The organism is Virgibacillus siamensis (genome assembly GCF_900162695.1).
Lineage (GTDB): Bacteria > Bacillota > Bacilli > Bacillales > Amphibacillaceae > Lentibacillus > Lentibacillus siamensis_A.
The window spans coordinates 230,344-287,388 of record NZ_FUIH01000006.1; the positions used below are offsets into that span (position 1 = coordinate 230,344).

54 protein-coding genes, 14 tRNA genes, 3 rRNA genes and 1 pseudogene (1 of these 72 only partly in view) are annotated in these 57,045 nt (G+C 43.2%); 61 read left to right on the top strand and 11 right to left on the bottom strand.

The annotated features are described in order from the left end of the window. Positions 1-147: 147 nt before the first annotated feature. From B1K71_RS02075 to B1K71_RS02100, 6 genes are all read left to right on the top strand, one after another. Positions 148-1,287, top strand: coding sequence for a thiolase family protein (locus tag B1K71_RS02075; protein WP_077324359.1), 1,140 nt, complete (start codon positions 148-150; stop codon positions 1,285-1,287). A gap of 128 nt (positions 1,288-1,415) precedes the next feature. Beyond that, positions 1,416-2,564 carry an acyl-CoA dehydrogenase family protein gene (locus tag B1K71_RS02080; RefSeq protein WP_077324360.1) on the top strand — a complete coding sequence of 383 codons (1,149 nt, stop codon included), beginning with the start codon at positions 1,416-1,418 and terminating at the stop codon, positions 2,562-2,564. Between the two features lie 87 nt (positions 2,565-2,651). Continuing rightward, a complete protein-coding gene (locus B1K71_RS02085; protein WP_077324361.1) occupies positions 2,652-3,833 on the top strand; it encodes a CapA family protein in 1,182 nt (393 codons plus the stop codon). A gap of 156 nt (positions 3,834-3,989) precedes the next feature. Beyond that, complete coding sequence (locus tag B1K71_RS02090; protein ID WP_077324362.1) at positions 3,990-4,802, top strand: DUF368 domain-containing protein; 813 nt, start codon at positions 3,990-3,992, stop codon at positions 4,800-4,802. Between the two features lie 68 nt (positions 4,803-4,870). Continuing rightward, positions 4,871-5,191, top strand: coding sequence for a thioredoxin family protein (locus B1K71_RS02095; protein ID WP_077324363.1), 321 nt, complete (start codon positions 4,871-4,873; stop codon positions 5,189-5,191). Positions 5,192-5,274: 83 nt separating this feature from the next. After that, complete coding sequence (locus B1K71_RS02100) at positions 5,275-5,871, top strand: class I SAM-dependent methyltransferase (RefSeq protein ID WP_077324364.1); 597 nt, start codon at positions 5,275-5,277, stop codon at positions 5,869-5,871. Between the two features lie 58 nt (positions 5,872-5,929). On the opposite strand, the gene B1K71_RS02105 is transcribed toward B1K71_RS02100, so the two are convergent. Further along, positions 5,930-6,544: a VOC family protein gene (locus B1K71_RS02105; RefSeq protein ID WP_077324365.1), complete on the bottom strand. Its 615-nt coding sequence runs from the start codon at positions 6,542-6,544 to the stop codon at positions 5,930-5,932. Between the two features lie 91 nt (positions 6,545-6,635). On the opposite strand from B1K71_RS02105, the pseudogene B1K71_RS02110 reads away from it, so the two are divergent. The 6 genes and pseudogenes from B1K71_RS02110 to B1K71_RS02135 all read left to right on the top strand — a co-directional run bounded on the left by B1K71_RS02110 (position 6,636) and on the right by B1K71_RS02135 (position 11,877). Further along, positions 6,636-7,201 (top strand): annotated as a pseudogene (locus B1K71_RS02110) (GNAT family N-acetyltransferase). Between the two features lie 166 nt (positions 7,202-7,367). Beyond that, positions 7,368-8,060 carry a response regulator transcription factor gene (locus B1K71_RS02115; protein ID WP_077324366.1) on the top strand — a complete coding sequence of 231 codons (693 nt, stop codon included), beginning with the start codon at positions 7,368-7,370 and terminating at the stop codon, positions 8,058-8,060. Continuing rightward, positions 8,057-9,403: a HAMP domain-containing sensor histidine kinase gene (locus tag B1K71_RS02120; RefSeq protein ID WP_077324367.1), complete on the top strand. Its 1,347-nt coding sequence runs from the start codon at positions 8,057-8,059 to the stop codon at positions 9,401-9,403. Before B1K71_RS02115 ends, B1K71_RS02120 begins: the two co-directional genes overlap by 4 nt. A 90-nt stretch (positions 9,404-9,493) precedes the next feature. Further along, positions 9,494-10,345, top strand: a complete 852-nt coding sequence (locus B1K71_RS02125) for a PepSY domain-containing protein (RefSeq protein ID WP_077324368.1) — start codon at positions 9,494-9,496, stop codon at positions 10,343-10,345. Positions 10,346-10,504: 159 nt separating this feature from the next. Further along, a complete protein-coding gene (locus tag B1K71_RS02130) occupies positions 10,505-11,419 on the top strand; it encodes a YegS/Rv2252/BmrU family lipid kinase (protein WP_077324369.1) in 915 nt (304 codons plus the stop codon). Then, the gene (locus B1K71_RS02135; protein WP_077324370.1) at positions 11,416-11,877 is read left to right on the top strand and encodes a MarR family winged helix-turn-helix transcriptional regulator; all 462 of its coding nucleotides are present in this window, start codon (positions 11,416-11,418) and stop codon (positions 11,875-11,877) included. The genes B1K71_RS02130 and B1K71_RS02135 overlap by 4 nt, the downstream gene beginning before the upstream one ends. Before the next feature lie 43 nt (positions 11,878-11,920). Here the strand turns inward: B1K71_RS02135 and B1K71_RS02140 are convergent, their stop codons facing one another. The 5 genes from B1K71_RS02140 to B1K71_RS02160 all read right to left on the bottom strand — a co-directional run bounded on the left by B1K71_RS02140 (position 11,921) and on the right by B1K71_RS02160 (position 15,335). Next, positions 11,921-12,136, bottom strand: coding sequence for an SHOCT domain-containing protein (locus B1K71_RS02140; protein ID WP_077324371.1), 216 nt, complete (start codon positions 12,134-12,136; stop codon positions 11,921-11,923). Positions 12,137-12,148: 12 nt separating this feature from the next. Then, a complete protein-coding gene (locus B1K71_RS02145; protein ID WP_077324372.1) occupies positions 12,149-12,541 on the bottom strand; it encodes a DUF6220 domain-containing protein in 393 nt (130 codons plus the stop codon). Between the two features lie 26 nt (positions 12,542-12,567). After that, entirely contained in the window at positions 12,568-13,065 is a 498-nt protein-coding gene (locus B1K71_RS02150; protein ID WP_077324373.1) for a hypothetical protein, read from the bottom strand. Positions 13,066-13,213: 148 nt separating this feature from the next. Continuing rightward, complete coding sequence (locus B1K71_RS02155; protein ID WP_077324374.1) at positions 13,214-13,903, bottom strand: response regulator transcription factor; 690 nt, start codon at positions 13,901-13,903, stop codon at positions 13,214-13,216. Beyond that, entirely contained in the window at positions 13,878-15,335 is a 1,458-nt protein-coding gene (locus B1K71_RS02160; protein WP_077324375.1) for a sensor histidine kinase, read from the bottom strand. The genes B1K71_RS02155 and B1K71_RS02160 overlap by 26 nt, the downstream gene beginning before the upstream one ends. Positions 15,336-15,906: 571 nt before the next feature. On the opposite strand from B1K71_RS02160, the gene B1K71_RS02165 reads away from it, so the two are divergent. The 3 genes from B1K71_RS02165 to B1K71_RS02175 all read left to right on the top strand — a co-directional run bounded on the left by B1K71_RS02165 (position 15,907) and on the right by B1K71_RS02175 (position 17,400). After that, a complete protein-coding gene (locus B1K71_RS02165) occupies positions 15,907-16,173 on the top strand; it encodes a glutaredoxin family protein (RefSeq protein WP_139343278.1) in 267 nt (88 codons plus the stop codon). Positions 16,174-16,263: 90 nt separating this feature from the next. Continuing rightward, on the top strand, positions 16,264-16,608 hold the full coding sequence (locus B1K71_RS02170) for a YppG family protein (protein ID WP_077324377.1): 345 nt from the start codon (positions 16,264-16,266) through the stop codon (positions 16,606-16,608). Between the two features lie 96 nt (positions 16,609-16,704). Then, complete coding sequence (locus tag B1K71_RS02175) at positions 16,705-17,400, top strand: alpha/beta hydrolase (RefSeq protein ID WP_077324378.1); 696 nt, start codon at positions 16,705-16,707, stop codon at positions 17,398-17,400. A 35-nt stretch (positions 17,401-17,435) separates the two neighbouring features. On the opposite strand, the gene B1K71_RS02180 is transcribed toward B1K71_RS02175, so the two are convergent. Together B1K71_RS02180 and B1K71_RS02185 are read right to left on the bottom strand one after the other, a co-directional pair. Next, positions 17,436-18,290, bottom strand: coding sequence for a DegV family protein (locus B1K71_RS02180; RefSeq protein WP_077324379.1), 855 nt, complete (start codon positions 18,288-18,290; stop codon positions 17,436-17,438). A 60-nt stretch (positions 18,291-18,350) separates the two neighbouring features. Beyond that, positions 18,351-19,262 (bottom strand): DMT family transporter, encoded by a 912-nt coding sequence (locus B1K71_RS02185; RefSeq protein WP_077324380.1) that lies wholly within the window; start codon positions 19,260-19,262, stop codon positions 18,351-18,353. A gap of 215 nt (positions 19,263-19,477) precedes the next feature. Between B1K71_RS02185 and B1K71_RS02190 the strand changes: the two genes are divergently transcribed. The 4 genes from B1K71_RS02190 (at position 19,478) to B1K71_RS02200 (ending at position 23,204) form a co-directional block, all read left to right on the top strand. Beyond that, entirely contained in the window at positions 19,478-20,962 is a 1,485-nt protein-coding gene (locus tag B1K71_RS02190; protein WP_077324381.1) for a DEAD/DEAH box helicase, read from the top strand. A 37-nt stretch (positions 20,963-20,999) separates the two neighbouring features. Then, positions 21,000-21,164, top strand: coding sequence for a hypothetical protein (locus tag B1K71_RS19770; RefSeq protein WP_175631802.1), 165 nt, complete (start codon positions 21,000-21,002; stop codon positions 21,162-21,164). A gap of 143 nt (positions 21,165-21,307) precedes the next feature. Beyond that, the gene (locus B1K71_RS02195) at positions 21,308-21,787 is read left to right on the top strand and encodes a PH domain-containing protein (RefSeq protein WP_175631803.1); all 480 of its coding nucleotides are present in this window, start codon (positions 21,308-21,310) and stop codon (positions 21,785-21,787) included. Continuing rightward, entirely contained in the window at positions 21,780-23,204 is a 1,425-nt protein-coding gene (locus B1K71_RS02200) for a PH domain-containing protein (protein ID WP_077324604.1), read from the top strand. Before B1K71_RS02195 ends, B1K71_RS02200 begins: the two co-directional genes overlap by 8 nt. 50 nt (positions 23,205-23,254) lie before the next feature. Here B1K71_RS02200 and B1K71_RS02205 read toward each other — a convergent pair whose 3' ends face one another. After that, positions 23,255-24,013, bottom strand: coding sequence for a rhomboid family intramembrane serine protease (locus B1K71_RS02205; RefSeq protein WP_077324383.1), 759 nt, complete (start codon positions 24,011-24,013; stop codon positions 23,255-23,257). A 138-nt stretch (positions 24,014-24,151) separates the two neighbouring features. Between B1K71_RS02205 and acpS the strand changes: the two genes are divergently transcribed. The 15 genes from acpS to B1K71_RS02280 all read left to right on the top strand — a co-directional run bounded on the left by acpS (position 24,152) and on the right by B1K71_RS02280 (position 36,755). Further along, positions 24,152-24,514: a holo-ACP synthase gene (acpS, locus tag B1K71_RS02210; RefSeq protein WP_077324384.1), complete on the top strand. Its 363-nt coding sequence runs from the start codon at positions 24,152-24,154 to the stop codon at positions 24,512-24,514. A 69-nt stretch (positions 24,515-24,583) separates the two neighbouring features. Beyond that, positions 24,584-26,107, top strand: a complete 1,524-nt coding sequence (locus tag B1K71_RS02215) for a bifunctional ADP-dependent NAD(P)H-hydrate dehydratase/NAD(P)H-hydrate epimerase (protein ID WP_077324385.1) — start codon at positions 24,584-24,586, stop codon at positions 26,105-26,107. 72 nt (positions 26,108-26,179) lie between these two features. Continuing rightward, a complete protein-coding gene (locus B1K71_RS02220; RefSeq protein WP_077324386.1) occupies positions 26,180-27,196 on the top strand; it encodes a LolA family protein in 1,017 nt (338 codons plus the stop codon). Positions 27,197-27,304: 108 nt separating this feature from the next. Then, a complete protein-coding gene (gene alr / locus B1K71_RS02225; RefSeq protein ID WP_077324605.1) occupies positions 27,305-28,429 on the top strand; it encodes an alanine racemase in 1,125 nt (374 codons plus the stop codon). Positions 28,430-28,701: 272 nt separating this feature from the next. Next, entirely contained in the window at positions 28,702-28,989 is a 288-nt protein-coding gene (locus B1K71_RS02230) for a CopG family ribbon-helix-helix protein (protein ID WP_077324387.1), read from the top strand. Positions 28,990-28,993: 4 nt separating this feature from the next. Next, positions 28,994-29,353, top strand: coding sequence for a type II toxin-antitoxin system PemK/MazF family toxin (locus B1K71_RS02235; RefSeq protein ID WP_077324388.1), 360 nt, complete (start codon positions 28,994-28,996; stop codon positions 29,351-29,353). Between the two features lie 196 nt (positions 29,354-29,549). After that, positions 29,550-30,419: an RsbT co-antagonist protein RsbRA gene (locus tag B1K71_RS02240; protein WP_077324389.1), complete on the top strand. Its 870-nt coding sequence runs from the start codon at positions 29,550-29,552 to the stop codon at positions 30,417-30,419. A 5-nt stretch (positions 30,420-30,424) separates the two neighbouring features. Then, positions 30,425-30,781, top strand: coding sequence for an STAS domain-containing protein (locus B1K71_RS02245; protein ID WP_077324606.1), 357 nt, complete (start codon positions 30,425-30,427; stop codon positions 30,779-30,781). A gap of 2 nt (positions 30,782-30,783) precedes the next feature. Continuing rightward, complete coding sequence (locus tag B1K71_RS02250; RefSeq protein WP_077324390.1) at positions 30,784-31,185, top strand: anti-sigma regulatory factor; 402 nt, start codon at positions 30,784-30,786, stop codon at positions 31,183-31,185. A gap of 80 nt (positions 31,186-31,265) precedes the next feature. Next, positions 31,266-32,276, top strand: a complete 1,011-nt coding sequence (locus tag B1K71_RS02255) for a PP2C family protein-serine/threonine phosphatase (RefSeq protein WP_077324391.1) — start codon at positions 31,266-31,268, stop codon at positions 32,274-32,276. A gap of 77 nt (positions 32,277-32,353) precedes the next feature. Next, positions 32,354-32,686: an STAS domain-containing protein gene (locus tag B1K71_RS02260; RefSeq protein ID WP_077324392.1), complete on the top strand. Its 333-nt coding sequence runs from the start codon at positions 32,354-32,356 to the stop codon at positions 32,684-32,686. Beyond that, positions 32,686-33,162, top strand: a complete 477-nt coding sequence (gene rsbW, locus B1K71_RS02265) for an anti-sigma B factor RsbW (RefSeq protein WP_077324393.1) — start codon at positions 32,686-32,688, stop codon at positions 33,160-33,162. The genes B1K71_RS02260 and rsbW overlap by 1 nt, the downstream gene beginning before the upstream one ends. Beyond that, positions 33,134-33,925, top strand: coding sequence for an RNA polymerase sigma factor SigB (gene sigB / locus B1K71_RS02270; protein WP_077324394.1), 792 nt, complete (start codon positions 33,134-33,136; stop codon positions 33,923-33,925). Before rsbW ends, sigB begins: the two co-directional genes overlap by 29 nt. Beyond that, on the top strand, positions 33,922-34,518 hold the full coding sequence (locus tag B1K71_RS02275) for a SpoIIE family protein phosphatase (protein ID WP_077324395.1): 597 nt from the start codon (positions 33,922-33,924) through the stop codon (positions 34,516-34,518). Before sigB ends, B1K71_RS02275 begins: the two co-directional genes overlap by 4 nt. 80 nt (positions 34,519-34,598) lie before the next feature. Continuing rightward, the gene (locus tag B1K71_RS02280) at positions 34,599-36,755 is read left to right on the top strand and encodes a Tex family protein (protein ID WP_077324396.1); all 2,157 of its coding nucleotides are present in this window, start codon (positions 34,599-34,601) and stop codon (positions 36,753-36,755) included. A 66-nt stretch (positions 36,756-36,821) separates the two neighbouring features. On the opposite strand, the gene B1K71_RS02285 is transcribed toward B1K71_RS02280, so the two are convergent. Further along, positions 36,822-38,291 carry a catalase gene (locus B1K71_RS02285; RefSeq protein ID WP_077324397.1) on the bottom strand — a complete coding sequence of 490 codons (1,470 nt, stop codon included), beginning with the start codon at positions 38,289-38,291 and terminating at the stop codon, positions 36,822-36,824. 184 nt (positions 38,292-38,475) lie between these two features. On the opposite strand from B1K71_RS02285, the gene B1K71_RS02290 reads away from it, so the two are divergent. The 25 genes from B1K71_RS02290 to B1K71_RS02415 all read left to right on the top strand — a co-directional run bounded on the left by B1K71_RS02290 (position 38,476) and on the right by B1K71_RS02415 (position 53,329). Continuing rightward, positions 38,476-38,931, top strand: a complete 456-nt coding sequence (locus B1K71_RS02290) for a SprT family protein (RefSeq protein WP_077324398.1) — start codon at positions 38,476-38,478, stop codon at positions 38,929-38,931. Between the two features lie 124 nt (positions 38,932-39,055). Continuing rightward, positions 39,056-40,675: an APC family permease gene (locus tag B1K71_RS02295; RefSeq protein WP_077324399.1), complete on the top strand. Its 1,620-nt coding sequence runs from the start codon at positions 39,056-39,058 to the stop codon at positions 40,673-40,675. A gap of 390 nt (positions 40,676-41,065) precedes the next feature. After that, positions 41,066-41,140, top strand: a tRNA-Asn gene (locus B1K71_RS02300). A 3-nt stretch (positions 41,141-41,143) separates the two neighbouring features. Continuing rightward, positions 41,144-41,234: transfer RNA gene (locus B1K71_RS02305), tRNA-Ser, on the top strand. Between the two features lie 6 nt (positions 41,235-41,240). Beyond that, positions 41,241-41,312, top strand: a tRNA-Glu gene (locus B1K71_RS02310). Positions 41,313-41,334: 22 nt separating this feature from the next. Continuing rightward, positions 41,335-41,411 (top strand) — tRNA-Asp (locus B1K71_RS02315). A gap of 4 nt (positions 41,412-41,415) precedes the next feature. After that, positions 41,416-41,490 (top strand) — tRNA-Gln (locus B1K71_RS02320). A gap of 154 nt (positions 41,491-41,644) precedes the next feature. Continuing rightward, positions 41,645-41,720: transfer RNA gene (locus B1K71_RS02325), tRNA-Lys, on the top strand. Between the two features lie 6 nt (positions 41,721-41,726). Continuing rightward, positions 41,727-41,810, top strand: a tRNA-Leu gene (locus B1K71_RS02330). A gap of 78 nt (positions 41,811-41,888) precedes the next feature. Continuing rightward, positions 41,889-41,971: transfer RNA gene (locus tag B1K71_RS02335), tRNA-Leu, on the top strand. 64 nt (positions 41,972-42,035) lie between these two features. Beyond that, positions 42,036-42,112 (top strand) — tRNA-Arg (locus B1K71_RS02340). Positions 42,113-42,116: 4 nt separating this feature from the next. After that, a tRNA-Pro gene (locus B1K71_RS02345) sits at positions 42,117-42,193 on the top strand. A 52-nt stretch (positions 42,194-42,245) separates the two neighbouring features. Continuing rightward, positions 42,246-42,319, top strand: a tRNA-Gly gene (locus B1K71_RS02350). A gap of 9 nt (positions 42,320-42,328) precedes the next feature. After that, positions 42,329-42,402, top strand: a tRNA-Ile gene (locus tag B1K71_RS02355). A 342-nt stretch (positions 42,403-42,744) separates the two neighbouring features. Further along, a 16S ribosomal RNA gene (locus tag B1K71_RS02360) occupies positions 42,745-44,308 on the top strand. A gap of 294 nt (positions 44,309-44,602) precedes the next feature. Continuing rightward, a 23S ribosomal RNA gene (locus B1K71_RS02365) occupies positions 44,603-47,520 on the top strand. Between the two features lie 133 nt (positions 47,521-47,653). Continuing rightward, a 5S ribosomal RNA gene (gene rrf / locus B1K71_RS02370) occupies positions 47,654-47,769 on the top strand. Together the 16S, 23S and 5S rRNA genes with 14 tRNA genes alongside form the textbook arrangement of a ribosomal RNA operon. 32 nt (positions 47,770-47,801) lie before the next feature. Further along, positions 47,802-47,878 (top strand) — tRNA-Met (locus B1K71_RS02375). Positions 47,879-47,963: 85 nt separating this feature from the next. After that, positions 47,964-48,040, top strand: a tRNA-Asp gene (locus B1K71_RS02380). 224 nt (positions 48,041-48,264) lie between these two features. Continuing rightward, the gene (thiL, locus tag B1K71_RS02390; protein ID WP_077324401.1) at positions 48,265-49,248 is read left to right on the top strand and encodes a thiamine-phosphate kinase; all 984 of its coding nucleotides are present in this window, start codon (positions 48,265-48,267) and stop codon (positions 49,246-49,248) included. An 84-nt stretch (positions 49,249-49,332) separates the two neighbouring features. Beyond that, on the top strand, positions 49,333-49,788 hold the full coding sequence (gene tsaE, locus B1K71_RS02395) for a tRNA (adenosine(37)-N6)-threonylcarbamoyltransferase complex ATPase subunit type 1 TsaE (protein ID WP_077324402.1): 456 nt from the start codon (positions 49,333-49,335) through the stop codon (positions 49,786-49,788). Positions 49,789-49,810: 22 nt separating this feature from the next. Next, positions 49,811-50,512 (top strand): tRNA (adenosine(37)-N6)-threonylcarbamoyltransferase complex dimerization subunit type 1 TsaB, encoded by a 702-nt coding sequence (gene tsaB, locus B1K71_RS02400; protein WP_077324403.1) that lies wholly within the window; start codon positions 49,811-49,813, stop codon positions 50,510-50,512. Continuing rightward, entirely contained in the window at positions 50,505-50,954 is a 450-nt protein-coding gene (gene rimI, locus B1K71_RS02405; RefSeq protein ID WP_077324404.1) for a ribosomal protein S18-alanine N-acetyltransferase, read from the top strand. The genes tsaB and rimI overlap by 8 nt, the downstream gene beginning before the upstream one ends. After that, a complete protein-coding gene (tsaD, locus tag B1K71_RS02410) occupies positions 50,951-51,961 on the top strand; it encodes a tRNA (adenosine(37)-N6)-threonylcarbamoyltransferase complex transferase subunit TsaD (protein ID WP_077324405.1) in 1,011 nt (336 codons plus the stop codon). Before rimI ends, tsaD begins: the two co-directional genes overlap by 4 nt. A gap of 198 nt (positions 51,962-52,159) precedes the next feature. Continuing rightward, complete coding sequence (locus B1K71_RS02415; RefSeq protein ID WP_077324406.1) at positions 52,160-53,329, top strand: FtsW/RodA/SpoVE family cell cycle protein; 1,170 nt, start codon at positions 52,160-52,162, stop codon at positions 53,327-53,329. A gap of 54 nt (positions 53,330-53,383) precedes the next feature. On the opposite strand, the gene B1K71_RS02420 is transcribed toward B1K71_RS02415, so the two are convergent. Continuing rightward, on the bottom strand, positions 53,384-55,297 hold the full coding sequence (locus B1K71_RS02420) for an ABC-F family ATP-binding cassette domain-containing protein (protein ID WP_077324407.1): 1,914 nt from the start codon (positions 55,295-55,297) through the stop codon (positions 53,384-53,386). A gap of 131 nt (positions 55,298-55,428) precedes the next feature. Here B1K71_RS02420 and moaC point away from each other — a divergent pair, with 131 nt between their 5' ends. Next, positions 55,429-55,914, top strand: coding sequence for a cyclic pyranopterin monophosphate synthase MoaC (gene moaC / locus B1K71_RS02425; RefSeq protein WP_077324408.1), 486 nt, complete (start codon positions 55,429-55,431; stop codon positions 55,912-55,914). 29 nt (positions 55,915-55,943) lie between these two features. Next, positions 55,944-57,045, top strand: partial view of an MDR family MFS transporter gene (locus B1K71_RS02430; RefSeq protein WP_077324409.1) — the 5' portion only. The gene runs 308 nt beyond the window's last position; only the first 1,102 of its 1,410 coding nucleotides appear in the window; its start codon is at positions 55,944-55,946; its stop codon lies off the right edge, out of view.

Here is a 57,045-nt window from a genome sequence, read left to right on the forward strand (position 1 = left end):
TTTTTTCAATTGACGCCGATTTAAAAAGCGGCAGATACAACAAAAAAATACAAGCGTTCACGAATGCATAAAGCATGAATACTTTTTTATTTTTTAAAAAATCAGATATAATAAAGACATAATCAATACAAAAATAGGGGTGAGGTTATGCGGGAGGTTGTACTAGTAGATGGCTGCCGTACTGCTGTTGGACGGAGGAAAGGGTTGTTTGCCGGTTATCGGGCGGATGAACTCGCAGCAGTTATACTGGAAGAAGTGGTTCGGCGCTCCAACGTGAATACGGAAGATATTGAAGATGTCATCATGGGCTGTGTGACACAGGTTGGGGAACAGGCGGGAAATGTAGCAAGAACTGCAGCATTAATCGCCGGATTTCCGATTGATGTTCCGGGTGTAACAATTGACAGGCAATGTGGATCGAGTCAACAGGCTGTTCACTTTGGTGCACAGGCAATTGCTGCGGGGGATATGGATGTTGTCATCGCCGGCGGTGTCGAAAGCATGACACGGGCACCGATGTTTTCGAATGTACAGGAAACAAAGCCAAGTAGGAAACTGACGTCCCGGTATGAAATTGTTAATCAAGGTATTTCCGCAGAGAAGATTGCCGATAAATGGGGTTTTACCCGCGAACAGCTGGATGAATTTTCACTGCAGAGTCATCAGCGTGCACGGAAGGCTATTGAACAAGGGAAATTTAACCGGGAAATTTCCCCTGTTAAAACAAATGATGGGAAAGTTGTTCAGGTGGATGAAGGACCAAGGGCAGATACGACCATAGAGGCACTGGCAGGGTTAAATGCTGTTTTCAAAGAAGATGGCAAAATAACTGCAGGCAATGCAAGCCAAATGAGTGACGGGGCGAGTGCAGTTATGCTTATGTCGTCTGAAAAGGCAGGGGAGCTTGGGCTCAAACCAAAAGCACGCATCGTGGCAAGAACAGTAATCGGCTCAGATCCAACGCTAATGTTGACAGGTCCGATTCAAGCAACGGAAAAGGTTCTGAAAAAAGCCGGGTTAACAATTGCTGATATTGATCGGTATGAAGTAAATGAAGCGTTTGCTCCTGTTCCGATGGCATGGCTTCGGGATATTGGCGCGGATCCGGAAAAGTTAAATGTGAATGGCGGGGCGATTGCACTTGGCCATCCATTAGGCGCAACTGGAACAAAACTATTAATCTCGCTTATTAATGAATTGGAACGTTCCGGTGGCAGGTATGGACTGTTGGCTATATGCGAAGGCATGGGGACAGCTAATGCAACCATCATTGAACGAATGGAGTAGGAAGAAGAACTTTGGGGAAGCAACTACCCGCAAAATTGTTGCTGGCCACAGGTAAGTAATTCAATGCTAACGGGTAGTAATTCCCTTTAATGGTGTAATCCGTATGCAGTCGAAATTGGAGGGATTGTATGGGTAAATACCGGTTTGAAACAGATGAACACGAAATGTTTCGGACGACAATACGAAAGTTTTTGCAGGATGAAGCGGAACCGTATTATGAGCAATGGGAAGAAGAACGGGTAATTCCGTTTGATTTTTGGAAAAAGATGGGTGAGATGGGTTTTCTGTGTCCACATGTGGAAGAGGCATATGGCGGATTAGGACTTGATTTCAGCTATTCACTTATTATTTTGGAAGAATTGGAACGGATCGGAACCAGCTTGATTGGAATTGGGCTCCATTCCGATATCGTAACACCTTACATTGAATCATACGGCACGAAAAGTCAGAAAGAAAAATGGCTGCCGGGATGTGTTACGGGCAATCATATAACGGCTGTCGCCATGACAGAACCCGGCACAGGATCAGACCTGGCTAACATTAAGACGACTGCCATACGTGAAGGCGAATATTATCTTGTTAATGGCCAGAAAACCTTTATTACAAACGGAATTCAGGCGGATCTCATACTTGTTGTTGTTAAAACAGATCCGAATGCAGAGCCGAAACACAAAGGAATCAGTCTGTTAATGGTTGAGGCGGATTCACCCGGGTATTCCCGGGGCAGAAAGCTGAACAAGGTTGGATTGCATGCGCAGGATACTGCGGAATTATATTTTGAGGACTGCCGTGTTCCAAGGGAGAATTTGATAGGCGAAGAAGGGAAAGGGTTCAAATATCTGATGGAAAAACTGCAGCAGGAGCGGCTTGTTGTCGCAATATCCGGTCAGGTTGCTTCTGAAGATATGCTGGAGACAACTTTGGAGTATGTGAAATCCCGGGAAGCATTCGGCAAGCCCATCGGTTCGTTTCAAAACACACAGTTTAAACTGGCTGAAATGGCGACTCAGGTTGAACTTGGCAGGTCATTTTTGGAGACACTAATTGAGGACCATATTGCCGGAAAGGAAATCGTCACGAAAGTATCCATGGCCAAATATTGGTTGACGGATACTGCCAAGCGGATTGCCAATGAATGCATGCAGCTTCATGGCGGTTACGGATACATGGAAGAATACAAGATTGCCAGGCGTTTTCGGGATACACCGGTAGCATCGATCTATGCGGGATCAAATGAAATTATGAAATCAATTATTGCGAAAAATATCGGGTTATAGGTCTTTTTGTCGTTTTTTTATGGTATGATGTAGGAAAACTGCACGGTTATGGAGCAAAAATCAAACCGTGCGAAGGGGCAATAATTTATGAGGTGGGGTAAATTAACAGGCCTTTTTGTCATTTTGTTTCTGAGTATCGTTTTAGCGGCATGTGCCAATGATGCTCCAGATCAGACTTCCAAGCCAACAGAAAATAACGGGACAGATGAAGGACAGGAAACGGAAGAACCGGCGGAACCTGAAAAGCCCGAAACGATACACAAGAAAATCTCGATTACGGCCATTGGTGACATGTTGATTCACGACCGTGTATATGAAGATGCCAAGACGAAGAATGGTTATGATTTCCGTCCGATGCTTAATCGTGTAAAACCTTATTTAAAAAATTCCACCATTACGATGGCCAATCAGGAAACGATGATTGGCGGTATTGAATTGGGGTTATCTTCCTACCCGTCATTTAACAGTCCATATGCAGTTGGTGACGCATTAAAGGACGCCGGGGTTGATGTTGTTACACTGGCGAATAATCATACGCTGGATCGCGGGGAAGCAGCAATACAAAGTGCCATCAAACATTGGGAATCTATTGATATGATGTATACCGGCGCATTTAAAAATGAAGCGGACAGTAATAGAATACGCGTTTATGAAACCGATGAAGGCATATCTACTGCGTTTCTGGCGTACACATATGGAACAAATGGGATTCCAGTTCCGACCGATAAAGATTATCTGGTCAATCTGATTGATCGCGGACTGATGGAATCCGAGATTCAAAAAGCTAAAAAGCAGGCAGATATTGTTGTACTGAGTATGCATTTCGGTGATCAGTATATCCGCATGCCAAATGATGAACAAAAGGCACTCGTCCAGTTTGCCGCGGATCAGGGTGTGGATGTCGTTATCGGTCATCATCCGCACGTTCTTCAACCGGTTGATTGGGTGAAAGGGAAACATGGAAATAAAACACTTGTTGCCTATTCTTTGGGGAATTTCCTATCCGGTCAGGATGAATTTTACCGGAAGATTGGCGGCATATTCAAGTTTACGGTTCATAAAACCATTAAAGGCAATCAAGAAACTGTCAAAATAGATTCTCCAAAGTTTATGCCTACATTTGTGGAGTATGAAAATTGGTCCGATTTTGAAGTTACTCCGATGTTTCAGCTGACCAATGATGAACTGGCAAACGCCCAGCAGCATTATAAGGAAATAAAGCAGCATGTATCACAATGGATGCCAGGGCTTGAGTTTATCGAAAAATAGCAGGATATTCCTCCGCATCAGATGATTGGTGCGGATTTTTAATGTTTTTTTCCTGTCCATGTTCCTTTAACTTTTTCTATAAAACAAGAGCATAATTTGGTATGATAACGGTATGCTTGTAAAAAAAGATGAATGCTGGAGGAGACTTACTTAACAATGGAATGGAAAAATATTTATCGTGGATTGCTTATGGGAGCGAGTGATGTTATTCCGGGAGTCAGCGGCGGAACAATAGCTGTCCTGCTAGGGATTTATGAACGGTTAATTGCTGCCATCAATGGACTTGTAAGCAAAGATTGGAAAAAACAGCTTGGGTTCTTGATACCGCTTGGCATCGGGGTGGGTACTGCAATATTGCTGTTGAGTCATTTGATAGAATGGCTGTTTAAAAATCACCCTGTTCCAACGAAATTCTTTTTTCTTGGCTTGATTATCGGTGTCCTTCCTTACCTGTTCCATAAATCTGATGCGAAAAATAAATTTAAGACAAGTCATATAGTCATTCTGCTGGTTGGGGCAGTAATAGTTGGTTCGCTTATGGTTTTTCAGACCAGTGAAGGGGCTGTCATTACCAATATCACAACGTCTACATATATCCTGTTGTTTTTTTCAGGAATTATTGCAAGCAGTGCAATGATTCTGCCCGGAATCAGCGGATCCTTTATGTTGTATGTGATTGGAGTATACTCAACATTGATTAGTGCGATTAGTAATATGCAGCTGGATATTATTGCAGTTACAGGGGTAGGTATTGTCATTGGCATTTTGCTGATGAGTAAGATCATTAATTATTTCCTGAATCATTATTATACAAAGACATTTGCACTGATTATCGGTATGGTAATCGGGTCTGTCTTCGTCGTTTTCCCCGGCTGGCCAGCCGAAATGTCAGTTATGATACTTAGTGTCGTAACGTTCGCAGTGGGGCTTGCGACTGCTTATTTACTAGGTAAAGTTGAGTATGAATAAGCAAACTGGGCGACAATAAACAGAAAAATAGATACAATGAGAGTAGAATAAAAAAGAGGTGATAACGTATGAAACATATAGATACTGAAGCACAATTTAATGAGATTATTCAGTCTGACAAACCGGTTATCGTTAAGTTTTTTGCTGATTGGTGCCCGGATTGCAAACGTATGAATATGTTTATTGATGGGGTCATGGATGAATTCAATAATTATGACTGGTATGAGGTCAACAGCGATGAAATTGAAGGTTTGGCCCAAAAATATGAAGTGATGGGCATCCCGAGTATCCTGTTATTCCAGAATGGAGAAAAAATTGCGCATCAACACAGTGCTGATACGAAATCACCGGAATCTGTGAGTGAATTTCTGCACCAGCAATTGGCATAGCTTTTTGATATAATCATCCTCTTCCGGAGGGTGATTATTTTTTTGTGATTGGTGGAATGTAGCCCTGTAAGGAGGATGCTCCGATGGGAAAATTATTCACACAGTTTGTACAGCCTAAGGGGTTCCTTGGGCGGATTGCCGGCTGGTATATGTCGAAAGAAAACAAACAAATAATTAAATGGACATTGGACTTTCTGGATATTCAGGACGGGGAGCACGCACTGGAGATTGGCTTTGGTTCGGGAAAGGCAATGAAGTATCTTCTGGAGCGGCGAAAACGTTTGACAATTACAGGCATTGATCCGTCTGAAGTGATGGTTTTTCAGTCATTAAGGCGGTTAAACAAACATTTGATCAATAGCCGGGTTCAATTGGTGGAAGGCTATGCTCACAACCTTCCTGCATTATCGCAGAAAATTGACAAGGTCCTGGTCATTAATAATGTTACCTTCTGGGAGAATCCGGTGAACACACTGGAAAGGATACGTACCCAAATGAACGATGGCGGGAAAATTGCCCTAATAATCAAACCGCATGAAAAGGGCGCCACCGATGAAACGAGTAACCTGATTGGCGGGCAGCTTTCTGCATTATTGGCCAACGCCGGTTATACCGATATTGAATTTTTTATCAAGCCAACAAACCCGTGTGACACGGTATGTGCACTCGGAATGAAATAGGATGAGCATCCCATTGCAGATGCTCATTTACTAAAACCCGTAAGATTTGAACTGCGGGTTATTTAGATATGGAAAATCTCATCATAGCTGACGGGGCTAATTGCACGTTTTCAAGTTGATGATCTGTTTGGAAAATTTTATCGAAGTCATCCCGGTTAGCTATTACGGGAAAAATGGTGTCAATCTGTTGTTTGTTAATGAGGGCAGGGTCGCTTGGCACATTTTTTCCATCGCCCCATTCAATCAGAAAAGGATGACGGATGATTTCTGCTTGTGGAAAAAGCATTCGCCATTCCAGGAGTGAGCCATCCGGACGATTTCTGCTGCCAGCAATCGGGCCGGTAAATGATATGTTTTCTTGACGAAAATGCTCCAAATAATAATCCATGTCGTCAGTTCCCAGTGCATATTGAATTGCCCCTTCCACATCACTATCCAACGTGCGGATAAGCTGGTCAATCAAGGGATTTTCTGATTGGACAGCTAAGTCTTTATCGAAAATTCCAAGCCATTCCAAATAACAGCCATTGCTGAAATAGGCCAAATAATTATAGGTTCCCCATTTTTCGTGTTTGCCGCCCTCCAAAACGTTGATATTATGTTTGATTGCAAAATCCTCGGCTGCTTGTTGTGGGTCTTTGGCAGCAAGAATAATATGGTCGAGTGCAAGCATTTTTTCACCTCCAAAAAAACTTGTTATCGTGATTTTACAGAAAAATTGCTATAATGAAAAGAAATTTATTTTACAAGGGGGCGGATTATTAATGCAAAATCCGATTTTAAAGGCATTTCCGAATGAATTTTATACAAAAAGATTACATATCCGAATGCCTGAACCTGGAGATGGCCGACAGGTTTTTAAGGCAATTGAAGCTAGTAAATCGGAGTTGAAAAAATGGCTGCCTTTCGCACAAAAAGATCAGACGCTTGAGGAAGTGGAGGCGAATGTGTGTGAAGCCCATGCCGCATTTTTGAAACGGGAAGACTGCGCCTGCATATTTTCCAGCGGGAAACAGGAGAGTTGGTCGATTTGACAGGATTGCACCGTATTGATTGGGAGATTCCGAAGTTTGAAATTGGATATTGGGTCGATACACGAAAAGCCGGTCATGGCTTCATAACAGAAGCAGTGGAAGGCTTGGCCCATTTTGCGTTCAGCGAGCTTTCAGCCAAACGGGTGGAGATTCAATGCGATACGAATAATTGGAGGAGCCGGGCAATTCCCGAACGCCTTGGCTTCAAGCTGGAAGGCATCCATTATAATGATTCAGTTGCAATAGACGGAAATGAACTGCGGGATACATGCGTATTTGCCAAGGTGAGAAATTAAACTTGAATTTTGCTGAATCATGAAGTTTATATTTAAAGGAAGTAAGTGGAAGCATAAAGCATGCCCATTAAAATCCGCACCATTTTATATCATTACGTCATCCAATACATTTTCACCAGGTTTTGATATAGTACATTCAAAGGCAATAATGAAGCAGGTGAACTGAATGGAGAAGGCAAATATATTAATTGTGGAAGATGAACAGAAGCTCAGCAGGGTGCTGCAGCTTGAATTGGAATATGAAAATTATGCTACAGAAATAGCCAATAATGGAAAAGATGCACTTAACAAGCTGGAGGATGGGAACTGGGACCTGGTGCTGCTTGATATTATGCTGCCGGAATTAAGCGGTATGGAAGTGCTGCGCAGATTTCGCCGCACCAATCAGTCAACGCCCATCATTCTTTTAACGGCCCGGGATCAGGTGCATGATAAGGTAAGTGGACTGGATCTTGGGGCGAATGACTACATGACCAAACCCTTTCAAATTGAGGAACTGCTGGCACGGGTCCGCGTTCACCTAAGACAGCGGTCGACAATTGAACAGAATGGAGAGCAGCTTTCCGTCGGGGATCTGAATGTTGATATTGGAACACGGGAAGTGAAACGAGAGGATAAACAGATTGAGCTGACACCAAGGGAATTCGATCTGTTGATTTATTTATTAAAAAATAAAAATCAGGTGCTGACAAGAGACCAGCTGATTGAGCACGTGTGGGGCTTTGACTATTACGGGGACACGAATGTGGTCGATGTCTATATCCGCTATTTGCGCCAAAAAGTGGATAAGGAATTTAATCGGGCCTATATTCAGACTGTCCGGGGTGTCGGTTATACGATTAAGGATCATGTGCAATGAAACTGTCGACGAAAATCCGTCTGTTTTCCAGCCTGTTTATGCTAGTGTTGGTTCTGCTTGTGAATACCGCGATTTATTATTTGTTCTATAATATGTCGCTAAATGCGGAAAAGGCGGAACTGACTGATCAAACAAACGAGATTACGGAAGCATTAAACGAGTCGCCCAATATTGCGAAAAGTGATTTACTGAAAGCATATTTGCCAACGGATGGAATGGTTCGGATTATCGGAAAGGATGGGGAATTTCTGATTCCTACTTTAACGAAGGATCAGGAATTTACGGAACTTCCCTTTACTTTTTCAAAAAAGCAGACTGCCGGTGTTATTGAGTTAAGTAATCAGGCCGACTTTTTAACTATCTCCAAGCCGATTATCTGGGAAAATGGAGAAGTGGCAACATTACAGGTTTATAAGCAGCTTGTCGCACATTCGGAATCGATGGAAACTCTGTTTTACGTCCTGGCTGTCGCATCGGTTATCGTGCTGATTCCGACCATTATCGCGGGTACGTTTTTAAGCCGGTTTATTTTGAAACCAATCAAATCCTTGACTGGAACGATGAAGGAAAATATAACCGATGCCAAGTGGAAAAAGATTAATCTGGAAAACAGGTCGCGGGATGAGCTATATGAAATGGAAGAAACATTCAATGTGATGATTGAATACTTGAAGGACAATTTTGAAAGACAGGAAACGTTTGTCTCAGACGCATCGCATGAACTGAAAACTCCGATTTCCATTGTGAAAAGTTATGCGCAATTGCTTAAAAGACGCGGGCAGGATAATCCGGAACTTTTAAACGAGTCTGTTCAGGCAGTTGATTCAGAAGCAGACCGGATGCAGAAGCTTGTTGAACAAATGCTGCTTCTGGCTAAAAATCAGGAAAACGAAACATATAGCAAACTTGATATTATTCAGTTAACCAGGGAAACGGTTGATCAGTTCAAAGGAGCTTATGATCGGGAATTGACTTTTGAGGCAGAAGCGGAAAAAATTATGGTGAATGGGAATCATGACCAGCTGCAGCAGGTTTTCTATATATTAATAGATAATGCCCTGAAATACAGTGATGAGGCTGTAAATGTGTACGTTTTAAGGCGTCAATCCGAAGTGCAGGTAAAGGTGCAGGATTACGGACAAGGAATTCCGCAGGAGGAAGCGGAAAAAATCTTTGACCGGTTTTATCGGATGGACAAATCACGAAGCAGGGATCTTGGCGGAACTGGACTTGGTTTGGCTATTGCAAAAGCTATTATGGAAAAACATAAGGGCCAGCTGACTGTATCCAGTGAATCCGGCAATGGATCCATTTTTAGCATAACATTGTCAACTATAGACTAAATTTCTCATTGAATTCTAATCCAGTCCACATTTTTCTTTCATGTTAAGCGGGTATGATGAAAGCAGGATAGAAACAGGGAGGCATTAAACATGAAGAAAAAAATAGGTGTTGTGTTAAGTATATTGCTTGGTTTGTCAGCACTTGGTCTTGGCATGTATCATACAAGTGCTTCAAAGGCGGCTCCGGAATTGTCAAAACAGCAAATTAAGCAGATGGTACATGATCAATATCCTGGTAAAATTACGGAATTTGAACTGGATAAGGAAGGCAATCGTACTGTATATGAAGTGGAAGTCATGAAGGATGGAAAAGAATACGACATCGTTTTTGATGGAAACACCGGTGAAGTGTTGTCACTTGAAAAGCAGCTGATTTCCAATAATGGTGAAGACGATGACCGGCATGAAGAGAACTTCGAGACAGAAAATGATGATGCAGACGAAGGTGATCTTGACGCGCATGAGGATAACAATAAAGCAGACAGTAATGCCAAAGCGCAAAAGGATAACCATGATGCAGACACAAAGACCGATAATCAAAAGGATAAGAATAATAAAGGCACAAACCAACAAGAGGAAACAACTAAAGAACCACGCATCAGTACAGCAAAGGCACAGGAAATAGCACTGAATGAAGTGCCGGGTACCGTTCTCAGCAGTGAGCTGGATGAAGATGATGACCGGCTGATCTATGAAATTGAAGTGAAATCCGAGAAAAAAGAAGCCGAATTTGAAATTGATGCTTATACAGGTGAAATTATCGTAATGTCCATTGATAAATTTGACAACGATGATTCCGCTGACGGTGAAGATCATGACAACAACGATGAAAATCACAATGAATCCAAAGACAATAATAAGCAAAATAACAACCAAAATCATAATAGTCAAGATCGGGGAAAAGCTGATCAGGATCACCCAAGTAAAAATAAGCAAAAATAAATATACTGATAAAAAATAGCTGCCGGATGCCGGCAGCTATTTTTTATCCCTAAATCACGGGTGACCTCTTTGTGTTTTTCTATGGTATGATAAATTTAAGTTTCCAAATGTGGTAATAAGGTACTGTCTATACAGAGTTTCCTGATGGGGGATTGCAGCATGAAATATGAAAAGGCATTATTTATTTTCAATGGAAATGAAGATGATACAAATATGCGTCAAAACCTTTCTGAAATCTTGCCTGTGCTATCAACAAATATTAAGGAACTGACGACAATCCGGACAATGTCACTAGAAGAGTTGAAGGACACCTGTGTGAATTTTGCCCAGGAAGTTGAACTGATTATTGTTTTAGGCGGAGATGGTACCTTGCATGAATGTATCAACAGCATTTCTCCATTGGAAAAACGACCAGTGCTGGCAATTCTTCCCGGTGGAACGTGCAATGATTTCAGCCGGACACTGAACATGCCGCAAAACCCGAGGCAGGCCGCTGAGGTGTTAGTAGACGGCGAAGTAGTTGATATCGATGTTGGTTTCGCCGATAAGCGGTATTTTTTGAATTTCTGGGGAATCGGACTTATTTCTGAGACATCCTTAAATATAAATGAAACACAGAAGAAGAATTTTGGTGTCCTCAGCTACTTTATGAGCACACTGAAAACGGTCAATCAGGCTGAATCTTTTTTCTATAACATTTCAGGCGAAAGTGAGAATCATCAGGGCGAAGCAGTAATGATCCTTGTTATGAATGGCAATTTTATCGGTACAAGAAAATTGCCGATTCCATCTTTACATCCATCTGATGGGCTTTTGGACGTTCTCGTCATCAAAAATTCATCGATTGCTTCTTTTCGGGAACTATTGTCCATGAATCGTCCGAATACAGATGTGGAACAGCTCTCAGAAATTATTCATTTCCAAGCTTCGTCCGTCCAAATCACCACAGAACAGGAAATGGAAATTGATATGGACGGTGAAATAGATGGCGTTACACCGGAGGCAATCAGGATATTGCCCGGACATCTCCAAATGATACGGTGCCAAGATAATCGAAAGCAGGTGAGCCCATGAATGAAAACGATAGACTAATTACAATTAAAAAGCAGGACCCGTCATTGAAATTATTTGTCGTTCTATCCAAAACATACCGGGTCATGATGGATCAAGTGGAAAAAGATATACAGTCTAAAGGCCTGAACCTGACCGATTTTGCAGTTTTGGAATTGTTGTATCATCGCGGCAGTCAGCCAGTTCAAAAGATTGCCGATAAAATTTTGTTGGCAAGCGGAAGCATTTCCTATGTCGTTAAAAAACTGGAGAAAAAAGATTATCTGGTGCGGGAATCGAACTGTCGCGACCGTCGTGTAATGCTGCTGTCCATTACTGAAAAAGGTGCGAAATTATTAAACTCCATTTTTCCGGACCATTGGAAAAAAATTGATGAAATTATGAGCGGATTGAATATGGAGGAAAAAGAACAAGCAATTAATTTGGTGAAGAAGCTTGGAACCAGTATTAAAGAATTATAGATACATAATTTAAAGGAGGCCGCCCGGGAAGACAGCCTCACCATTATTTCTTCAGTATTTGTTTTACCTTTTCATATTCTTCGATGGTAATTTCGCCATTTGCCAGGCGGTGGTCAAGTGCAGACAATGCATCATATGATCGGTGGTGAAAGCACATATAACTTGCCCGTCGTCTCCACATAACAATATTTGTAACCAGTAATCCAACCATCAACAGAAAGAAAAAGAATCCAAACGGATGAAAATGTTCCCAATACATAATGATCAACTCCTATTTTTTCGTATGATTTATTGCAAAAAGGCTTTTACGTGTAATGACAAGTGATCCTAAGAAAAGCAGCAATGCTACAATAGGGTGAAAAGCAGCCAGATAAGGTACACTTCCCGCGAGATTTGCTGTTATATATTGAATGACAATCAAGAGATACAATCCAGCACATTGCCAACGAAACTTCGTTGGGATCCCGCCAAAGAATGATATGACAAGCATCACAAGCGGTATAAATTCAACATAATGAATGAATGTTGTATGGTAATGCCACTTTCCAATATCCATAAAGAGAGCTATGCCCGCGAGGAACACCTGAATGATAATGCCCAGGAAAAAAAGCAGTGCAAGCAGTCCAAATACTTTTTGAATCAGACGGTTTCTGTTTTGTTTCAAAATATCACCTCCACATAAAAATTAGTTTAGGACCGGGAAGCAGCATGGCGTTTTCCCCATGGTTTAAAAACGGATAATACAAAAATCAAGATGAGTGAAAGCATCTGAATTATGATGCCTGACCAAAGTTCTGTCTGCACCATGAATAATGCTGCCCGGTCTTGGGAGGTCTGCATGATTCGGAAGGCGTCCATTGTCCAGTAGTACATCCCCCATAAGTTAAGGCCCAGTGGCATGAGCGTAAGCACCTCTTTCACAATAAGCCAATAGAATTGAAAAAGACCCCATTTTGTTAAAACAGAAAGCAGAATTCCGGTAATAATGGTTGCAATAGTGGATGCTTTTACAGAGGTTGAACTCAACACATGCATGATCCGGTAACAACTTTCGATTAAATTGCCGTCATTTGTTGATGCAACGGTAATGCTTAAAATAAGAAAAGTGACCATGTTGCCAAACATAATTGCGGAAAATAATATATGTGCAGTTAACAGCCATCGTTTCGCCTTTACGGACAACTTCATGTTTCCACCTCCCGTTCTGATTATTAGTGTACCAAGCAGGTCTGAAATCCATCTGAACGCTTTCTAAACTTTTTATAAACAAGAAAAGAAGAAACGATAAAAAGCCACGCAGCATATATGGACTGCGTGGCACTGGGGAATTTCAAATCTATCCTTTAAAGCGGTATCCTGATCCCCAAACAGTTTGGATATATTGTGGATTATCCGTATCCTTTTCAATTTTTTTACGGATTTTTTTAACGTGAACAGTTACGGTTGCATTGTCACCAATTGCATCGAACCCCCAAATACGTTCAAATAAATGTTCTTTGGAGAAAACCTGATTGGGGTGTTCTGCAAAGAATCTGAGTAAATCAAATTCCTTTACCGTAAACGGAATTTCTTTTCCATTGATAAATACTTGACGGGCGGCAGTATTTATTTGAAGGCCGCGGATGGAAATCTCTTCTTTCGGAGTTTCACGTTGTATGAGCCGTTCATACATTGCAAGATGTGCTTTTACGCGTGCGACCAATTCACTTGGACTGAATGGTTTAACGATATAATCATCTGCTCCCAGTCCCAGACCGCGGACCTTATCAATATCCTCATATTTGGCAGTAACCATTAGAATGGGAATATTTGTTACATCACGTATTTGTTTGCATAACTCAAAACCATTTATACCAGGAAGCATCAGGTCAAGCAAAATTAAATCATTATCCAGGGCATTGACGGCTTTCAGTCCGTTATTTCCGTCCGAAGCAATTTCGACTGCAAAACCCTCAATCTCCAGATAATCCTGTTCCAGTTCAGCAATGCTCTGATCATCCTCAATAACTAATATCTTCTTCTTCATGCCTACCCCCATCTGATTTCGAAAGTGTGAAATGAATGCTTAAGCCTTCTCCCAGTTTACTTACTGCCCAAATAGTTCCGCCGTGTGTTTCGATGATTTGTGCTGCAATTGCAAGTCCAAGGCCGCTGCCGTCCGTATTCCGTGATGGATCAGTCCGGTAAAACCGGCTGAAGATTTGTGTCAGCTCCCCTTCCGTCACACCGGGGCCATTATCAACTATCGTAATTTCTATCAGGGTTCCTTTATCCGCAAGCGATATCTGAATGTCACACGTCTCTTTATCCGTATATTTCACACTGTTATAAATGATGTTTTCAAATACGCGAATCATTTTATCCCTGTCAAGCTTTACTACCGCATCAATCTGATTTGATTCAAGTGATATATGAATATTTCTTTCGTTAAGTTCATCAGTTATTTCATCGATGTAATCCCGAACAAAAGCTGAAATATGAACCGCTTCAAACTGGAAAGGCAGCCGCTTAACATCCAGTTTTGAATACAAAGAAAGCTCTTCAATCAAGCGGTTCATATACGTTGCTTTGCCATGAATGGTATCCAGATAGCGAGCATGCTTTGCTTCGGTATGGGCAACACCATCCTGGATACCCTCAACATAGCCGATGATTGATGTGATTGGTGTCTTTAAATCATGTGAGATGTTTGCAATCAGTTGTCTCCGGTTGTTTTCATATTTTTCCCGAAGTTCAAGTGATTCTTTCAGTTGGGCGCGCATATCATCAAAGGATTGGACAAGCTGACCGAGTTCATCGTTTTTTTTCGGTGTTATGGTGAAATCCAGATTGCCGGATTTTATTTTTTTCGCAGCGGCAGCTAAATGCTTAACAGGGCCTAAAATGCTCCGCGACATGAAATAGGACAGCAGCACATTTGTTATGATAAGAACCAGGAGCAGACTGATAAACAATATCGGAAAAAACGTTCTCGCAAACTTCACAAATGAAGCTGAATTATTAAGGACAAATAAAGTACCTTTTGTTCCATCCTGAAAATAAAAATCATGCTGTTTGACGGAATAATGACTATGGTCCAAGCGTATTCCCGCTGGATTGAATCCTTCATTTCCATATGCGGGGAGGTCTGCGTTTGAAATATCACCCAACTGCCCGGCTGTCTGGACAATCTTTTCATCTTTACGAACAATGATTGCATTGTTCTTAGTTCCGGATTTATCTAAGACAGATTCCAAAAATTCCCGGTCCAGCAGTTTTTCCTGGTTTAGTGATGCGGTTTTGGTCAGACGGCTGTTCAGTTCGGTGTTTTGCGGCTGTGGTCCGTGCCACCGCTTATCCGGAAATTCAAAACCGCCGTTAAGAATGACAACAAGTAAAAGTATTATTAGTATAATAACAACAATTGGCATCAGCACCATTGCTGCATTTGACAGAAAAAGCCGTTTTCGGATGGACATTATGATCAACCTTTATAAATGGATTCATACTCGTAATACATGATACCCCTATCCTCTAAACAGTAGATGAAGAAAATATAAAATTTTTATAAAGCCATTTTTGAGCATAGGTGCACACCCTCAGAAAAGGTACCATTTCCCCGCAGCGGATGTTTCAGCTGGTTTCATATGTATTATACAAAAATAATCAGGTGTGATGTAAATCATAGCCCAACTATTTAAGGCATTGTATTCTGTATGAGGGATGGGCTCTGTTCTATTCTATATGATGAGATGTTCGATCATCTCCAGGGAACGGAACCAATAAAAGGCTGGGACATATCAAAAAGTGTGATTCAAAAGACGAGGTAACTAGCGTAGTATATTTCCGGAGCGGCTAGATGCTCTATTTCGGGCTTTTCTTCGGATCATACACTTTTGTCCCAGCCTTTTGTTTTTTTACGAGAAATATTCATTTGTAACCGTATTGTAAACTAAATTACATAATCGTGTTTAAGGTGTTAACCAGGTGGGTAAATAAAACATGAAGTTTATAAACCAAATCACAAAAACTTCAAGGAGGAAATCATCTATGAGCGAGAAAAATGTGATTGTGTATGTAAGTGATGATTGTTCTCAATGTGATAAACTGTTGGCACATTTAAATAAATTAAATGTACATTTTGAAACAAAGAATGTTACAAAATATCATGAATATATGGAACAGCTGCAGGAAATAGGTGTGTTTGGTACACCAGCCACATTTGTTAACAATCATATGATTCTCGGCATGCAAACGAATAAGATTAACCGCATGCTGGAGACTGATGGACAAGACAACACGTATTTTCATTCTTAAATGAATGATGCCGCAGCAGTTAACTGGCCTGCACACTCTTCTTAATTTCAGCATATTTTACAATAAGAACTTGCTGAAGGGGTGTGTGTAATGTACGACAGGCCACATTTCAACCATATGAATCATGACCGGCCTTATATACAGCAATCACCATTTAATAAACCGGTTCCGAAAACAAAAGAATCCTTCCAGACACCTTTTGAATATTTTTCAAAACCAAGCCAGCCGATTAACTGGCATCCGGGTTATAAGCATGGAAGTCATAACTTTAATACAGGAATAGAAGGAAATGATCTTTTTCACTATTTTCAGGAGAAGAAAGGTGAAGTGGATCTGGATAAAATGTTATCGACAATCGGTCAGGTTGCCAATACAGTCCAACAAGTTTCGCCAGTGGTCAAACAACTTGGGGCTCTTATGAAACAAATCAAATAATCATAAGCTGATGAAAGTTTACATTCATCGGCTTTGTTTTTGGAATAATAATGGTCATACCGTGTTGGCATGATGGAAAAAACGAGGAGAATTTGTATGATTGGATGTCTAGTGATTCATGGATACACAGGCGGTCCATATGAAGTGGATCCGCTTGTAACGTATTTAAAGGAACATACAGACTGGCATGTCGAAGTACCGACATTGCCGGGACATGGCAAAAAACTCGCCCTGCACAATGTGCCGCATACAAAATGGCTCGAAACAGCAGAAGAGAAAATGAAGCAGCTCAAGGAAAAATACGATACCATTTATGTGATTGGTTTTTCGATGGGTGGTATGATTGCCTCTTACTTAGCCGCGAAATATCCAACCAGTAAATTGGTCTTACTTGCACCAGCCGGTAAATTTTTATCCTTTAGGCAGATGGCCAAAGATGTGAAAAAGGCTGTGGCGGATGGATTTAAGGGTAATCTTCGGCGAAATAAATTATTCTTGCACTATAAACGAAAACTTGGGGAAGTTCCATTTAAAGCGAACATCGAGTTTTTGAAACTTGTGCGTTTCACCCGCAAGTATTTAAAGGAACTGGATATGCCTGTACTGATTGCACAGGGTCAGCAGGATGGCATGGTTCCATATAAAACGGTTTATTACATGGATAAGGAAATAACTTCCGACCAGACCGAAGTTATTTTCTTTGAAAGATCCAGACATCTGATTTGTCTGGGTGATGACAAGGATACCCTGAATCAGCTGGTACATGAATTTTTAATGAAAAGTCCGAATTAGAACAGGGAGACTGCATGTAACGCAATCTCCCTGTTTTAGTCCCTAAAAAAGGAAATGACTAATCCGCCTTCACCGGCGTATGTTGCTATTAATGGTCCCATTTCGGTTAAATAGGCATCTTTAAATGGATACTTTTTCCGTATTTCTTCCAGCACATGTGAAGCGCGTTCCTCTGCATTGCAATGTGTCATTGAAATAACTTTGTCTTCAAAGTCCTTTGTGTACTCTCCGATTTGTTCAATAAATCGTCTGATTGATTTTTTATCACCGCGGACCCGGTCAGCTACTTCAATGGTGCCTTCTTCGCTTGCTTTCATTAAAACTTTGATATGAAGTGTTTTTGCTATTTTACCTTTCATCTTGTCCAAGCGCCCGCCTTTGACAAGGTTTTCCAATGTTTTCAGTACAAATAATGTAGTTGTTTGTTCAACACGTTCCCGCAAGTGATCAATCAGTTTATTGTATGTGAGACCCTGCCCGATTTTTATTTTGGCTTCATGGAGCAGGAGGCCTATTCCGCATGATGCAGTTTTGGTGTTGATAACCTCTATTTTACGGTCAGGTTCCTCTTCCAACAGCATGTTTTTACCAAGTACCGCATTTTCATAGGTAGTGCTTATCCCTCTTGATATGCTAAACATAATGATAGGAACTTTGCTGTCAATCCGCTTGTATGCTTCGTAAAAATCATTGGGACTGGGTGCTGCGGAACGGGGCAATTCATCCGACAATTTTATTTTCCGATGAAAGGTCTCCAAGTCAATGGTCTCCCCAGCTTTGAATTGTTCATCCTGGAAGTGCAAATAAAGCGGTACTGAAATTATATCCATTGATTCCTGCAGCCGCTTCGGAATATCGGCTCCCCCATCTGTCATTAGTTGAATAGTCATGACATCCCCTCAATTCCTTCATTGTAGTGGTTACCTTATACCAGATTGTTTAACCGCCGATTAATTGTGATGCTTTCTTGAAATGGTCACCTTTGATTTGCGGGTGGTGCTCATAATGAATAAAAACAGCCCGAAAATAACGATGGTTCCGCCAAGAAATTGTGACCATGTTACACCTTCATCCAAGATAAGGTAGGCAAGAATCGCGGCGCCAATCGGTTCAAATACAATACCCATAGATATGGTTGACGTGCTCAGCCACTTGAGTGCCCAATTGAACAAGGAATGGCCGAAAAAGGTCGGGATGACGGCCAGTCCAAGAAAAACAAACCAGTGATGCGTTGAATAGCCGAGAAAGTCATGCTGTAAAATCAGATTATAAATAATCAATGTAATTGAACTAATACCATACACGACAAACGTATAGGTCATCAGTGATAATCGTTTCCGCAGTTGCTGTCCCAACAGAAAGTATGCGGTTACGGTTACGGCACCCATAAGTGCGAGAAAGTCACCAAAAAGTGCGATGCCGCTTATACGGAAGTCTCCCCAGCTGATAATGATACTGCCCAGTACAGCAATGACCATACTGATAACAGCGCCGGGTGAAAAACGTTCCTGAAAAATAAAATATGTTCCCAAAAAGGCAAAAATAGGCTGCATTGAAACCAGGACAACAGAACTGGCAACCGATGTATAATCGAGTGATTCAAACCAGAGAATAAAATGAAAGGCCAGTAAGACCCCGGCGATTGTTGATAAAGCCCAATCTTTTTTATGGATTAAACGAAATTCATTGCGGTGTTTAATGAAAATATATGGAGCCATAATAATAACTGCAAATAAAAGACGATAATTGGCGATGATGGAAGCAGGTGCACCATCTGCCAATTTCACAAGAACTGCTGCTGTTGATACAGAAGCAACACCAATGACAACAGCTATGTATGGGTTGAACGGAGGCAGACGCATGGTAATCCTCCCTTATGTTTATGCGTAATCTAATTTATTTTAACATTCCTTGTTCAAAAAATCATTCAGTAAGTAGTGGAAATCATTGTTTAACATGTGTTATGATAGGTTGACTGTTATTTTACGTATGTGATTTCAAGGGATGAGGCCTCTTCCTGAATTGGGTGATGCCTCATATTTAATTTTATTGGAATAAAAAGGAGTAGAGTTTTAAGGTGACAACATTTAATGAATTAAATATTTCACAGCCCATTATGAAGGCTTTGGAAAAGATGGGCTTTGAGGAAGCAACGCCAATTCAGGCTGAGACGATACCATTTGCTCAAGATGGACAGGATGTAATCGGACAGGCACAGACCGGTACAGGGAAAACTGCAGCATTCGGGATACCGATGATCGATAAAATCGATAAAAACGAGAAAAAAATCCAAGGGCTTGTGGTTGCTCCGACACGTGAACTGGCAATTCAGGTAGCTGAGGAATTGAATCGGCTTGCCAGGTTTAAAGGTATTCGGGCAATGCCTGTGTATGGCGGACAACATATGGAGCGGCAGATCCGCTCGTTGAAAGATGGTCCACAGATTGTTGTGGCAACACCTGGCAGACTGCTTGACCATATGCGAAGGAAGACAATACGAACTGCCGGCGTGCAGACCGCAGTTTTGGATGAAGCAGATGAAATGCTGAATATGGGTTTCATTGATGATATTAAGGAAATTTTAAAAAACATCCCGGAAGACAGGCAGACATTGCTATTTTCAGCAACAATGCCGAAAGAAATCCGTGATATTGCAACAAATCTGATGAATTCGCCAAAAGAAGTAAAAGTAAAAGCGAAAGAAATGACCGTGGAGAATATTAACCAGTATTTCATTGAAGTACCGGAGAAATATAAATTTGACACACTAACCAATCATTTGGACATCAATGCCCCGGCACTTGCGATTGTGTTCAGCCGTACGAAAAAACGGGTGGATGAGATTGCGGAAGGATTGCAGATCAGAGGATTCCGTGCTGAAGGTATTCATGGTGATCTGACACAGGGCAAACGGATGTCGGTTTTAAATAAATTTAAAAATGGGCGTGTCGAAGTACTGGTCGCAACCGATGTAGCAGCGCGCGGGCTTGACATTTCCGGTGTAACCCACGTTTATAATTTTGATATTCCGCAGGATCCGGAAAGTTACGTGCACCGGATTGGCCGGACAGGCCGAGCGGGTAAAACAGGTGAAGCTATCTCATTCATTACACCAAGAGAAATGGGCCACCTTAAAATAATCGAGCGGGTTACGAAGAGCAAGATGAAGCGGATTATGCCGCCAACTAATAAGGAAGCACAGCGCGGACAGCAGCAGGCAGCTGTGGACAAGCTTCTTCGTACAATCGATAATGAGGATTTGCAACCTTATCAGGAAACAGCAAGCGAACTGCTTCAGGAACATGATTCCATAACGGTAATTTCGGCAGCGCTAAAAATGCTGACGAAAGAACGCAAAAATACGCCGGTACGAATTTCTTCCGTTCAGCCAATCAGTGTTAAAAAGGCACAAGGCGGAAAAGGTAAGCCTGGTAGAAACAACAATAAAAAGTTTTACGGAAAACGCGGGCAAGGCGGTCGCGGGCAAGGCAGCCGCAGCAACAACCGCAAAGGAAACTTTCAAAAGCGCAGAAATCACAAAAATAATAAACGTAACAGCTAAGTAAAGGCTCCTTATGACAAGGAGCTTTTTGTATTTTATGAAGGATATGGATCAGCCGCTGAAGGAAAGTGGGAGTCCGCCGAACGAAATGCATAAGCCGCCGAACAAAAGCGGAAACCCGCCGAACGAAATGCATAAGCCGCCGAAAAAAAGCGGAAACCCGCCGAACGAAATGCATCAGCCGCCGAACAAAAGCGCTTAAACCAAACGAAAATGCAAACTGCTATATTGCCGTAGATTATAGTCAGCATCCGAATTATATTTTATTTTTGTCCGTTTTTGTCGAAACATTTACTATATAATAATCGTATAGGTATGATAGAGAGAGTAGAAGGGGGACTACAATTGAGACAGCCACCAATTAATACAATTGCATCAGATGCCATAAAAGCGTGGAAAATCACTGCCGGCATATATGTTGCTGTTTTATGGCTTGCCACCATCGCAGCAACTGTATTGACTTTTATTTTTGACTGGTCAATCTGGGTCATCCCGGCAGCAGTACTGGTAAGTGCCATTTGTACTTATGTATTTGTTTTTCTTTTGCCAGTATTGCGCTGGAGGAGATGGCGGTATGAAGTTTTTGAACAGGAGATTTATATTCAGCATGGTATTTTGATTGTGTCACGTACACTGGTGCCAATGATTCGGGTTCAGCATGTTGATACACAACAGGGACCTGTCTTGAAAAAATATAAGCTTGCCAGTGTTACTATTTCCACTGCAGCCACCACACACGAAATCCCGGCTCTGCTTGAAGAGGATGCATCGGAATTAAGGGACCGGATTTCTGCTTTAGCAAGGGTTGATGAAGATGATGTCTGAACAGAAGAGACTTCATCCGGCGGCAGTGTTCTTCAATTTTATCAAAGTCGTTAAAGAGGCTGCATTTGCAATTATTTTAGGCTTTATAACATTTCAGGACACATCATTATTGTATTTCGTACTGGGGGCATCTGCTGTTCTTATTCTGCTGATTGTGTTTAGTGTTTTATCCTGGTACAGGTATACCTATCGTGTGGAAGATGATGAACTGAGAATCGAATATGGTATCTTCATACGGAAAAAACGGTATATCTCCAAAAATCGGATTCAGTCAATTGATCTGACGTCCAGTGTAATCCACCGTATTTTTAAACTGACACGGGTCAATATTGAAACAGCCGGGAGCGGTACAGGTGCAGAGGCATCATTAAAAGCGGTCAAGTTGTCGGAAGGGGAGGCATTGCGCCAGGAATTGAAAACGGTCAGTGCTTTCGAACGTGACGTTGAAGCAGAAGAGGCCGAGGAAGATTGGCCATCATCAACGATTACTTTCAAGCGGCTTTTCATAGCGGGAACAACGTCTGGCAGCATCGGAGTCATTCTTGCCATCGCGGCATTTGGATCCTCGGAACTGGAACAATTCATTCCGGATGATTTTTATGACAATACATTTGAGTGGATAATCGGCTTGGGTATCATACTGATCGTTGTGTTGGGGTTATTTTCCCTGCTTCTGCTTTGGGTGCTTGGGATCGCCGGTACGATGATAAAGTACGGCAATTTTACAATTACGAAAATGGAAGATGAACTGTTTATCACACGGGGGCTGCTGGAAAAGAAACAGCTTACCATTCCATTGAAACGTATTCAGGCAGTGGGCATCCAGGAAAGCCTGATTCGGCAGCCGCTCGGATATGTCACTGTGTATGCCGAGATTGCCGGCGGTTCCATGGATAAAGGCGAGGATTTTTCATCTGTGCTGTTTCCGATTATGAAAGCAGATGAAGTGGAAACATTCCTGCAAAAATTCCTTCCCGAATATGCAGGTATAACCAACGATTTGACCCCGCTGCCAAAAAGGGCACGGAAATTTTATCTGATACGTGCATCTTTCTTGTTCCTGATTCCGCCGATTGTATCGGCATTGATTTACCCGCAGTTGATATGGGCACCGCTGCTTGTGCTTGCAGCAACTGTTTATCTCGGTATTCTTCGTCACAAAGATGGCGGGTACCGTCTGGATGGCGAACGGTTGACTGTCCGCTATCGTTTTTTCAGCAGGGATACGCTGACCATGTATCATAAACGTGTACAGTCGTTTGAGAAAAAACAGCATAAGATTCATATTAAACAGAAACTGGCCACGGTTAAACTGTCGATTATCGGGAAAATGGGAATGGGAAAACATTTTACCGTAAAAGAACTGGAAGAATCAGATGCAAATACATTAAGTGACTGGTATTCTTATCGGGGTTAAAGGGAAAACACACTGGACGAAGACGTTCAGTGTGTTTTTTAGCCCTGATATCAAAAGATCCTTCCCAGCAGTCCAAATAAAACAAGAATAGCAAGGAATGTCCAGAATGCATACGTATAAAGCTTTTTAGGAATTCTCCGTTTTTTCCAGCGGTTTGGGTCAAACTGAACTCCGTCATTTTTGCCGAAACGTTTATTTCGCCATGGTGAGAATGGCAGGGCATTTGTTAAGACAAGCGGGGCAATCAGGAAGCCGCCTAAAAACCCGAAAACATGTGCATATATATTAATTCCCGGCTGGATAAATGTCATAACCGCACCAATAACAAAAATGACAACCACAATCTGAGCATTGCTGTAATCAATCAAATGTTTACGGAACGCCACCATAAATATATAAATCCCGAATAATCCATATATTGCACCGGAAGCACCAACGGAAATATAAATCGGTGGACCGAGCAGAAAGGTTGCAAGATTTCCTGCAAAACCAGCAAACAAGTATGCGGCTATAAATTTATATTTCCCAAGCATCTGTTCCAGGGCCGGGCCAAACAGGACAAGGGCAAATGAATTGAATATTGTATGCATTAATCCTGCATGCAAAAAGATGGGTGTAATCAATCGCCAGTATTCCCCCTGCTGGATGAAAAAGTTATTTCCACTCCCCCATGCTTTCAGTTGAACACCGAACGGCAGCTGCAGGAAGTCACAAATCAGCCAGAGTGCAAGATGGATAATGACAAGTGCTGATACAACCGGGTAAAACTGCATAAATTCTTTTAGGCTTCTTTCAGTCCGGACAAACATATTTAATGTCCCCCAATGGATTAAATTTTCATATATAAGTCTAATAGTATACCATAAATAGTATGACCACTATAATCGTACTAAAATACGCTGGTAAACTGCAACAACCTTTACTTACCCAGTAAAGAAGGTGATTCTTTGATCAAAGGCATTGGGATAGATATTATTGAACTGGACAGGATTCAGAAAGCATTAGCAAACAATAACCGTTTTGCTGACCGGATTTTAACCGGGACAGAACAGGCAAACGGTTTTGATAGGATAACCAATCCTCACCGCAAAACGGAATTTCTCGCCGGCAGATTTGCTGCAAAAGAAGCATTTGCCAAGGCTTGCGGACGGGGGATTGGCGAACTGAGTTTCCACGACATGGAAGTCGCAGCAGATGAATTTGGTGCACCATCGATGAAAGTCGGGGGATATGAAGAGTGCCGCATTCACTTGTCCATTACGCACAGCAGGGATTATGCTGTTGCACAAGTTGTTATTGAGGAAAAATAAGCACGATGTGTATTCTGCATAATTGCAATGGTTGTCTCATATATTTTAGTGCGGGTAGGAGGGAACAATTTGTATATTGTCACCGCAAAAGAAATGTACGGTATTGACCAGTATACAACAGAGGAAATCGGAATGGAAGGCAAATTGCTGATGGAAAATGCCGGTCGGGCAATCAGTGAAAAAATTGAATCCAAAGCAGAAATGACAGATTTAATCATGGTTATTGCAGGTTCCGGAAACAATGGCGGAGATGGTTACGTAATTGCCCGGACAATGCTGAATATGGGGTATGAGACAGCGGTTATTCAGGTAGTTCCGGATGCAAAAATAACCGGGGATGCACGTTACCATAAAAACCTGTACATTAATTGCGGCGGATCTGTTTCCATCACACAGGATGCAGCCGAAGTTGAAGGAGCATTGCAGGAATCCGATATTGTTGTTGATGCCATTCTCGGGATTGGTGCAAAAGGGAAACTTCGTGAGCCAGTTAAGGAGATTGTGGAAGTCATTAACGACTGTGATGCCTATGTTATTTCAGTTGACATTCCATCAGGACTTCCTGCTGATGAAGGTGCAGCAGCTTTCGATTCAGTACAAGCTGATTGCACTGTCATTGTCGGTTTCCCAAAAATGAGCGCATTTCTGCAACATACTACAGGCTATTATGGGGAATGGGAAACAGTTGCGATTGGGTTTCCGGGGGAGGCACAAACAGATCTGACACGCTCTATGTGGACACATAGTCAATTCCTGCAAACCATGCCGGAGCGCAGGCAGAACTCCCATAAAAGTGACCATGGCCGGGGACTTATAATCGGCGGAAGCGAAGAAATGCCGGGGTCGATTTCCATGACAGTTCGGGCAGCATTAAGAGCAGGGGCTGGTCTTATAACAGCCGGGACAGTTAAGCAGGCAATACCTGTAGTTGCATCACAGTGTATCGAGGCTACCCACTTGAAGCTTGGTGATACAAACGGGTATATCAGCACGGAGAATACGATTCCATATGAAAATTATGATGCTGTTGTACTTGGAATGGGGCTTGGGCGGCATGAAACCACCCGATCACAGGTGAAGGAAGCGGTGAGTAGAGTAAAGGGGCCGCTTATCCTGGATGCGGACGGACTGTTCCATATTAGAAATGAACTGAACTTGCTGATAGACCGTACAAACCCAACAGTTGTAACACCGCATCCCGGTGAAATGGCAATGCTGACAGGGGTGTCTGCTGGTGATATTTTGCAGGAGCCATTTTCTTATGCAAAGACCTTTGCACAGACTTACGGGGTATATGTCGTTCTGAAAGGGACATACACGATTGTTACTGCTCCGGATGGAAGGCAATCTGTGAATACAACTGGAAATCAGGGACTGGCAAAGGGCGGCAGCGGTGATGTGCTTTCAGGAATCATACTGGCAATGGCAATGCAGCATAATGATTTGTATAATGCATTGCGAAATGCCTGTTATGTACATGGAAAAGCTGCAGATATTCTGATAGCCCAATCCCATTCTGTATATGATTTGATGGCCTCGGATGTTGTGGAAGGCATTGCAAAAGTATACCGTACATTAACGGACGGAACGTGACAATATTGTTCTCCTAGTCCAATTTAAACCACGCAGCATATGCGTGTGGAATGAGACAAGGGAGATATGTCCATGAAAAAACAGATTGTTATCAGGATGATGATTGCTTTAGGTTTTGTTCTTTTACTGGCTGCCTGTGGGGAAAAATCTCAGGAAGAAGTACTGGATAAATTGGAATCCAAGCTTGAGGAAATGAATGGCTATAAGGCTAAAGCTGAGATGAAAATGAATACGGGGCAGGAAGGACAGACCTACAAGATTGACGTTTGGCATAAGAAAAAGGATTTTTACCGGGTAGCATTGAAAAATGCCAAAGATGACAAGGGCAGTCAAATCATTTTGAAAAATGAGGAAGGTGTTTTTGTACTGTCTCCGGCACTAAATAAAAGTTTTAAGTTTCAGAAGGAATGGCCGGAAAACGGCAGTCAGCCTTATTTGTTCCAGTCGCTGGTGAATGATGTTGCTAAAGACAAGGACGCTACCTTCAAAGCGGGTGAAAAATACTATATCTTCCAAACCGAAACCAATTATCAAAGCAACAATAACCTGCCATATCAGAAAATCTATTTTGATAAAAAGACATATACACCAGTGATGGTAAAAGTACTTGATAAGGATAAAAATCCACTGGTGGAAGTCGCTTTCTCCGAATTTAATACAAGTCCAGAATTTAAAAAAGGCGATTTTGAAATGGAGAAAAATATGTCAGCAGGAGCATCAGATTCCGCTGTATCCGGTGACGGAAAAACGGATGCATTTTCCGTTGTCATTCCATTTTATATGGCTGGAAGTGAGCTGACAAAACAGAAAGAAATCGAGCTGGAGAACGGAAAACGGGTGATCATGACCTTTTCAGGTGACAAGAATTTCACCTTGGTTGAAGAAAAGAATGATGTTGTTCCGACAACGACCTCTCCACAATTTGTGAATGGCGAAATTGTAAATCTCGGACATTCTGTCGGGGCACTATCCGGAAATGCAATTGAATGGACCAATAATGGGGTGAACTTTTACCTCGCTAGTGACGAGTTGACCGAAGCAGAATTGATCAAAGTCGCCAAATCCGTAAAGCGTAAAGAAGTGAAGTAAATGAAATGCGGCAAGCAGACTCATAAGGAGAGGGGGTCTGCTTTTTATTTTGCTGCTGTTCATATAAAATGGATGTATAGAAGCAAGAAGGAAAGGGGCTGTACTGACATGACACCAAGCCTTTATCGTGATACATGGGCAGAAGTGGATCTTGATGCGATAGAATATAATGTAAAACAAATTAGGGAACGAATACCGGCGCACTGCAGTGTCATTGCAGTAGTAAAGGCCGATGCTTACGGACATGGAGCGGTTGAAGTTGCAGAAAGTGCTTTGAAAAGCGGAGCGCAAATGCTTGCCGTCGCCATTCTGGAGGAAGCAATCACATTACGGGAAGCCGGATTTGATGTGCCGATTCTGGTATTTGGACGTGTAGCTCCTAAAGATGTGGCTGTTGCAGCAGAGAAAGATATTACGCTGACATTTTTTCAAAAAGAATGGCTGCGGGAGGTAAAGCGGGAATCACTTCCAGGGCCAGTGAACCTTCATATGAAATGGGATACCGGAATGGGGAGAATTGGTTTGCGGACAGAAGATGAGTTGCATCAGCTGGTTGACGAACTGAAAGAAGCATCCAACGTAAAGTTAACCGGAATCTATACCCATTTTGCAACTGCGGATGAATCGGGTAAGGATTATTTTATCATGCAGAATGAGCGTTTCGACAAACTGTTGCAAGCATTCCGGGGTATGTGGGAAGAGCCGGTTGCAATTCACACCGGCAATAGTGCTGCATCCATTCGTTATCCGGAAAAAATGCATCACTATATTCGATTCGGGATTTCAATGTATGGCTTGTACCCGTCATCAACCGTAAAAAAGGAACAAATTATTGATTTAAAGCAATCATTTTCCCTGCACAGCAGGTTGATTCATGTAAAAAGGCTTGCGCCTGGTGAGTCTGTCAGCTATGGAGCCACCTATACAACGTCTGATTACGAATGGATCGGCACGATTATGATTGGTTATGCGGATGGATGGATCCGCAAATTGCAGGGAATCGATGTTCTGATTGATGGAAAGCGCATGCCGATTGTCGGACGGATTTGTATGGATCAGACAATGATTAAGCTTGATAAGGAATATCCAGTCGGAACAAAGGTCACACTGATAGGAAAGCAGCGGGATGAGATGATTGGGGTTGATGAAGTTGCGGACTATTTGGATACCATCAGCTATGAAATCCCCTGTATGATAAGCAGCCGTGTTCCAAGAACCTATTCGGGAAAATAATCGGCGGACGCGTGCATAATATTTCCAAAATGAAATAAACATAGGTAACAGGGGCTTTCCGTAACGAACGGGTGCATGTGCTGGGGTTTTCTGTCTTTCTAAGTCGATTTTGATAGTATATAACTTCTGCCGCATAAGGACAACGATGGTATAAGATAAACCGGGAATTCTTATAAATTCCCTATAAGCCTTTGCAAACCTTGTCAGAGAATGATATTATAAAAAAAGAATTAAATAGTGATTCGTTCAACAGTTGGCGGAGGTGTATGGTTTTGTCAGAGAGCATACAGGAAATTTTAGTACGACTACCAAAAAACCTGATAAATGAGGTGGATGGATTAATGAAGTATGAGCAGAGCGATTTAAGTGACTTCATATGTCAAGCCACAAGAAATTACTTGGAATATAAAAAAGATGAGCACATTCAGCAATTTCGCGAATCCATGCAGCAAGGTTATGAAGAAATGGCCAGAATTAATCTGAAAATAGCTTCGGAAGCATTTCAGGCAGAAGAAGAGGCCGAAAAAAACACCCTAGAACGCTCTGTGATCGGGGTGTAAGCTTTTGATCGTTCAACGGGGCGAAGTATATTTCGCCGACTTATCACCCGTTGTAGGATCCGAACAGGGAGGTATCCGCCCGGTTTTGATTCTGCAAAACGATATAGGAAACCGGTTCAGTCCTACAGTTATTGTTGCTGCAATTACTGCACAGATTCAGAAGGCCAAATTGCCGACCCATGTAGAAATTGATGCAAAACGGTATGGTTTTGATCGCAACTCTGTCATATTGCTGGAACAGATCCGTACGTTGGATAAACAACGGTTAACCGACAAAATTACAAAGCTGGACAATGCGATGATGGAGAAAATTGACAAAGCATTGGAAATAAGTTTAGGTCTGAAAGATATGTATGACCATTAGAAAATACCCCGCCATAGAAGGTGATGGGGTATTTTTTCATGTGACAAACGATACCATCTTTCATTATGATATAATAAGCATAAATACTTAATTCTTATAGGAATTATAATATTACCTGCTAAATTCGACAGGAAATGGTAGTATAACAGTATACCGAATTTTATAATTACTTTTTTAAAATATCAGGAGGTACAACATGGACGAGAAGTTTAAAAAAATCGCTATGGAAAATAGTGATACAATTGTTCATATGTGGCTGGATGAAGTTGGCTCGTTGAAAGATTACAATTATACATCCAGTATCTCGGAAGAATTGTTTGAGAGTACAAATAGAGAGTTTGTCAATGTTATTTTTTCCAGCATTAAGAAACAGGGAAATTCCAAGTCCCTTGAGGATTTTTCTGAAAAACTGATTAATCTTGGCTGGCCGCTCAGTTATATAACGGACGGGCTTCAAGTTTTCCGTCGTGTAACGATTGACTATATTCTCAGCCAATCTGATCAGGTTGATTCAGCATACATATCAAACGTGATCAAAAGTGTTGACAATTGGGTTGAACCGATAATCCGTCAGCTTGTTAATGAGTACTCTGGGAGCTGGGAGCACATCGTTTCCCTGCAACGGGTTGCGCTTCAGGAATTATCAGCGCCATTGATACCGGTTATGGATTGGATTACCATAATGCCGCTGATTGGAACAATTGACACGGAGCGGGCAAAGCTAATTATGGAGAACCTGCTGGAGGGTGTCATTAAGCACAACTCAGAGGTTGTATTAATTGATATTACAGGGGTTCCTGTTGTTGATACAATGGTGGCTCACCATATTATTCAAGCTGCGGAAGCCGTACGTTTGATTGGATCGACATGTATTCTGGTTGGAATTCGTCCTGAGATTGCCCAGACAATTGTTAATTTGGGTATCGATCTTGGCAAATTTCCAACGAAAAGCTCGCTGAAAAAAGGGTTCCGGAAGGCTTTGGAAATAACTGGCAGACAAGTTGTTGATCTGGACAAAAAGTACGGTGAAATTGAAGAAATGATTGATTCCTTAGGTGGGGAGTGATTGTGATGCGTATACCTATTTTGAAGTTGCACAACTATTTATTGATTTCTATACAGACAGAAATAGATGATCGTACTGCGATTCAATTCCAGGAAGATCTGTTGGATAAAATTCATAAAAGCGGTTCTTCAGGAGTAGTAATTGACTTAACATCCGTTGAAGTGATTGATTCATTTATTGCAAAGGTCTTGGGTGATGTCGTTACTATGTCAGATCTAATGGGGGCGAAAGTAGTTTTAACCGGGATCCAGCCAGCAGTTGCAATGACGTTAATTGATCTGGGCATACATTTAAATAATGTCCCAACTGCCTTAGATTTGGAACAAGGATTGATAAAACTGCACCAGGAACTGGGGGAATAATTATGGATCTCCAATCCTGCGTTACGATAAAAAAAGAGTGGGACATTGTTGCTGCTCGTCAGCTTGGAAGAGATATTGCAAGAAAAACCGGTTTTGGGACGGTTGACCAGGCGCGGATTGCAACGGCAATATCCGAATTAGCTCGAAATATTTATTTATATTCCGGTAAGGGAACCGTTTGTTTTGATGTTATTGATAATCTGGAACAAAAAGGAATGTGCATGATTTGCACAGATAAAGGTCCAGGGATAGGGGATATCAGTCAGGTGATGGAAGACGGATATTCAACATCAGGAGGACTCGGTGCAGGGCTGCCTGGTGTAAAACGGTTAATGGATGAATTCGACATTAAGTCGGAAGAAGGAAAAGGTACCGAAATCAGGGCAATTAAGTGGGTTAGATAAACAGATTCAGCCATTGGAATTAATTCAAGGGGAGACGAAACATATCTCCCCATTAAATTTGCTATGGGGGCTACGATTACATGGATATGTTAAATACGGATGCAGCTAATTATAAGCAATTTCTCAAACATTATATCCAAAGTTTAGATGAGCAGTCCCTTTACGGGGCAGAACAAATCAGCAAGACATTTATTAAAAATGGTGTTCCTCCTGAAGAAATTGTTAATTTGCATAATCAGGCTTTGGTGGAATTATACCCTGACATACCGGAACACATTTGGCATTCGATGAATTTTTTATTGGAGACAATGATTTCGTATGGTCTTGCATTACAGGATTATCAGGCATTAAGAGAACAGCAGCTGGAACTCAGATCGGAAATTTCATTAGCAGCCGGTATGCAGGACACACTGCTGGCTACAACAAAACCATCCATTGATAACTTGGACATCGGGGTGGTTAGTGTCCCCGCCCACCAGATGAATGGCGATTACCACCATTTCATCAAAGGGAAAGACGGGTCACTTGGAATAGCGCTTGCTGATGTTATTGGAAAGGGTATCCCTGCTGCATTATGCATGTCCATGATTAAATATTCAATGGACAGTTTTTCAGAAGAGACAATGAGTCCAAGGTCTATTTTGAAAAACCTGAACCGTGCTGTAGAACGAAACGTTGATCCAAGCATGTTTATCACCATGTTTTATGCACAATACCTTCCGGCTGAAAAGAAACTCCTATATTCTTCTGCAGGCCATGAACCTGGATTTTATTACAATGCCGCAACTGATTCTTTTGAAGAAATTGAGACAAAAGGCCTCGTTCTCGGTGTATCACCGGATTCCAACTACAAGCAGTATGAACGTGTCATCGAAAAAGGTGATATGGTAATTTTGTTAACGGATGGCGTTACCGAATGCAGGCAGGGGGAACGGTTTATTGAGACAGAAGAAATTCTGGAGACCATTAAATCGTATTCCCATTTATCTGCACAGGAAATGGTAACTGGTGTATATAAGCATTTTGAACGGCTGCAGGGTTTTCAGCTTCGGGATGATTTCACATTAATCATTTTAAGGCAGGAAGTTTAGGTTGTCCTATTTTAGGGAAAAAGAAGGTAATGTTATAAATGAATGTTTAAAATTATTTGGGCTTTAGGAGGATGGAGATGGAACTAAAGATAGATGTCAGGAATGAAGAGACAAAATCGACAGTCCTTTTGACCGGGGAAATTGATGCATATACAGCCCCACGACTTAAAAGTACGATATTGCCGCTGACGAAGGAATCCGGGCAAACCGTTGAAGTTAATATGGAAGATGTAAATTATATGGACAGCACAGGACTCGGTGTTTTTATTAGTGCGTTGAAATCAACAAAAGAGACAGACAGTCACCTGAAGCTCGTCAATCTGCAGTCCCGTGTTGCACGGTTGTTTAAAATCACTGGTTTGGATGAAATTATAGACATTGATACCGCAATCAGAGGTGGGAATGAATAATGGAAAAGTTTGATTTTATCGAGATGAGAGTACCTGCTAAAGCGGAATATGTGGGTGTGGTACGCCTGAGTATCTCCGGAATAGCCAATCGAATGGGTTTTTCCTATGAAGACATTGAAGATCTGAAAGTTGCGCTTTCTGAAGCAATTACGAATGCTGTAGACCATGCGTATGGTGAAGATGATGGTGGAGAAATAACTGTCGGGTTTGGTGTGTATGAAAATCGTCTGGAGGTTATGGTTGCGGATCATGGTGGAAGCTTCAACCTGAAGGAAATTAAAGGCGGAATCGGCCCGTATACGCATTCCGAGCCGGTGGAAGATTTGCGTGAAGGCGGGTTCGGACTCTTCCTCATTAATGCGCTAATGGATAAAGTTGAAATCAATAATAATTATGGTGTTATCGTATTAATGACGAAGTATCTCAATGAAACCGAGGTGGGTTTGGATGACGACCAAATCTCAACCACACAATAAGGGCAGAGATGAGGTCTACCAATGGATCGAACATCTCCAGCAAGACCCGACAGATGAAATAATACAAGAAAAGGTTGTTCTGGCATACAAAGATTTAGTCGAGTCAATTGCCAGAAAATATTCGAAAAACAGTACGATTCATGAAGATCTTGTCCAAGTAGGCATGATTGGTCTGCTGGCCGCCGTCAAAAGATATGACGCATCGTACGGCAAGTCATTCGAATCATTCGCCATTCCTACCATTATCGGAGAGATTAAGCGTTTTATTCGGGACAAGACATGGAGTGTACATGTTCCACGCAGAATCAAAGAACTGGGACCGAAAATTAAGAAAGCTGCCGAAGAACTGACCACTTCAAATCAGGATTCACCGACCGTTCGCGAGATTGCTGAGCACCTTGGTGTACCTGAAGAAGAAGTGCTGGAAACGATGGAGATGGGTAAAAGTTACAAGGCACTTTCCGTAGACCGAAAGATCGAAGCGGATTCTGATGGAAGTACAGTTGCTATCCTTGATCTGGTTGGCAACAGTGAAGAAGGCTATGAAAATGTTGACCAGCGAATGTTACTTGAGAAAATATTACCGGTTTTATCTGAGCGTGAACAGCAAATATTGCGCTGTACGTATTTTGATCAGATGAGCCAAAAGGAAACCGGGGAATTACTTGGTATTTCACAAATGCACGTTTCAAGACTGCAGCGACGTTCTCTGCGTAAACTACGGGAAGCAATCCAGTCCGAGAGCGCGGAGGTTCTTGATTGACGGCCTCGCAAAAAGTTGATGTAGCTGTTTTTCAGAAAGCAAAGAAAGGTCAGTATTACTGTGGGGACAGCTACTTTTATACCGAGACAGAGAACGAGTTTTTGTGTGTGCTTGCAGATGGCTTGGGAAGCGGTGAATTTGCCCGGGAATCCTCCCAAATTGTCATCGATATTATCAAAAGTAATATTCATACTACGGTCCAACAATTAATCAAACGGTGCAATGAACAATTAACCGGAAAAAGAGGCGTCGTCATCGGCATATTAAAGTTGGATTTTCCGTCAAAACGCTATTCTTTTTCTTCGATTGGGAACATTGGGGTTATAACGATCCCGAAAAACGGCAAAAAAAAGCGCAACATACCAAATGTGGGTTATCTTGCCGGATATCATCGTCCCTTTAAGGTTGTTTCGGATAAACTGGATTCCGAAATGAATTTCATCATGTTTTCGGATGGTGTTGCGGATTCCGATTTGTCCAGCAGCCTTTTTCTGAATAAGGATGCCCAGCAAATCATAATTGATTATGAACATAATTTTGGAGCAGCCAGAAAAGATGATACAACACTAATTGCGATACGTTATGATGAATGAGCGGCCAGCCTGAACGGTTGGCTTTTTCATTTGCGGGTCATGTTTGGTAAAATTAGCGTCGTACATAGAAGGAGGAAGAAATGGTGTCTACTGAAATTGAAAATTGGGTTGCCAAGGAAACAGACGTGAACGCGGGCACTGTCAAAAAAGTTATCGCATTAATGGAAGAAGGGAATACCGTTCCATTTATTGCACGATACCGGAAAGAAATGACAGGTGGTCTTGATGAAGTTCAAATTAAACTGATTGAGGATAAATATCAATATGCAGTAAATCTTGCTGAACGCAAGCAAGAGGTCATTCGTCTGATTGATGAACAAGGCAAACTTACAGAAGAACTGGAGCAGGAGATTACCCGGGCCACACAGCTCCAGCGCGTGGAAGACTTGTACAGGCCATACAAACAAAAACGCCGGACAAAGGCAGCCAAAGCGAAGGAGAAGGGTCTGGAACCACTGGCTGTACTTGTATGGGAACAGGAACTGCGGGCTGTTCGTACAGAAGCTGAGGCGTATTTATCAGATGAACATGAACTGCACACAGTTGAAGACGTACTTGCGGGTGTTAATGATATTATTGCCGAGTGGATATCTGATGACCCGGAATACCGCGAATACATTCGTAATCAGACATTTAAACGCGGATTGATGCAGTCCGAGGTGAAAGATGCAGCGAAAGATGAAAAGGGCGTTTATGAAATGTATTACGATTACAGTGAAGCGGTTCGATCCATGGTTTCCCATCGGGTGCTTGCGTTAAACCGCGGCGAAAAAGAAGATGTGCTGAAAGTTTCCATTGAACCGCCGGCAGATCATGTAAAGGAATACCTGCAAAAACAAATGATTACAAATCCGTCTAATCAAGAAACAACCGAAATTATAGAAGGGGCAATCGAAGACAGTTATAAACGGCTTGTTCAGCCTTCCGTCGAGCGGGAAATTCGCAATAGTTTATCGGAAAAAGCTGAAGAGCAGGCCATTGATGTTTTCGCTAAAAACCTAAAGAACCTGCTGCTTCAGCCGCCGCTTAAAGGGAAAACCGTTCTTGGTGTGGACCCTGCTTATCGGACTGGTTGTAAACTTGCTGTGGTGGATGAGACCGGAAAAGTCCATCAGGTGGGGGTAATATATCCAACAGCTCCGAAACATGATACTGCAGGTGCTGAAAAGACCGTTATGAACTATATTAAAAAATATGGTGTGGAACTCATTGCTATTGGGAATGGAACAGCTTCTCGAGAAACGGAACAGTTTATTGCAGGTGTCATTAAGAAGCATACACTCGATATTCCATATATTATCGTGAACGAAGCCGGGGCAAGTGTCTATTCCGCATCCAAGCTTGCCCGTGAGGAATTTCCTGATTTGCAGGTGGAGGAACGAAGCGCGGCGTCAATTGCCAGAAGGGTCCAGGATCCACTTGCAGAGCTGGTTAAAATTGATCCGAAATCGATTGGTGTCGGACAATATCAGCATGATGTCAGTCAAAAAGCATTGAATGCGTCACTGACATTTGTCGTTGAAACAGCAGTTAACCAAGTTGGCGTAAATGTCAATACGGCTTCAACATCATTGCTGCAGTATGTGGCCGGCTTAAGCAAAACTGTCGCCAATAACATTGTGAACAAGCGAAATGAAGAAGGTAAATTTACAGATCGGAAGCAACTGAAAAAGATTCCAAGACTCGGTGCAAAAACATATGAACAGGGGATTGGATTTTTACGGATTCCAGATGGCGAAAATCCGCTTGACAGAACGCCAATACACCCGGAGAGCTATGATCCAGTGAAAAAGCTGCTGAAGTCCATTGACTGTCAGATTCATGATATTGGTTCGGACGCACTGCGTGTGAAACTTGATCAGCTGGACAAAAAGGAAATGGCTGCACAGCTTGAAATCGGTGAGCCGACTTTGGATGATATTATGAGTGCATTGGGACGGCCGGAGCGCGACCCTCGAGATGATTTGCCGAAACCATTGCTGAAGCAGAATGTATTAAGCATGGAGGATTTGGAATCAGGTATGGAAATGCAGGGGACCGTCCGAAATGTAGTCGATTTTGGTGTTTTTGTTGATATCGGCGTTAAACAGGACGGGCTTGTCCATATTTCCAAAATGGCCAAAAAGTTTGTTAAACACCCGATGGATATTGCGTCAGTTGGTGATGTTGTAACTGTTTGGGTGGAACAGGTTGATGCCGATAAAGGGCGGATTGCATTGTCGATGGTTGAGAATTAACAGTAAAAAAGCTGATGAAGATCATTTTCAGGATCATCATCAGCTTTTTTTATATACATTTTAAAACTATTTAACGTTCTCCGGTACTTTCAGCTCTAATCCTTCCGCAATACGTTCGCCTAATTCCGGATCAGCTTTGTAGAAATGTTCGATTTGACGCAATTTAATGTCATCATAATCAACCTGTTTCATATGGTCAACAATGTTTTGGACGAGACGATCTTTTTCGTCCGTGCTCATTAAACGATACAGGTCACCTGGTTGTGTGTAATGGTCTTTTTGTGAATAAGCAACACTGTCTGCATTACCGTATACTTCAAATGGATTGATTTTTGAATTCGGATCCTCTTTCGGCTCCGTATCATAACGGTTTGGTTCATAATTCACACTGCGGCTGCCATTATCGTAACGCATTTGACCATCAAATTGATAGTTTGATGTGTTGGCATTGTTAATCGGACGGTTAATTGGCAGCTGCTGATGGTTTGTACCAATACGATAACGCTGTGTGTCCGAATAACTGAACAGACGGCCTTGCAGCATTTTATCCGGAGAAGCTTCAATTCCCGGTACCAGGTTAGCTGGTGAAAGAGCTGCTTGTTCTACTTCAGCAAAATAGTTTTCCGGATTTCGGTTAAGTGTCATTTTACCTACTTCAATAAGCGGATAATCCTTATGTGACCAAGTTTTTGTTACATCAAATGGATCCCACTTGTAGTCTTTTGCTTCCTCATAAGGCATAACCTGTACATAAAGTGTCCATGACGGATAGTCACCTTGATCAATTGCATTATGCAAGTCTTCTGTATGATAATCAGGGTTTTCACCGGCCAGTTTGTCAGCAAGATCCACATCCAGACCTTTAACACCCTGATCAGAGATGAAGTGGTATTTAACCCATACCGGTTCACCGTCTTTGTTCACCCATTTGTACGTGTGGCTTCCATATCCGTTCATGTGACGGAGTGTAGCAGGAATGCCGCGATCCCCATGTAAATAAGTAATCTGATGCAATGATTCAGGCGAGTGTGACCAAAAATCCCAGACTGCGTTTTTATCTTTCAAATTAGTTTTTGGATTGCGTTTCTGTGTATGAATGAAATCCGGGAATTTAATAGCATCGCGAATAAAGAAAATCGGTGTATTGTTACCGACCAGGTCATAGTTGCCTTCCTGTGTATAGAACTTAACGGCAAAACCGCGCGGGTCACGAACTGTGTCTGCAGAGCCCAATTCACCGGCAACAGTTGAGAACCGGATAAACATTGGTGTCTGTTTCCCTTTTTCATTTAAAAAGTCAGCTTTTGTATATTTTGAAATTTCATCATTTGTGACCTCAAAAACGCCGTGTGCGCCAGCGCCTTTTGCGTGCACAACACGTTCCGGTACACGTTCTCTGTCAAAATGAGCCATTTTTTCCAAAAAGTGAACATCTTGGATTAAAGCCGGGCCTCTTTCGCCTGCAGTGATTGTATTCTGATTATCACCAACAGGAGCACCAGAAGCAGTAGTTAATCTTTTCTTTTCGTTACTCACTACCTGAACACCTCTCCTCTTAGAAACATTTTGTACATGTTCTATTATAATATAAATCTTGTAAAAATCAATTAATAAAAATCAATATTTAATTAAAATAAGTATAAATAAGTAAGGGTTTTTCGTTAGGTATACAATCTGTGATAACATGCTAATAATTAATGATAATTGAGGATGAAAGATTATGAAATTGTTGGAAGAACAGGAATTGCATCAGCTTGTTCATGCTATTTCGATTGCATTTTTTAATAAACCGTATAATGACAAAGTAACGTATAATCATCGACTTCGTACGACAGGCGGCAGATATATCCCTGCAAAACGCTTAATAGAATTAAACCCAAAGTATGCCGTTGAAATGGGTGAAGAAGAAGTGGAAGGCATTATTAAACATGAATTATGTCATTATCATCTGCATATAGAAGGGAAAGGCTATAAACATGGTGATCCGGAATTTAAAAGCCTTTTGAAAAAGACTGGTTCCCCGAGACATTGCAAACCGCTTCCTTCAACTGAAAAAAACAGGAAATATATTTACAAATGTGAAAAATGCGCACAAACCTATAAACGTGTCAGACGGATTGACGTGAAGAAATATCGCTGTGGGAGGTGCCACGGGAGACTTCGAATGAAAGAATAATAAGCCTTATTCTGCAACCGCTTCCAAAAATAGTTGACATCTAAAAAAAAATATTGGTACGATGATTCCGTTAATTTAATTTTCGATATTTTAACAGACTATTCACACAAAGAAGAGGTAGATTATGACTCAAAACAACAATGGAAAATTCAAACGAAAACTGAGTACACTGGATTTAACTTTTCTTGGGATTGGATCAATTATCGGATCCGGATGGTTGTATGCGGCAGCAACAGCTGCTGGATTTGCAGGGCCATATTCATGGATTTCGTGGATTCTTGGTGCAGCAATCATTATATTAATCGGGATGGTGTATTCTGAACTTGGTGCAGCTATGCCGGTTGCTGGCGGCTTTGTCCGTTATCCCGATTTTACGCACGGATCGGTAGTTGGTTTTTTAATCGGATTTATTTCGATGCTGGCATATTCAGCAGTTATCAGTATTGAAGCACAAGCCGTTAGGGGTTATTTGGAATATTGGTTTGATGGATTGGGCCATGCTGACGGGACACCGACAATTATGGGGTTCACTATCCAAATAAGCCTCATCATCATTTTTTTCCTGCTGAATTATTGGAGTGTTAACTTTTTTGGGAAAGCGAATACAATATTGACCGTATTTAAATTTGTTGTGCCTTTATTGATTATTACGGTGCTATTTTTAAATATGGATATCTCGAACTTTGAAGTAATGAAGGGTGCCGATCCCGGGGGAATGAAGGGAATCTTTGCGGCAGTAACCGGTGCAGGTATCGTTTTTGCATTTAATGGATTCAGACAACCGATTGAGTTCGCTGGTGAAGCTAAAAAACCGGAACGCGGTATTCCGGTATCGATTCTCATCTCGGTAGTTATCGGCCTGATTATTTATATGCTGCTTCAGATTGCATATATCGGAGCCGTACCACCGGAAATGCTGGCTGATAAAGGCGGCTGGAATCAATTGCATTTTGATTCCCCATGGGCTGACTTGGCTGCGGCACTCGGACTTGTATGGCTGGCAAATCTCGTTTTGATTGACGCGGTTATTTCACCATCCGCAACCGGAAATATTTATTTTTCTGCAACAGCCAGGTCATTATTTGCCTGGGCGAAAAATGGATATTTCTTCAAGATCTTTCAAAAGGTTGATTCAAAAACAGGTCTTCCAAGGGCAGCGCTATGGTTGACCATGATTCTTGCGATTGTATGGATGACGCCTTCCAGATTCCAGGCTTGGGAAGATTTGGTGGATGCCAGTACATCAGCTAAAGCACTGACTTTCGTGGTTGGTCCTGTTTCCCTGATGGCATTGCGTTACAAGAAACCCGATATGCACCGGCCATTTTATTTGAAAGCAGCAAATATCCTGACACCACTCGCCTTTATTGCGGCGACACTGGTGGTTTATTGGAGTCAATGGAAGGTAATTTCCTTCTTGATTCCTATCATTATTGTCTCACTTGTTTTATATTTGATTTTCGCTATACAAAATAAATCATTTACGAAAGAGGTTGTTCAAAGCCACTTTCAGGCCGGCTGGTGGCTGATTCTTTACTATTTATATTTAATGGTGATGTCCTATATAGGAAGTTACGGTCCAATGAAAGATCATTTAATTGCTGCCCCATGGGACACATTCGTAACCTCTTTGGGTGCTCTTGTATTCTATTATTGGGGTGTTAGGGCAGCCCTCAAGGAGCCGCGTATTGAGACAAGCGACACCGAGGAAACAGATTATCAGAAACAGAATCGGAATGACTAGATATCTATTGGAAGGGGGGAGCCTTTATGGGCTTCCCTCTTTTTTGAATGTTGTGGAAAAATATAATTTGAAGAAAAAGCATTGACGAAGGTCTTACACCGTGTTTAAATATAATAGGTCGTGAATTGCTGCAGGCAATTTTTACAGTCAGTTTAAAAATTTTATTTAAACTTATTGACATTATTTGCGATATATTGTACGATATTTCTCGTCGCAATTAATTGGTTCTCAATCAGTTTTTGCTTTCTGAAGCAAAAGGGTATGTATTTTTTACTTAAAGAATGGTACGATTAGACATATGTGACATAGTGTGTTTGTAATATCGTTTTGGATAATATTTCTTACATACAGCACATGGTACTGATTACATTGATAAACATTTTTGATTATTCCACAGTAGCTCAGCGGTAGAGCAATCGGCTGTTAACCGATCGGTCGCAGGTTCGATTCCTGCCTGTGGAGCCATACGGAGAAGTACTCAAGTGGCTGAAGAGGCGCCCCTGCTAAGGGTGTAGGCCGTGTAAGCGGCGCGAGGGTTCAAATCCCTCCTTCTCCGCCATTTCATGGCCCGTTGGTCAAGTGGTTAAGACACCGCCCTTTCACGGCGGTAACACGGGTTCGAATCCCGTACGGGTCATCATTTTAATATGCATTGGTTGGGTCCGGTAGTTCAGCTGGTTAGAATGCCTGCCTGTCACGCAGGAGGTCGCGGGTTCGAGTCCCGTCCGGACCGCCACTATTGGGCCATAGCCAAGCGGTAAGGCATCGGGTTTTGATCCCGTGTATCCCAGGTTCGAATCCTGGTGGCCCAGCCATCCTTATTGCCGTTTTCAGGTTGTGTTATCAAGAATCGTGGATAACATGGTGAAAACCGTGGATGGAGGTTAGAATCGTGAATATCCCGATTGAAATCGCGGATAAGCCACTTGAAACCGTGGATATCATATTATTTTATTGTGTTCATAACTTGAGCCATTAGCTCAGCCGGCAGAGCATCTGACTTTTAATCAGAGGGTCGAAGGTTCGAATCCTTCATGGCTCACCATTTTCCGCGGGTGTGGCGGAATTGGCAGACGCGCTAGACCCAGGATCTAGTGTCTTAACAGACGTGGGGGTTCGACTCCCTTCACCCGCATTTTAAATTGCTGTGACAACATGCATGGCATTTTATTTTTGCAATTTATCCGATCGAGAAGTGATTGATTTTGAATACGCGGTCGTGGCGGAATGGCAGACGCGCTAGGTTGAGGGCCTAGTGGGGGCGACCCCGTGGAGGTTCAAGTCCTCTCGGCCGCATAAAATAAATTAATTCCTTGCAAATGATGTTGATATATGTTATATTAGAAAATGTCGCTTTTAAGCGCCCGTAGCTCAATTGGATAGAGCGTCTGACTACGGATCAGAAGGTTAGGGGTTCGACTCCTCTCGGGCGCGCCATCTACGGGAAGTAGCTCAGCTTGGTAGAGCACATGGTTTGGGACCATGGGGTCGCAGGTTCAAATCCTGTCTTCCCGACCATCGATCTCAGTGGGCTGTTTAATAGAATAGTATTTATACATTTCGATTTAATGCGGGTGTAGTTTAGTGGTAAAACCTCAGCCTTCCAAGCTGATGATGTGGGTTCGATTCCCATCACCCGCTCCAAAATTTCTTGGGCCTGTAGCTCAGCTGGTTAGAGCGCACGCCTGATAAGCGTGAGGTCGGTGGTTCGAGTCCACTCAGGCCCATTTTGCTCCTTGAAAACTGAACAAAACAACCAGTATGTCAAGTTAAAAAGCGTAAGCGCTCGGTTAGCGACGCACGGACTGCGCCCTGCCATGCAGGGTGGATCAATGTTGCCGCGTAAAGCGGCGGTGTTAACTGATCAATCCTACCGCAGGAGATAAAGGAAACACGATGAACGTAGTGAATCGATGTTGACTTATCGTACAGAGGTGTAGGAAGTCTCGCTAGTCGCTGAGCGCCGGAGCTGGATTAGAAACAGGATAAAAGCAAATGCTTTTTCCCTAGATTCAATTTTAAAAGCTAAGACTTAAACCTATGGTTGATTGGTGTCAATCATAGACAAACTTTTGGAGAGTTTGATCTTGGCTCAGGACGAACGCTGGCGGCGTGCCTAATACATGCAAGTCGAGCGCGGGAAGCAGACGGAAGCCTTCGGGTGGAAGTCTGTGGAACGAGCGGCGGACGGGTGAGTAACACGTGGGCAACCTGCCTGTAAGATTGGGATAACTCCGGGAAACCGGGGCTAATACCGAATGAAGCGCATCACCGCATGGTGACGTGATGAAAGGCGGCTTTTAGCTGTCACTTACAGATGGGCCCGCGGCGCATTAGCTAGTTGGTGGGGTAAGAGCTTACCAAGGCAACGATGCGTAGCCGACCTGAGAGGGTGATCGGCCACACTGGGACTGAGACACGGCCCAGACTCCTACGGGAGGCAGCAGTAGGGAATCATCCGCAATGGACGAAAGTCTGACGGTGCAACGCCGCGTGAGTGATGAAGGTTTTCGGATCGTAAAACTCTGTTGTCAGGGAAGAACAAGTACCGTTTGAATAAGGCGGTACCGTGACGGTACCTGACCAGAAAGCCCCGGCTAACTACGTGCCAGCAGCCGCGGTAATACGTAGGGGGCAAGCGTTGTCCGGAATTATTGGGCGTAAAGCGCTCGCAGGCGGTCTTTTAAGTCTGATGTGAAATCTCGCGGCTCAACCGCGAATGGTCATTGGAAACTGGAGGACTTGAGTACAGAAGAGGAGAGTGGAATTCCACGTGTAGCGGTGAAATGCGTAGAGATGTGGAGGAACACCAGTGGCGAAGGCGACTCTCTGGTCTGTAACTGACGCTGAGGAGCGAAAGCGTGGGGAGCGAACAGGATTAGATACCCTGGTAGTCCACGCCGTAAACGATGAGTGCTAGGTGTTAGGGGGTTTCCGCCCCTTAGTGCTGCAGTTAACGCATTAAGCACTCCGCCTGGGGAGTACGGCCGCAAGGCTGAAACTCAAAAGAATTGACGGGGGCCCGCACAAGCGGTGGAGCATGTGGTTTAATTCGAAGCAACGCGAAGAACCTTACCAGGTCTTGACATCCTCTGCCAGCGCTGGAGACAGCGTGTTCCCTTCGGGGACAGAGTGACAGGTGGTGCATGGTTGTCGTCAGCTCGTGTCGTGAGATGTTGGGTTAAGTCCCGCAACGAGCGCAACCCTTGATCTTAGTTGCCAGCATTAGGTTGGGCACTCTAAGGTGACTGCCGGTGACAAACCGGAGGAAGGTGGGGATGACGTCAAATCATCATGCCCCTTATGACCTGGGCTACACACGTGCTACAATGGATGGAACAAAGGGCAGCGAAGCCGCAAGGTGCAGCAAATCCCATAAAACCATTCTCAGTTCGGATTGCAGGCTGCAACTCGCCTGCATGAAGCCGGAATCGCTAGTAATCGCGGATCAGCATGCCGCGGTGAATACGTTCCCGGGCCTTGTACACACCGCCCGTCACACCACGAGAGTTGGCAACACCCGAAGTCGGTGAGGTAACCTTTTGGAGCCAGCCGCCGAAGGTGGGGCCAATGATTGGGGTGAAGTCGTAACAAGGTAGCCGTATCGGAAGGTGCGGCTGGATCACCTCCTTTCTAAGGATTATGTGAAAGCGCAGGCGCCTGTTTATCGACGTACAGACTGGACTGCTTCTGACGAGATAAAAGAAACACGACGAACAACGTGAGTCGATGTTGATTTATCGTAGGAGGAAGCGGGAAGTCTGCTAGTCGATAGGCGCCGGAGCTGGACTATACGGAAGGCATACTTGGTTGTTTGGTTCAGTTTTGAGGGAGTAAATCTCTCTTCTTTGTACCTTGAAAACTGAATAAGAGTAATCAACGACATCAAATCAAAAGCGAAGGCGAAGATAAAGTACGCTAATTCATAGTTAAGTGAAGAAGGGCGCACGGTGAATGCCTTGGCACTGGGAGCCGATGAAGGACGGGACTAACACCGATATGCCCTGGGGAGTCGTAAGTAGACTTCGATCCAGGGATTTCCGAATGGGGAAACCCGCTGTTCGTAATGGAACAGAACGCTTATCTGAATACATAGGATAGGCGAGGCATACCCGGGGAACTGAAACATCTCAGTACCCGGAGGAAGAGAAAGCAAACGCGATTTCCCAAGTAGCGGCGAGCGAAACGGAAACAGCCCAAACCAGAAAGCTTGCTTTCTGGGGTTGTAGGACACTCCATTGGAGTTACCAAGAAACACATTAGACGAATCGGCCTGGAATGGCCGGCCGAAGAAGGTAAGAGCCCTGTAGTCGAAAGTGTGTTTCCTCCGGAGTGGATCCTGAGTACGGCGGAACACGAGGAATTCCGTCGGAATCCGGGAGGACCATCTCCCAAGGCTAAATACTCCCCAGTGACCGATAGTGAACCAGTACCGTGAGGGAAAGGTGAAAAGCACCCCGGAAGGGGAGTGAAATAGAACCTGAAACCGTGTGCCTACAAGTAGTCGAAGCCCGTTAATGGGTGACGGCGTACCTTTTGTAGAATGGACCGGCGAGTTACGATCGTATGCAAGGTTAAGTGGAAGACACGGAGCCGCAGCGAAAGCGAGTCTGAACAGGGCGCATGAGTATACGGTCGCAGACCCGAAACCGTGTGATCTACCCATGTCCAGGGTGAAGGTCAGGTAACACTGACTGGAGGCCCGAACCCACGTATGTTGAAAAATGCGGGGATGAGGTGTGGGTAGGGGTGAAATGCCAATCGAACACGGAGATAGCTGGTTCTCTCCGAAATAGCTTTAGGGCTAGCCTCAAGGAATGTGTACCGGAGGTAGAGCACTGATTGGACTAGGGGCCCTCACCGGGTTACCGAATTCAGTCAAACTCCGAATGCCGGTTACGCAGCCTTGGGAGTCAGACTATGGGTGATAAGGTTCATAGTCGAAAGGGAAACAGCCCAGACCGCCAGCTAAGGTCCCAAAGTATACGTTAAGTGGAAAAGGATGTGGCGTTGCCCAGACAACCAGGATGTTGGCTTAGAAGCAGCCATCATTTAAAGAGTGCGTAATAGCTCACTGGTCGAGTGACGCTGCGCCGAAAATGTACCGGGGCTAAACGTATCACCGAAGCTGCGGATTGTTCTTACGAACAGTGGTAGGAGAGCGTTCCAGACGCTGTGAAGTCAGACCGTGAGGACTGGTGGAGCATCTGGAAGTGAGAATGCCGGTATGAGTAGCGAAAAAAGAGTGAGAATCTCTTTCACCGAAAGCCTAAGGTTTCCTGAGGAAGGCTCGTCCTCTCAGGGTTAGTCGGGACCTAAGCCGAGGCCGAAAGGCGTAGGCGATGGACAACAGGTCGATATTCCTGTACCACCTCATGAACGTTTGAATGACGGGGGGACGCAGGAGGAGAAGGAAAGCGCACCGATGGACGTGTGCGTCCAAGCAGTAAGGCAGTTGGATAGGCAAATCCGTCCAACAATGCTGAGCTGTGATGGGGAGGGAAATAGAGTACCGAAGTTCCTGCATCCACACTGCCAAGAAAAGCCTCTAGTGAGTTCATAGGTGCCCGTACCGCAAACCGACACAGGTAGGCGAGGAGAGAATCCTAAGGTGAGCGGGAGAACTCTCGTTAAGGAACTCGGCAAAATGACCCCGTAACTTCGGGAGAAGGGGTGCTTGCTTACGAGTGAGCCGCAGTGAATAGGCCCAAGCGACTGTTTAGCAAAAACACAGGTCTCTGCGAAGCCGAAAGGCGAAGTATAGGGGCTGACACCTGCCCGGTGCTGGAAGGTTAAGGGGAAGCGTTAGGCGCAAGCCGAAGCGTAGAACCGAAGCCCCAGTAAACGGCGGCCGTAACTATAACGGTCCTAAGGTAGCGAAATTCCTTGTCGGGTAAGTTCCGACCCGCACGAAAGGTGCAACGACTTGGGCACTGTCTCAACGAGAGACCCGGTGAAATTATACGATGTGTGAAGATGCACATTACCCGCGACAGGACGGAAAGACCCCGTGGAGCTTTACTGTAGCCTGATATTGAATGTTGGTACAGCTTGTACAGGATAGGTGGGAGCCATCGAAACCGGAGCGCCAGCTTCGGCGGAGGCATCCGTGGGATACCACCCTGGCTGTACGGACCTTCTAACCCAGGGCCGTGATCCGGTCCGGAGACAGTGTCAGGCGGGCAGTTTGACTGGGGCGGTCGCCTCCCAAAAGGTAACGGAGGCGCCCAAAGGTTCCCTCAGAATGGTTGGAAATCATTCGCATGAGTGTAAAGGCAGAAGGGAGCTTGACTGCGAGACCTACAAGTCGAGCAGGGACGAAAGTCGGGCTTAGTGATCCGGTGGTTCCGCATGGAAGGGCCATCGCTCAACGGATAAAAGCTACCCCGGGGATAACAGGCTTATCTCCCCCAAGAGTTCACATCGACGGGGAGGTTTGGCACCTCGATGTCGGCTCATCGCATCCTGGGGCTGTAGTCGGTCCCAAGGGTTGGGCTGTTCGCCCATTAAAGCGGTACGCGAGCTGGGTTCAGAACGTCGTGAGACAGTTCGGTCCCTATCCGTCGTGGGCGCAGGAAGTTTGAGAGGAGCTGTCCTTAGTACGAGAGGACCGGGATGGACACACCGCTGGTGTACCAGTTGTTCCGCCAGGAGCATGGCTGGGTAGCTACGTGTGGTCAGGATAAGTGCTGAAAGCATCTAAGCATGAAGCCCCCCTCAAGATGAGACTTCCCATCACTTCGAGTGAGTAAGATCCCTCAGAGACGATGAGGTTGATAGGTCCGAGGTGGAAGCGTGGTGACACGTGGAGCTGACGGATACTAATCGATCGAGGACTTAACTATATCTTTTGATGAACCGTTGCAAGTACGCTTATTCAGTTTTTGAGGTATAAAATTTTTAAAACCTCTTGCATTTCCGACAAGAAATGCATATAATATATCTTGTCCTTCCAATTAAACAGGACATGTCTGAAGGTCTGGTAGCAATAGCGGAGAGGTCACACCTGTTCCCATGCCGAACACAGCAGTTAAGCTCTCCAGCGCCGATGGTAGTTGGGGCTTTGCCCCTGCAAGAGTAGGACGCCGCCAGGCTTGATGACTTTAATAATATTGCTATTTCATATCGCGGGGTGGAGCAGTCTGGTAGCTCGTTGGGCTCATAACCCAAAGGTCGCAAGTTCAAATCTTGCCCCCGCAACCAAATTATATAGAGGTCCAATATAATAACTAGCTGTGCTGAACAATTATTTCAAAACAGTCGTAGCAAAAAACATTTTCATAAGTTTGGTCCGGTAGTTCAGCTGGTTAGAATGCCTGCCTGTCACGCAGGAGGTCGCGGGTTCGAGTCCCGTCCGGACCGCCATTAAATAGTGCATGCTCCAGACAGGAGACATGTTTTTTTAATACCATTGAAAATTCTTAAGCCGCTTCCTATTATTTTAGGTGCGGCTTTTCGTTATTTCGAAAAGGTGACTGGTACCACCCGAATTTTATTGAATAGTCTTGACGCGGGATTTGGTTTATTTTTTTCTTTTCGATTGCTTTTTGCTATCATGTACATAGTTATGAATAAAAGTGGTGGATATGATGGATGAGTTTTCTTTTATAAATTCAATAAAGCAGCATATGTATAGGCAGTCTTCGATTGTAAAAGGTATTGGGGATGATGCGGCCGTTTTCCGACAGACGTCTCAGGACATTATTACAGCGGTGGATACGTTTGTGGAGGATGTGCATTTTGCAAGAGCCACGATGTCGCCGTTCCATGTTGGTTTTCGTTCTGTTGCAGCTAATGTAAGTGATTTGGCTGCCATGGGGGCAACACCGGCATTTTATCTTGTTTCGATGGTAATTCCAAAGTCATGGTCGCAGGATGAACTGGAAGGAATATACGATGGAATGAAGACAATGGCTGCCCGGCATCATATGGATCTGATAGGCGGGGATACTGTTTCAGGCCCGGCTTTATCTATTTCCGTTACGGTGATTGGATATACAACCACGAACAAGGCCAGATATCGCAGTACAGCATCGGAAAACGATATTGTTTTTGTGACTGGAACACTTGGTGATTCCCGAGCAGGTTTTCATATGTTGACCAATCCTGGTACATATAAAAATGAAGCGTATTTTTATAACCGACATCGTATGCCGCTGCCAAGGGTCGATTTTGCGTCCCGATTATCGTCACTGAAACGGGTTGCTTTAAATGATATTAGCGACGGGATTGCCAATGAGGCGGCAGAAATCGCAGAAGCTTCAAATGTGGATATTGTTCTTTATGAAGAAAAGATTCCGACAAGTGATCCGTTCCGGCAATTTTCCCGGGAGCAGCAGTATGAATGGAAGCTGTTTGGCGGAGAGGACTTTGAACTGGCAGGAACAGTTTCACCAACTGAATGGGATCGAATGATTGAAATTGCTAAAAAAACGGAAACACCACTGGCCCGTGTTGGTTTTGTGGAGCGAAGTAAATCACAGGCGAACAACGTATTTATTATTGATTCGAATAAACAGAAACATCGTTTGGATAAAAAAGGCTATACACACTTGGCAGATGAGAAGGAATAATACTTCTCTGTTTTGCATAAGTGCAACTAAGGTCGTCACCTAAAAGCTTGGTGACAGCCAAGTTTTCTAAAAGTAGGTGAAGAAATGAATTCGCATCAACTTGAAACACACTCCGCTGAAGAAACAATGCAGGTTGCTGGGCGGCTGGCATTATTGTTGAAACCGGGTGATGTCATAACATTGGAAGGTGATCTCGGGGCGGGGAAAACTGCTTTTGCTAAAGGTATTGCCATTGGGCTTGGCGTGAAACGAAATGTTAACAGTCCTACATATACGATTATAAAAGAGTATGAAGGGCAAATACCTTTTTATCATATGGATGTATACCGACTGGAAGATTCAGATGAAGATATCGGGTTTGAGGAATACTTTCACGGCGACGGGGTATCTGTCGTGGAATGGGCGCATTTTATTGAGGAATTTTTGCCGCCCGAACGGCTGAATATCAAACTGACCCATGTGGATGAACGGACAAGAAAGCTTGAGTTTTTTCCGAATGGGGTTCATTATGAAGCGATTACTGCCGAAATAACCGGTTAAACGTAAGGAGTAACACAATACAATGAATGTACTTGCTATAGACACATCAAATCAGATATTGGGCATTGCCTTGCTTAAGGATGGACAATTGCTGGGGGAGATAGTTACCAATATCAAAAAAAATCATTCGGTCCGACTGATGCCTGCAATCAATCAATTGATGCAGGAAGTGAATATGAAGCCGGATCAGCTGGATAAAATTGTTACAGCCAAGGGACCGGGGTCTTATACTGGCGTGCGTATCGGGCTTACGACAGCCAAATCGATGGCTTGGGCTTTGAACATACCGGTCGTTGGCGTGTCCAGCCTTGAGGTGCTCGCTTATCAAGGACGCTTTTCTGATACATTTATCTGTCCATTTTTTGATGCACGGCGCGGATTGGTATATACCGGTCTTTACGCTTGGAAAAACAAAAAAATAACCCCTGTACAGGAAGAACAAAATATCCTCATGGAAGATTGGCTGCAACAACTGCCCAATGCTGATATTATGTTTCTTAGTCAGGATATCCAACTGCATGAGGAGAAAATTATAAAGCACTTGGGAGACCGGGCGTTGATTCCGGATGGAGCATCACATTTACCAAATCCGGTTCATTTAGCATTTGCCGGACTGGATAAACAACCGGAAGAAACGCATGCACTGGTACCGAATTATATTCGTCTTGCTGAAGCGGAGGCAAACTGGCTGAAGGCGCGGAAGGGAAAACAGGAGTATGATTGAGCTTGTCTTGCGTGATATGAAACTTTCAGATACGAGTGATGTTATGTTAGTGGAGACAGCCTCATATGATGCGCCATGGCCGGAAGATATTTTTCATCAGGAGATTGCGAATAACCACTACGCCCATTACTATGTGGCAGTTGCAGATGGGAAAATTGTCGGGTATGCCGGAATGTGGCTGGTAATCGATGATGCACAGATTACCAATATAGCAATATCTCCGGAGCATCGCGGGCAAAAATATGGGCAGAAATTATTTTATCATATGATGAAACAGGCCGTATTAATGGGAGCGAAGCGGATGTCACTGGAAGTGCGTGAATCGAATATTCCCGCACAGCGGATGTATCGGAAATTCGGTCTTGTCCCCGGCGGCATCCGAAAAAACTATTACACAGATAATCAAGAAGATGCTATTGTAATGTGGGTGAATTTATCATGAAAAAAGATACGTATATCCTTGGAATAGAAACGAGTTGTGATGAAACAGCGGCCGCCGTCGTTAAAAATGGCCAGGAAGTTATTTCTAATGTCGTGGCTTCACAAATTGACAGCCATAAACGGTTTGGTGGGGTTGTCCCGGAAATTGCGTCCCGACATCATGTGGAACAAATAACGATTGTTCTGGAAGAAGCACTTGCTGAATCAGGACTGACGTGGGATGAGATTGATGCGATTGCAGTTACGGAAGGTCCCGGACTAGTCGGTGCACTGTTAATTGGTGTTAATGCAGCGAAAGCACTTGCATTTGTCAAACAAAAGCCATTAGTCGGGGTTCATCACATTGCCGGGCATATTTACGCCAATCGATTGGAAAAGGAATTCGACTTCCCGCTTATGGCGCTGATTGTATCGGGAGGTCATACTGAGCTTGTCCTTATGAAGGAGCATGGCCATTTTGAAGTAATTGGTGAAACTCGTGATGATGCTGCGGGCGAGGCGTATGATAAAGTGGCTAGAATGCTTGATTTACCATATCCGGGTGGTCCGCATGTGGATAAACTGGCCGCCAAAGGGGAGGAAACGATTGATTTTCCACGTGCATGGCTGGAAGAAAACAGTTTTGATTTCAGTTTTAGTGGATTAAAATCAGCAGTTATTAACAAATTGCACAATGCAAAACAGCGCGGCGAAACATTAAAACCTGAAGATGTTGCTGCCAGCTTTCAGGCCAGTGTAACGGATGTGCTTAGCACCAAAACAGTAGAGGCAGCTAAAAAGTATAATGTAAAACAGGTTATTGTTGCCGGAGGGGTTGCAGCTAATAAGGGACTCCGTGCAGAACTTGGCAATAAATTCGCCGATACGGATATTCCGCTTTTAATCCCGCCTTTGAAGCTGTGTACAGATAATGCTGCTATGATTGCAGCAGCAGGATTTATTGCATATGAACAGGGAAATAGATCCGGCTTGGATCTGAATGCCAACCCATCTCTGATGTTAAGATAATTTATCCACAAGGGGGTGGATAATTATTGCGAAAACAATACCGTAAAGAAATCCCCATGTGGACAAAAAATGTGCACAACTTAGTGGATAACTGTGGATATTGTGTATAACTTTTGGGATAAACGTTAAAAAAGCAATTCACTTGTGTATATGTCTGTGGATTATCTGAATAACTTATGAAGAAATTGGGGATCAGTTATGTCAAAACAACAATCCTATTATATACAAACAGACTTTTTGGTATTGCTTACGCTATTTATTTGTGTAAGTTTATTATCTATTTATAATGCACAGCAGCTCCCCCAATTTGATGGGGATTCATTTGTAGTGAAGCAGCTTGCCTGGTTTGCAGCAGGTATGATTGCAGCGGCATTTATTCTGCTTTTTGACCTTGATCAGCTTTATAAAGCAAGTCTGCTTATCTACGGAATTGGCATATTTGTGCTGGTGATTCTGCTTATCAGTCCGCCAAGTATTGCCCCGGTTATTAAGGGACAGCAAAGCTGGTTTACCTTGCCCGGATTGTCCATGCAGCCATCGGAATTCACGAAAATGACGACAATTCTATATCTCGCTGCAGTCATCAGCAGCCATAAGGAAAAATATACTGTCACCACGATAAAAAGCGATATAATGCTGTTACTGAAAATAGCATTTTTCACAGGGGTTCCTGTACTGTTAATTATGATGCAGCCGGACTTTGGTACATCGATGGTTTACATCTTTTTTGCAGCTATGCTTGTACTGCTTGCAGGCATTGACTGGAAAATAATTGCCGGACTGGTATTGTCAATCTCCCTTTTAGCAGGCGGAGCATTGGCGCTTATTATTAATTTCCCGGAAATTTCGCAGGACACCCTTGGACTAGATCCATATCAGATTGACCGTATTATGACGTGGATAAATCCTGACGAACAGGGTGAGGATGATACGTATCATGTGGATAAGTCAATGCTGGCATTGGGATCAGGACAGCTGCTCGGTAAAGGAATGGATAATTTGGAAGTTGGAACACCGGAGGCACATACTGATTTTATTTTTTCAGTCATTGGTGAAAGCTTCGGATTTCTTGGGACGGCAGGGGTTATTTTCTTATATTTTCTCCTGATGTATAAGCTGGTTACGCTTGGTTTAAACATTTCAGGGTACTCTTCATTCGGGGCGTATGTAAGCTTTGGGTTTATGAGTATTTTACTTATCCACACTTTCCAAAATATCGCAATGACGATTGGAATTATGCCAATTACCGGGATTCCGCTCTTGTTAATCAGCTATGGCGGAAGTTCAATACTGGCGACAATGATCGGACTCGGTCTCGTTTACCGTGTCGCAGTAGAATATACTATTCAACAGGATTATTTATTTTAATACAAAAACCCCCGGTCGGAATCTTTTCCGGCCGGGGGTTTCATATTTTTACCACTATTCCTGTAATGCTGTCCATTCTTCCATTAGCTGTTCGATTTTTTGCTTTAGTTCACTGGAGTGTTTCGTCAGTTCGAGGACTTTTTCGTGGTCCTGAAAAACTTCAGGCTCCGTCATTTTTTGTTCAGCCTCAGCCAGCTTACTTTCCAGTTGTTCAATGGACTGTTCCAGACTGTCAATTTGACGTTTTCGCTTCCGCTCTTCACTGCGAATCACTTTTTCTTCCTTAAAATTGGTTTTCCGATCCGCTTGCTTTTGCACAAGTATTTCTTCCTCCTGCAGTCTGGCAAGTTCCTGTTCTTCCTGTTTTTTCTCAACATAATAGTCGTAATCCCCTAAAAAGACGGTGGCCCCATCCTGTTGCATTTCCACAACTTGATCAGTAATTTTATTAATGAAATACCGGTCGTGTGAAACAAAGATGATGGTGCCCGGGAAATCCATTAATGCCGCTTCGAGTACTTCTTTACTATCAATATCCAAATGGTTTGTCGGTTCGTCCAATACCAGTAAATTTGCTTTTTGCATCATCAGTTTAGCTAATGAAAGACGTGCTTTTTCACCACCGCTGAGCGCGTGAACATTTTTCAGCACATCATCCCCACTGAATAAAAAGTTACCAAGAACCGTGCGGATATCCTTTTCATTCACCATCGGATGCTCGTCCCACAGTTCATCTAGAATTGTTTTATTGGATGATATATTCTGCTGTTCCTGGTCGTAGTACCCGATTTCCACATTGGTGCCGAGTTGAATAGTGCCTTCAAATGGGTTTAGCCGCCCAAGAATTGCTTTTAACAGTGTTGTTTTTCCAACACCGTTAGGACCGACTAAGGCAATCCGTTCTCCGCGATTGACGTTAAATGTAACATCCCGAAAAATTGGATTCGTATCATACCGAAATCCCAGATGGTCTATTTTCAACACATCATTCCCGCTGCGTTTACTAGTCTGGAAGGAAAATGATGCGGATGATTCATCACCTTTTGGTTTGTCCAGTTTTTCCATTTTCTCAAGCTGTTTGCGCCTGCTCTGTGCCCGCTTGGTTGTGGATGCCCGTACAATATTTTTTTGGATGAAGTCTTCCATTTTTTTAATTTCGGTCTGTTGCTTCTCGTATTCTTTCATTTCTTTCTGAAAATCGGCTGCCTTTTGCTCCAGAAACTTGCTGTAGCTGCCAATATATTTTTTGGCCTTATGACGGGATACTTCGTAGACTATCGAAGCTGTCTTATCCAGAAAATACCGGTCATGGGAGACGATAACAACAGACCCGGGATATCCCGACAGATAGCTTTCCAGCCATGTCAGCGTATCGATATCCAAGTGGTTTGTCGGCTCATCCAAAATCAGCAGATCCGGTTTGTTTAACAAAAGTTTCCCAAGTGCCAAACGCGTTTTCTGTCCGCCGCTTAATTCTGTGATTAGCGTGTCGTAATCGTAGTCCTGAAAATGCAGGCCATTCAATACAGATTTTATCTCTGCTTCATAACGGTAGCCGCCTTCAGCATCAAATGCCTGTTGTTTTTTATCGTAGTCCAGCAGAAGTTGTTCATATTCCGTTTCCGAAAAGGCAGAGACATTTTCCATTTTTTTCTCCATTTCCCGTAATGCCTTCTCCTGCTGTTTAAGGTTATCGAATACACCGGCCATCTCATCCCAGATTGATTTATCTGATTCGAGACCCGTATGCTGAGACAAATAACCGGTAGTGAGACCTTTTGGCTTAAATATTTCACCTTCATCATGGGACAGTTCATCGGCCATGATTTTTAACAGGGTCGATTTTCCGGCGCCATTTCTGCCAACAATTGCAATCCGGTCCCTTTCTTTGATTTCCAGTTTTATATTAGATAGTATGGTTTCTGCTCCAAAAGACTTTGATAAATTGTTTAACTGCATGATAATCATTATGTCACCTCGTTCCCCATTAGTGTACCTTACATGGAACAGGAGGGGCAATACTATTGGATTGCAAATTATTACTTGTGAATGGTTTCTGATAAGATAGATAAAAATGTATCGTTAATGGAGTTGATCATATGGGAGAGTTTACACATTTCAATAAACAGGGCAGGGCAAAAATGGTGGATATCAGTGAGAAAGGTGAAACCGAACGAACCGCTGTTGCTGCTTCAAGCATCATTGTTACAAAAGAAATCTATGAAAAAATTAATTCCCGTGACATCCAAAAAGGAGATGTGCTGCCAGTTGCCCAGGTTGCGGGCATTATGGCTGCCAAAAATACGTCTGACTGGATTCCAATGTGCCATCCGCTCCAGTTAAAAGGCATCGATATTTCATTTGACTGGAAAGTGGAAAATGAACATTATGAGCTTAAGATCCAGGCATTTGTCAAAACAAAAGGCAGTACCGGGGTGGAAATGGAAGCACTGACAGCTGCCTCTGCAACTGTACTGACGATTTATGATATGTGCAAAGCGGTTGATAAAGGCATGGTTATCGGACAAACATATTTGCTGTCCAAACAGGGCGGGAAATCCGGTGATTACTTTAAAGAAAACTAAGCCCGGTATGACGTAATGGGGGAATACATATGAAAAAAATCGATCATAAATGGCTCGTTGTAATGTCCGTGCTTTTTGGAACGTTCACAGTCATTTTAAATAATAGCATGCTGAATCCAACACTTCCGACGCTGATGGATATTTTCCATGCGGATGCGGTGGCAATCAGCTGGATTTTGACCATTTTTATGGTTGCGATGGGGACAACTATGCCATTGACTGGCTATTTGGGTGACCGGTTCGGAAAAAAGAAAATATATATCATCGGGTTGATTATCTTTATGATCGGTTCGATATCCGGTGCATTGTCATCCAACTTGGTAACGGTGATTATATCACGTGCTATTCAGGGAACAGCCGGTGGTTTGATGATGCCGATTGCCATGGCATTGATTTTCAACGCATTCCCGAAGAATGAACGCGGTCTGGCGGTTGGGATATACGGTGTGGCAGCGATGGTTGCACCGGCAATCGGACCAACCATAGGCGGTATAGTGATTGGCTATTTGCCTTGGCCGTTTTTGTTCCTGGTTAATATCCCGTTTGCCATTACAGGTATTTTTTTGTCGATAAAATTTTTATCAACGACGGAAACGAACCGCAGCCTGAAATTTGATCTTGTTGGCTTTATTTTGATTACCTCCGGGATTGCATCAATCTTATATGCTTTGGGTCGCGGATCAACTTTGGAACTGCTGTTGTCACCAATGAGCATATGTTTGCTTGCGGCCGGTGCTGTTTTGATTATTGCCTTTGTCAGATATGAAGGGAAGCTGAAGCAGCCTCTTTTGGATTTGTCCATTTTCCGGATTCCGACGTATTCCGTATCAATTGCGGTTACCGCAACAGCATCAATTGGTTTATTTTCCGGTATTTTCCTGCTCCCGCTTCTGATCCAGGAAGTGTATGGTTTAAGTGAAATCCAAACCGGGCTGTTATTCCTGCCTGCCGCTCTGTTGAGTGGTGTGTCCATGTCGTTTGGGGGGAAGCTTTTGGATAAAAAGGGACCAAAATACGTTGTACCTATTGGTCTGGTGATTTTGGGAGGGTTCACACTATCCCTTGGTTTTAATACACTTTCAACGTCATTTTGGCTGATTCTTGTGTTAAACTGCCTTCGCAGTGCCGGAC

What these genes read in the sequence shown, in the direction of transcription:
- B1K71_RS02075 (WP_077324359.1), top strand. Translation starts at nt 148, where the DNA reads ATGCGGGAGGTTGTACTAGTAGATGGCTGCCGTACTGCTGTTGGACGG.
- B1K71_RS02080 (WP_077324360.1), top strand. Translation starts at nt 1,416, where the DNA reads ATGGGTAAATACCGGTTTGAAACAGATGAACACGAAATGTTTCGGACG.
- B1K71_RS02085 (WP_077324361.1), top strand. Translation starts at nt 2,652, where the DNA reads ATGAGGTGGGGTAAATTAACAGGCCTTTTTGTCATTTTGTTTCTGAGT.
- B1K71_RS02090 (WP_077324362.1), top strand. Translation starts at nt 3,990, where the DNA reads ATGGAATGGAAAAATATTTATCGTGGATTGCTTATGGGAGCGAGTGAT.
- B1K71_RS02095 (WP_077324363.1), top strand. Translation starts at nt 4,871, where the DNA reads ATGAAACATATAGATACTGAAGCACAATTTAATGAGATTATTCAGTCT.
- B1K71_RS02100 (WP_077324364.1), top strand. Translation starts at nt 5,275, where the DNA reads ATGGGAAAATTATTCACACAGTTTGTACAGCCTAAGGGGTTCCTTGGG.
- B1K71_RS02105 (WP_077324365.1), bottom strand. Translation starts at nt 6,544, where the DNA reads ATGCTTGCACTCGACCATATTATTCTTGCTGCCAAAGACCCACAACAA.
- B1K71_RS02115 (WP_077324366.1), top strand. Translation starts at nt 7,368, where the DNA reads ATGGAGAAGGCAAATATATTAATTGTGGAAGATGAACAGAAGCTCAGC.
- B1K71_RS02120 (WP_077324367.1), top strand. Translation starts at nt 8,057, where the DNA reads ATGAAACTGTCGACGAAAATCCGTCTGTTTTCCAGCCTGTTTATGCTA.
- B1K71_RS02125 (WP_077324368.1), top strand. Translation starts at nt 9,494, where the DNA reads ATGAAGAAAAAAATAGGTGTTGTGTTAAGTATATTGCTTGGTTTGTCA.
- B1K71_RS02130 (WP_077324369.1), top strand. Translation starts at nt 10,505, where the DNA reads ATGAAATATGAAAAGGCATTATTTATTTTCAATGGAAATGAAGATGAT.
- B1K71_RS02135 (WP_077324370.1), top strand. Translation starts at nt 11,416, where the DNA reads ATGAATGAAAACGATAGACTAATTACAATTAAAAAGCAGGACCCGTCA.
- B1K71_RS02140 (WP_077324371.1), bottom strand. Translation starts at nt 12,136, where the DNA reads ATGTATTGGGAACATTTTCATCCGTTTGGATTCTTTTTCTTTCTGTTG.
- B1K71_RS02150 (WP_077324373.1), bottom strand. Translation starts at nt 13,065, where the DNA reads ATGAAGTTGTCCGTAAAGGCGAAACGATGGCTGTTAACTGCACATATA.
- B1K71_RS02155 (WP_077324374.1), bottom strand. Translation starts at nt 13,903, where the DNA reads ATGAAGAAGAAGATATTAGTTATTGAGGATGATCAGAGCATTGCTGAA.
- B1K71_RS02160 (WP_077324375.1), bottom strand. Translation starts at nt 15,335, where the DNA reads ATGTCCATCCGAAAACGGCTTTTTCTGTCAAATGCAGCAATGGTGCTG.
- B1K71_RS02165 (WP_139343278.1), top strand. Translation starts at nt 15,907, where the DNA reads ATGAGCGAGAAAAATGTGATTGTGTATGTAAGTGATGATTGTTCTCAA.
- B1K71_RS02170 (WP_077324377.1), top strand. Translation starts at nt 16,264, where the DNA reads ATGTACGACAGGCCACATTTCAACCATATGAATCATGACCGGCCTTAT.
- B1K71_RS02175 (WP_077324378.1), top strand. Translation starts at nt 16,705, where the DNA reads ATGATTGGATGTCTAGTGATTCATGGATACACAGGCGGTCCATATGAA.
- B1K71_RS02180 (WP_077324379.1), bottom strand. Translation starts at nt 18,290, where the DNA reads ATGACTATTCAACTAATGACAGATGGGGGAGCCGATATTCCGAAGCGG.
- B1K71_RS02185 (WP_077324380.1), bottom strand. Translation starts at nt 19,262, where the DNA reads ATGCGTCTGCCTCCGTTCAACCCATACATAGCTGTTGTCATTGGTGTT.
- B1K71_RS19770 (WP_175631802.1), top strand. Translation starts at nt 21,000, where the DNA reads ATGAAGGATATGGATCAGCCGCTGAAGGAAAGTGGGAGTCCGCCGAAC.
- B1K71_RS02200 (WP_077324604.1), top strand. Translation starts at nt 21,780, where the DNA reads ATGTCTGAACAGAAGAGACTTCATCCGGCGGCAGTGTTCTTCAATTTT.
- B1K71_RS02205 (WP_077324383.1), bottom strand. Translation starts at nt 24,013, where the DNA reads ATGTTTGTCCGGACTGAAAGAAGCCTAAAAGAATTTATGCAGTTTTAC.
- B1K71_RS02220 (WP_077324386.1), top strand. Translation starts at nt 26,180, where the DNA reads ATGAAAAAACAGATTGTTATCAGGATGATGATTGCTTTAGGTTTTGTT.
- alr (WP_077324605.1), top strand. Translation starts at nt 27,305, where the DNA reads ATGACACCAAGCCTTTATCGTGATACATGGGCAGAAGTGGATCTTGAT.
- B1K71_RS02240 (WP_077324389.1), top strand. Translation starts at nt 29,550, where the DNA reads ATGGACGAGAAGTTTAAAAAAATCGCTATGGAAAATAGTGATACAATT.
- B1K71_RS02245 (WP_077324606.1), top strand. Translation starts at nt 30,425, where the DNA reads ATGCGTATACCTATTTTGAAGTTGCACAACTATTTATTGATTTCTATA.
- B1K71_RS02250 (WP_077324390.1), top strand. Translation starts at nt 30,784, where the DNA reads ATGGATCTCCAATCCTGCGTTACGATAAAAAAAGAGTGGGACATTGTT.
- B1K71_RS02255 (WP_077324391.1), top strand. Translation starts at nt 31,266, where the DNA reads ATGGATATGTTAAATACGGATGCAGCTAATTATAAGCAATTTCTCAAA.
- B1K71_RS02260 (WP_077324392.1), top strand. Translation starts at nt 32,354, where the DNA reads ATGGAACTAAAGATAGATGTCAGGAATGAAGAGACAAAATCGACAGTC.
- rsbW (WP_077324393.1), top strand. Translation starts at nt 32,686, where the DNA reads ATGGAAAAGTTTGATTTTATCGAGATGAGAGTACCTGCTAAAGCGGAA.
- sigB (WP_077324394.1), top strand. Translation starts at nt 33,134, where the DNA reads ATGACGACCAAATCTCAACCACACAATAAGGGCAGAGATGAGGTCTAC.
- B1K71_RS02280 (WP_077324396.1), top strand. Translation starts at nt 34,599, where the DNA reads ATGGTGTCTACTGAAATTGAAAATTGGGTTGCCAAGGAAACAGACGTG.
- B1K71_RS02290 (WP_077324398.1), top strand. Translation starts at nt 38,476, where the DNA reads ATGAAATTGTTGGAAGAACAGGAATTGCATCAGCTTGTTCATGCTATT.
- B1K71_RS02295 (WP_077324399.1), top strand. Translation starts at nt 39,056, where the DNA reads ATGACTCAAAACAACAATGGAAAATTCAAACGAAAACTGAGTACACTG.
- thiL (WP_077324401.1), top strand. Translation starts at nt 48,265, where the DNA reads ATGGATGAGTTTTCTTTTATAAATTCAATAAAGCAGCATATGTATAGG.
- tsaE (WP_077324402.1), top strand. Translation starts at nt 49,333, where the DNA reads ATGAATTCGCATCAACTTGAAACACACTCCGCTGAAGAAACAATGCAG.
- tsaB (WP_077324403.1), top strand. Translation starts at nt 49,811, where the DNA reads ATGAATGTACTTGCTATAGACACATCAAATCAGATATTGGGCATTGCC.
- rimI (WP_077324404.1), top strand. Translation starts at nt 50,505, where the DNA reads ATGATTGAGCTTGTCTTGCGTGATATGAAACTTTCAGATACGAGTGAT.
- tsaD (WP_077324405.1), top strand. Translation starts at nt 50,951, where the DNA reads ATGAAAAAAGATACGTATATCCTTGGAATAGAAACGAGTTGTGATGAA.
- B1K71_RS02415 (WP_077324406.1), top strand. Translation starts at nt 52,160, where the DNA reads ATGTCAAAACAACAATCCTATTATATACAAACAGACTTTTTGGTATTG.
- B1K71_RS02420 (WP_077324407.1), bottom strand. Translation starts at nt 55,297, where the DNA reads ATGATTATCATGCAGTTAAACAATTTATCAAAGTCTTTTGGAGCAGAA.
- moaC (WP_077324408.1), top strand. Translation starts at nt 55,429, where the DNA reads ATGGGAGAGTTTACACATTTCAATAAACAGGGCAGGGCAAAAATGGTG.